At 58.5% G+C, this 56,339-nt stretch carries 57 protein-coding genes and 4 pseudogenes (2 of these 61 running past the window's edge); 37 read left to right on the top strand and 24 right to left on the bottom strand.

Going from position 1 to position 56,339, the window contains the following annotated elements:
- The 3 genes from WGT02_RS28460 to WGT02_RS28450 form a co-directional block, all read left to right on the top strand.
- Window positions 1–689: the 3' portion of an alpha/beta fold hydrolase gene (locus WGT02_RS28460; protein ID WP_225040186.1), read on the top strand. 133 nt of this gene lie to the left of the window's left edge; 689 of the gene's 822 nt are visible here — the last part of the coding sequence; its start codon lies beyond the left edge, outside the window; it ends in the stop codon at window positions 687–689.
- 6 nt (window positions 690–695) lie between these two features.
- Entirely contained in the window at window positions 696–1,340 is a 645-nt protein-coding gene (locus WGT02_RS28455; RefSeq protein ID WP_208247812.1) for an NADPH-dependent F420 reductase, read from the top strand.
- 165 nt (window positions 1,341–1,505) lie between these two features.
- Window positions 1,506–2,411, top strand: coding sequence for a hypothetical protein (locus WGT02_RS28450; protein ID WP_208247811.1), 906 nt, complete (start codon window positions 1,506–1,508; stop codon window positions 2,409–2,411).
- A 5-nt stretch (window positions 2,412–2,416) separates the two neighbouring features.
- Here the strand turns inward: WGT02_RS28450 and WGT02_RS28445 are convergent, their stop codons facing one another.
- Entirely contained in the window at window positions 2,417–2,755 is a 339-nt protein-coding gene (locus WGT02_RS28445; protein ID WP_208247809.1) for a hypothetical protein, read from the bottom strand.
- Between the two features lie 296 nt (window positions 2,756–3,051).
- Here WGT02_RS28445 and WGT02_RS28440 point away from each other — a divergent pair, with 296 nt between their 5' ends.
- The 4 genes from WGT02_RS28440 to WGT02_RS28425 are packed head-to-tail and all read left to right on the top strand — an operon-like array spanning window position 3,052 to window position 6,154.
- On the top strand, window positions 3,052–3,513 hold the full coding sequence (locus tag WGT02_RS28440) for a transposase (protein ID WP_375678551.1): 462 nt from the start codon (window positions 3,052–3,054) through the stop codon (window positions 3,511–3,513).
- Entirely contained in the window at window positions 3,510–3,863 is a 354-nt protein-coding gene (tnpB, locus tag WGT02_RS28435; protein WP_208245196.1) for an IS66 family insertion sequence element accessory protein TnpB, read from the top strand. The genes WGT02_RS28440 and tnpB (WGT02_RS28435) overlap by 4 nt, the downstream gene beginning before the upstream one ends.
- Window positions 3,864–3,908: 45 nt before the next feature.
- Entirely contained in the window at window positions 3,909–5,567 is a 1,659-nt protein-coding gene (locus tag WGT02_RS28430; protein WP_208245348.1) for an IS66 family transposase, read from the top strand.
- Window positions 5,568–5,569: 2 nt separating this feature from the next.
- Entirely contained in the window at window positions 5,570–6,154 is a 585-nt protein-coding gene (locus tag WGT02_RS28425) for a plasmid pRiA4b ORF-3 family protein (RefSeq protein WP_208245634.1), read from the top strand.
- 365 nt (window positions 6,155–6,519) lie between these two features.
- Here the strand turns inward: WGT02_RS28425 and WGT02_RS28420 are convergent, their stop codons facing one another.
- From WGT02_RS28420 to WGT02_RS28410, 3 genes are read right to left on the bottom strand one after another with little or no spacing between them, the layout of a single operon-like run.
- Window positions 6,520–8,091 (bottom strand): IS66 family transposase, encoded by a 1,572-nt coding sequence (locus WGT02_RS28420; protein WP_208247807.1) that lies wholly within the window; start codon window positions 8,089–8,091, stop codon window positions 6,520–6,522.
- A 54-nt stretch (window positions 8,092–8,145) separates the two neighbouring features.
- Entirely contained in the window at window positions 8,146–8,499 is a 354-nt protein-coding gene (tnpB, locus tag WGT02_RS28415) for an IS66 family insertion sequence element accessory protein TnpB (protein WP_208245162.1), read from the bottom strand.
- Window positions 8,480–8,938, bottom strand: a complete 459-nt coding sequence (locus tag WGT02_RS28410; RefSeq protein WP_208245161.1) for a transposase — start codon at window positions 8,936–8,938, stop codon at window positions 8,480–8,482. The genes tnpB (WGT02_RS28415) and WGT02_RS28410 overlap by 20 nt, the downstream gene beginning before the upstream one ends.
- Before the next feature lie 268 nt (window positions 8,939–9,206).
- Between WGT02_RS28410 and WGT02_RS28405 the strand changes: the two genes are divergently transcribed.
- Window positions 9,207–9,449, top strand: coding sequence for a DUF982 domain-containing protein (locus WGT02_RS28405; RefSeq protein ID WP_208247804.1), 243 nt, complete (start codon window positions 9,207–9,209; stop codon window positions 9,447–9,449).
- Between the two features lie 10 nt (window positions 9,450–9,459).
- Here WGT02_RS28405 and ligD read toward each other — a convergent pair whose 3' ends face one another.
- Together ligD and WGT02_RS28395 are read right to left on the bottom strand one after the other, a co-directional pair.
- Complete coding sequence (gene ligD, locus WGT02_RS28400; protein ID WP_208247802.1) at window positions 9,460–10,500, bottom strand: non-homologous end-joining DNA ligase; 1,041 nt, start codon at window positions 10,498–10,500, stop codon at window positions 9,460–9,462.
- Window positions 10,500–10,784, bottom strand: coding sequence for a DUF982 domain-containing protein (locus WGT02_RS28395; protein WP_208247800.1), 285 nt, complete (start codon window positions 10,782–10,784; stop codon window positions 10,500–10,502). Before WGT02_RS28395 ends, ligD begins: the two co-directional genes overlap by 1 nt.
- 298 nt (window positions 10,785–11,082) lie before the next feature.
- Between WGT02_RS28395 and WGT02_RS28390 the strand changes: the two genes are divergently transcribed.
- The gene (locus WGT02_RS28390; RefSeq protein WP_339151224.1) at window positions 11,083–11,448 is read left to right on the top strand and encodes a hypothetical protein; all 366 of its coding nucleotides are present in this window, start codon (window positions 11,083–11,085) and stop codon (window positions 11,446–11,448) included.
- Between the two features lie 1,187 nt (window positions 11,449–12,635).
- Here the strand turns inward: WGT02_RS28390 and WGT02_RS28385 are convergent.
- From WGT02_RS28385 to WGT02_RS28360, 6 genes and pseudogenes are all read right to left on the bottom strand, one after another.
- Window positions 12,636–12,830: pseudogene (locus tag WGT02_RS28385) on the bottom strand (DUF1515 family protein); the annotation flags it as partial.
- 31 nt (window positions 12,831–12,861) lie between these two features.
- Entirely contained in the window at window positions 12,862–13,065 is a 204-nt protein-coding gene (locus WGT02_RS28380) for a hypothetical protein (protein WP_208247794.1), read from the bottom strand.
- Window positions 13,066–13,142: 77 nt separating this feature from the next.
- Window positions 13,143–15,428 carry an FdhF/YdeP family oxidoreductase gene (locus tag WGT02_RS28375; protein ID WP_208247792.1) on the bottom strand — a complete coding sequence of 762 codons (2,286 nt, stop codon included), beginning with the start codon at window positions 15,426–15,428 and terminating at the stop codon, window positions 13,143–13,145.
- Between the two features lie 236 nt (window positions 15,429–15,664).
- Window positions 15,665–16,846 (bottom strand): MFS transporter, encoded by a 1,182-nt coding sequence (locus WGT02_RS28370; protein ID WP_208247790.1) that lies wholly within the window; start codon window positions 16,844–16,846, stop codon window positions 15,665–15,667.
- 8 nt (window positions 16,847–16,854) lie between these two features.
- A complete protein-coding gene (locus WGT02_RS28365) occupies window positions 16,855–17,952 on the bottom strand; it encodes an alkene reductase (protein ID WP_208247789.1) in 1,098 nt (365 codons plus the stop codon).
- 35 nt (window positions 17,953–17,987) lie between these two features.
- Window positions 17,988–18,743, bottom strand: a complete 756-nt coding sequence (locus WGT02_RS28360; RefSeq protein ID WP_208247786.1) for an SDR family oxidoreductase — start codon at window positions 18,741–18,743, stop codon at window positions 17,988–17,990.
- A gap of 104 nt (window positions 18,744–18,847) precedes the next feature.
- Between WGT02_RS28360 and WGT02_RS28355 the strand changes: the two genes are divergently transcribed.
- The 4 genes and pseudogenes from WGT02_RS28355 (at window position 18,848) to WGT02_RS28340 (ending at window position 21,797) form a co-directional block, all read left to right on the top strand.
- Entirely contained in the window at window positions 18,848–19,792 is a 945-nt protein-coding gene (locus WGT02_RS28355) for a LysR family transcriptional regulator (protein ID WP_208247784.1), read from the top strand.
- 285 nt (window positions 19,793–20,077) lie between these two features.
- A pseudogene (locus tag WGT02_RS28350) lies at window positions 20,078–20,302 on the top strand ((2Fe-2S)-binding protein); the annotation flags it as partial.
- 139 nt (window positions 20,303–20,441) lie between these two features.
- Entirely contained in the window at window positions 20,442–21,377 is a 936-nt protein-coding gene (locus WGT02_RS28345; protein WP_208247781.1) for a molybdopterin cofactor-binding domain-containing protein, read from the top strand.
- A gap of 24 nt (window positions 21,378–21,401) precedes the next feature.
- The gene (locus tag WGT02_RS28340) at window positions 21,402–21,797 is read left to right on the top strand and encodes a cytochrome c family protein (RefSeq protein ID WP_208247779.1); all 396 of its coding nucleotides are present in this window, start codon (window positions 21,402–21,404) and stop codon (window positions 21,795–21,797) included.
- Between the two features lie 247 nt (window positions 21,798–22,044).
- On the opposite strand, the gene WGT02_RS28335 is transcribed toward WGT02_RS28340, so the two are convergent.
- From WGT02_RS28335 to WGT02_RS28320, 4 genes are all read right to left on the bottom strand, one after another.
- Window positions 22,045–23,610, bottom strand: coding sequence for a Fic family protein (locus tag WGT02_RS28335; protein ID WP_208247777.1), 1,566 nt, complete (start codon window positions 23,608–23,610; stop codon window positions 22,045–22,047).
- Window positions 23,582–23,854, bottom strand: a complete 273-nt coding sequence (locus WGT02_RS28330) for a hypothetical protein (protein WP_208247775.1) — start codon at window positions 23,852–23,854, stop codon at window positions 23,582–23,584. The genes WGT02_RS28335 and WGT02_RS28330 overlap by 29 nt, the downstream gene beginning before the upstream one ends.
- 412 nt (window positions 23,855–24,266) lie before the next feature.
- Window positions 24,267–25,001, bottom strand: coding sequence for an SDR family oxidoreductase (locus WGT02_RS28325; RefSeq protein ID WP_208247773.1), 735 nt, complete (start codon window positions 24,999–25,001; stop codon window positions 24,267–24,269).
- Between the two features lie 164 nt (window positions 25,002–25,165).
- The gene (locus tag WGT02_RS28320) at window positions 25,166–25,690 is read right to left on the bottom strand and encodes an isoprenylcysteine carboxylmethyltransferase family protein (RefSeq protein WP_208247771.1); all 525 of its coding nucleotides are present in this window, start codon (window positions 25,688–25,690) and stop codon (window positions 25,166–25,168) included.
- 382 nt (window positions 25,691–26,072) lie between these two features.
- Between WGT02_RS28320 and WGT02_RS28315 the strand changes: the two genes are divergently transcribed.
- From WGT02_RS28315 to WGT02_RS28290, 6 genes are all read left to right on the top strand, one after another.
- On the top strand, window positions 26,073–26,342 hold the full coding sequence (locus tag WGT02_RS28315; protein WP_208247769.1) for a copper resistance protein CopC: 270 nt from the start codon (window positions 26,073–26,075) through the stop codon (window positions 26,340–26,342).
- The gene (locus WGT02_RS28310; RefSeq protein ID WP_208247767.1) at window positions 26,339–27,139 is read left to right on the top strand and encodes a CopD family protein; all 801 of its coding nucleotides are present in this window, start codon (window positions 26,339–26,341) and stop codon (window positions 27,137–27,139) included. The genes WGT02_RS28315 and WGT02_RS28310 overlap by 4 nt, the downstream gene beginning before the upstream one ends.
- Before the next feature lie 21 nt (window positions 27,140–27,160).
- Window positions 27,161–27,616, top strand: a complete 456-nt coding sequence (locus WGT02_RS28305; protein WP_208247765.1) for a DUF305 domain-containing protein — start codon at window positions 27,161–27,163, stop codon at window positions 27,614–27,616.
- 11 nt (window positions 27,617–27,627) lie between these two features.
- Window positions 27,628–29,067 carry a YncE family protein gene (locus WGT02_RS28300; protein WP_208247763.1) on the top strand — a complete coding sequence of 480 codons (1,440 nt, stop codon included), beginning with the start codon at window positions 27,628–27,630 and terminating at the stop codon, window positions 29,065–29,067.
- A 49-nt stretch (window positions 29,068–29,116) separates the two neighbouring features.
- On the top strand, window positions 29,117–29,638 hold the full coding sequence (locus tag WGT02_RS28295; RefSeq protein ID WP_208247761.1) for an RNA polymerase sigma factor: 522 nt from the start codon (window positions 29,117–29,119) through the stop codon (window positions 29,636–29,638).
- Window positions 29,639–30,165: 527 nt separating this feature from the next.
- Window positions 30,166–30,414, top strand: coding sequence for a hypothetical protein (locus tag WGT02_RS28290; protein ID WP_375679398.1), 249 nt, complete (start codon window positions 30,166–30,168; stop codon window positions 30,412–30,414).
- A 134-nt stretch (window positions 30,415–30,548) separates the two neighbouring features.
- On the opposite strand, the gene WGT02_RS28285 is transcribed toward WGT02_RS28290, so the two are convergent.
- Window positions 30,549–30,677 (bottom strand): hypothetical protein, encoded by a 129-nt coding sequence (locus WGT02_RS28285; RefSeq protein WP_263623134.1) that lies wholly within the window; start codon window positions 30,675–30,677, stop codon window positions 30,549–30,551.
- Here WGT02_RS28285 and WGT02_RS28280 point away from each other — a divergent pair.
- From WGT02_RS28280 to WGT02_RS28265, 4 genes and pseudogenes are all read left to right on the top strand, one after another.
- Window positions 30,621–32,171, top strand: coding sequence for an ATP-binding protein (locus tag WGT02_RS28280; RefSeq protein WP_225040188.1), 1,551 nt, complete (start codon window positions 30,621–30,623; stop codon window positions 32,169–32,171). The genes WGT02_RS28285 and WGT02_RS28280 overlap by 57 nt on opposite strands.
- Before the next feature lie 171 nt (window positions 32,172–32,342).
- Window positions 32,343–32,615 (top strand): annotated as a pseudogene (locus WGT02_RS28275) (NAD(P)-dependent oxidoreductase); the annotation flags it as partial.
- Window positions 32,616–32,864: 249 nt separating this feature from the next.
- A complete protein-coding gene (locus tag WGT02_RS28270) occupies window positions 32,865–33,128 on the top strand; it encodes an AbrB/MazE/SpoVT family DNA-binding domain-containing protein (RefSeq protein ID WP_208247748.1) in 264 nt (87 codons plus the stop codon).
- The gene (locus WGT02_RS28265) at window positions 33,128–33,487 is read left to right on the top strand and encodes a type II toxin-antitoxin system PemK/MazF family toxin (RefSeq protein WP_208247746.1); all 360 of its coding nucleotides are present in this window, start codon (window positions 33,128–33,130) and stop codon (window positions 33,485–33,487) included. Before WGT02_RS28270 ends, WGT02_RS28265 begins: the two co-directional genes overlap by 1 nt.
- Before the next feature lie 501 nt (window positions 33,488–33,988).
- Here the strand turns inward: WGT02_RS28265 and moaA are convergent.
- Entirely contained in the window at window positions 33,989–35,017 is a 1,029-nt protein-coding gene (gene moaA, locus WGT02_RS28260; protein ID WP_208247745.1) for a GTP 3',8-cyclase MoaA, read from the bottom strand.
- Window positions 35,018–35,704: 687 nt separating this feature from the next.
- Window positions 35,705–36,322, bottom strand: coding sequence for a cupin domain-containing protein (locus WGT02_RS28255; protein WP_208247742.1), 618 nt, complete (start codon window positions 36,320–36,322; stop codon window positions 35,705–35,707).
- 1,659 nt (window positions 36,323–37,981) lie between these two features.
- Here WGT02_RS28255 and WGT02_RS28250 point away from each other — a divergent pair.
- The 5 genes from WGT02_RS28250 (at window position 37,982) to WGT02_RS28230 (ending at window position 42,908) form a co-directional block, all read left to right on the top strand.
- The gene (locus WGT02_RS28250; protein WP_208247740.1) at window positions 37,982–38,245 is read left to right on the top strand and encodes an alpha/beta fold hydrolase; all 264 of its coding nucleotides are present in this window, start codon (window positions 37,982–37,984) and stop codon (window positions 38,243–38,245) included.
- Between the two features lie 183 nt (window positions 38,246–38,428).
- Window positions 38,429–39,901 carry an IS21 family transposase gene (gene istA, locus WGT02_RS28245; protein WP_208245170.1) on the top strand — a complete coding sequence of 491 codons (1,473 nt, stop codon included), beginning with the start codon at window positions 38,429–38,431 and terminating at the stop codon, window positions 39,899–39,901.
- Entirely contained in the window at window positions 39,898–40,794 is an 897-nt protein-coding gene (gene istB / locus WGT02_RS28240; RefSeq protein ID WP_208245168.1) for an IS21-like element helper ATPase IstB, read from the top strand. The genes istA (WGT02_RS28245) and istB (WGT02_RS28240) overlap by 4 nt, the downstream gene beginning before the upstream one ends.
- 75 nt (window positions 40,795–40,869) lie before the next feature.
- The gene (locus WGT02_RS28235; RefSeq protein ID WP_208247739.1) at window positions 40,870–41,490 is read left to right on the top strand and encodes an alpha/beta fold hydrolase; all 621 of its coding nucleotides are present in this window, start codon (window positions 40,870–40,872) and stop codon (window positions 41,488–41,490) included.
- A 524-nt stretch (window positions 41,491–42,014) separates the two neighbouring features.
- Complete coding sequence (locus tag WGT02_RS28230) at window positions 42,015–42,908, top strand: LysR family transcriptional regulator (protein WP_208247737.1); 894 nt, start codon at window positions 42,015–42,017, stop codon at window positions 42,906–42,908.
- Here the strand turns inward: WGT02_RS28230 and WGT02_RS28225 are convergent.
- From WGT02_RS28225 to WGT02_RS28215, 3 genes are all read right to left on the bottom strand, one after another.
- Complete coding sequence (locus WGT02_RS28225; protein WP_225040069.1) at window positions 42,905–43,456, bottom strand: hypothetical protein; 552 nt, start codon at window positions 43,454–43,456, stop codon at window positions 42,905–42,907. The genes WGT02_RS28230 and WGT02_RS28225 overlap by 4 nt on opposite strands.
- 532 nt (window positions 43,457–43,988) lie before the next feature.
- A complete protein-coding gene (locus WGT02_RS28220; protein ID WP_208246032.1) occupies window positions 43,989–45,323 on the bottom strand; it encodes an ISNCY family transposase in 1,335 nt (444 codons plus the stop codon).
- 337 nt (window positions 45,324–45,660) lie between these two features.
- Window positions 45,661–46,995, bottom strand: coding sequence for an ISNCY family transposase (locus WGT02_RS28215; RefSeq protein ID WP_208246032.1), 1,335 nt, complete (start codon window positions 46,993–46,995; stop codon window positions 45,661–45,663).
- Between the two features lie 181 nt (window positions 46,996–47,176).
- Between WGT02_RS28215 and WGT02_RS28210 the strand changes: the two genes are divergently transcribed.
- Window positions 47,177–47,989, top strand: coding sequence for an N-acyl homoserine lactonase family protein (locus WGT02_RS28210; RefSeq protein WP_208247735.1), 813 nt, complete (start codon window positions 47,177–47,179; stop codon window positions 47,987–47,989).
- Between the two features lie 28 nt (window positions 47,990–48,017).
- On the opposite strand, the gene WGT02_RS28205 is transcribed toward WGT02_RS28210, so the two are convergent.
- The gene (locus WGT02_RS28205; protein ID WP_208247733.1) at window positions 48,018–48,527 is read right to left on the bottom strand and encodes a substrate-binding domain-containing protein; all 510 of its coding nucleotides are present in this window, start codon (window positions 48,525–48,527) and stop codon (window positions 48,018–48,020) included.
- Window positions 48,528–48,578: 51 nt separating this feature from the next.
- Between WGT02_RS28205 and istA (WGT02_RS28200) the strand changes: the two genes are divergently transcribed.
- The 8 genes and pseudogenes from istA (WGT02_RS28200) (at window position 48,579) to WGT02_RS28165 (ending at window position 55,927) form a co-directional block, all read left to right on the top strand.
- Window positions 48,579–50,099 carry an IS21 family transposase gene (gene istA, locus WGT02_RS28200; protein WP_208180357.1) on the top strand — a complete coding sequence of 507 codons (1,521 nt, stop codon included), beginning with the start codon at window positions 48,579–48,581 and terminating at the stop codon, window positions 50,097–50,099.
- Entirely contained in the window at window positions 50,089–50,883 is a 795-nt protein-coding gene (gene istB / locus WGT02_RS28195) for an IS21-like element helper ATPase IstB (protein ID WP_208245060.1), read from the top strand. The genes istA (WGT02_RS28200) and istB (WGT02_RS28195) overlap by 11 nt, the downstream gene beginning before the upstream one ends.
- A gap of 73 nt (window positions 50,884–50,956) precedes the next feature.
- Window positions 50,957–51,361: pseudogene (locus WGT02_RS28190) on the top strand (isocitrate/isopropylmalate family dehydrogenase); the annotation flags it as partial.
- Window positions 51,362–51,386: 25 nt separating this feature from the next.
- Window positions 51,387–52,286 (top strand): L-threonate dehydrogenase, encoded by a 900-nt coding sequence (gene ltnD, locus WGT02_RS28185; RefSeq protein ID WP_024318286.1) that lies wholly within the window; start codon window positions 51,387–51,389, stop codon window positions 52,284–52,286.
- A gap of 24 nt (window positions 52,287–52,310) precedes the next feature.
- Window positions 52,311–53,579 carry a 3-oxo-tetronate kinase gene (gene otnK, locus WGT02_RS28180; protein ID WP_208247731.1) on the top strand — a complete coding sequence of 423 codons (1,269 nt, stop codon included), beginning with the start codon at window positions 52,311–52,313 and terminating at the stop codon, window positions 53,577–53,579.
- Entirely contained in the window at window positions 53,576–54,226 is a 651-nt protein-coding gene (locus WGT02_RS28175; RefSeq protein ID WP_208247730.1) for an aldolase, read from the top strand. Before otnK ends, WGT02_RS28175 begins: the two co-directional genes overlap by 4 nt.
- On the top strand, window positions 54,214–54,984 hold the full coding sequence (locus WGT02_RS28170) for a hydroxypyruvate isomerase family protein (RefSeq protein WP_029710429.1): 771 nt from the start codon (window positions 54,214–54,216) through the stop codon (window positions 54,982–54,984). Before WGT02_RS28175 ends, WGT02_RS28170 begins: the two co-directional genes overlap by 13 nt.
- Before the next feature lie 28 nt (window positions 54,985–55,012).
- Window positions 55,013–55,927, top strand: coding sequence for an NAD(P)-dependent oxidoreductase (locus tag WGT02_RS28165; protein WP_024318290.1), 915 nt, complete (start codon window positions 55,013–55,015; stop codon window positions 55,925–55,927).
- 27 nt (window positions 55,928–55,954) lie between these two features.
- Here WGT02_RS28165 and WGT02_RS28160 read toward each other — a convergent pair whose 3' ends face one another.
- Window positions 55,955–56,339, bottom strand: partial view of a hypothetical protein gene (locus WGT02_RS28160; RefSeq protein ID WP_208247728.1) — the 3' portion only. The gene runs 290 nt beyond the window's last position; 385 of the gene's 675 nt are visible here — the last part of the coding sequence; its start codon lies off the right edge, out of view; the stop codon is at window positions 55,955–55,957.

Below are 56,339 nucleotides of genomic sequence, written 5' to 3'. Positions count from 1 at the left end.
TGAACGGCTTCCGCGTCATTGCCCATGACCGCCGCGGCCACGGCGCTTCGGACCAGCCCTGGGACGGCAACAACATGGACCAGTATGCGGATGACCTCGCAGAACTGATCGAGAAGCTCGATCTCAAGGACCTCATCATGATCGGTCACTCGACGGGTGGCGGCGAAGTCGCGCACTACATCGGCCGCCATGGCTCTAAGCGCGTCGCCAAGGTCGTTCTCCTTGCGGCTGTGCCGCCGCTGATGCTCAAGGCCGAGAGCAATCCGGAAGGTACGCCGATCGAAGTCTTCAATGACATTCGCAAGGGCACCGCCAGCAACCGTGCGCAGTTCTTCAAGGACCTGTCGGTTCCCTTCTACGGCTTCAATCGGGAAGGCGCGACCGTGAAGGAAGGCCTGCGCGGGTCCTTCTGGGCAATGGGTATGCAGGGCGGCATCAAGGGTGAATACGACTGCATCCGTGAGTTCTCGGAAGTCGACTACACCGCCGACCTCAAGAAGATCGACAAGCCGACCCTCGTAATCCATGGTGACGACGACCAGATCGTTCCGATCGCCGCCGCCGGCGAGAAGACCGCCAAGATCGTGAAGAACGCCGAGTTCAAGGTTTACAAGGGCGGATCGCACGGTCTCGCTCAGGTGGACCCTGATACGTTCAACGCCGACGTCCTCGCGTTCATCAAGGCCTAAGATCTAATGAAATACTCGATCATCGGTTCAGGTGCGATCGGCTCTGCGATCGCCAAGCATTTCGCGAAGGCGAACATTTCGGTGTCTGTCGCCAACACTCGAGGTGCGGACTCCCTCAAGCCGCTCGCCGACAAGCTGGGACCGGCGATCGTCCCATCCGACCTGACGTCCGCCCTCGAGGCGGATGTCGTTATCCTCGCCGTGCCCTATAGCGCGGCTGCCGAGGTCCTTAACGGTGGCTCTAACTGGAATGGACGCGTCATCGTCGACGCGACCAATGCGATTGACCCCAAGACGTTCGGCCCTGCCGACCTGAGCGGCACCTCTTCTTCCGCGATCGTAGCCCAACACGCTCCCGGCGCTTCGGTCGTTAAGGGCTTCAACCACGTCCTCGCCCGCATCCTCGCGCGGGACGCGGACGACGGGCGTGGCTACGGGCGTCGAACACTCTTCATCTCCGGGGATGTGCAAGCGGCAAAGCCGATCGTCGTCCAACTCATGGAGCGGTTCGGCTTTGCGGTGATCGACCTCGGCAAGTTCTCCGAAGGCGGCTTGCTCCAGCAATACGGCGGCCCGCTTACTGGTCACAGCTTGATAACCCAGGAGACCCACGGGTCCAGCTTCGCCGACATGGATATCGTCGAACACTAATGCGGCAGCGCGGCAATCTTCCAGCGAGAATGCCGCGAGCCCTCCCCGCCTGGAGGTAAGGCAAAATTAGCGTCTGAAGGCGATAGCAGTAGTACTCGGCTGCCGAACTATCTGGGCGGGCCTATTTTGACTGACACCACCAGTCTGTGAGACGGGAAAAACCAATTGGCTAAGATTTTTATTGGCGACCACGGCACAAACCGTACGTTTGATGCTTTTCAACAATGGGCATATTCAGAGATTGGCTCCCCGTTCATTCGAGGCGGCTTAGTCGAGTACATCGTCATCCAGCACATTCGCGACAACGCCGAATACATTTTCGCCCCGCGTCTCGAAATGATGACTAACCAAGTCCCTAAAGCATCGCATTTCGAGACCCTGTTCGAGAAATATTATGCCACTCAGCCGGGAGGCGATGTCTACGATCTCCAGGTCCACTGGGGCACCACGATCGAAATCAAAAGCACTGCAGCCTCTGCTAACTGGAGGCTCCCGGTCAAAAGCCGTTGGAACTTGTGGGACGGCGGATATCGAAACAACGAGAAAATCTTCCCTGCCCAGTACTACATCCTAGGGCAGATGGCCGCACCGCCGAGGCTTTCCGGGGACGATATCATATTCCCAGATATGCAGTTCTACGTGAGGAGCGGCAGAAGCCTCGAAGAGCTGTGCGCGAAAGAGAAGCTGCTCGATAAACGATGGTGGATGACCTTCAAGGAGTTCACCAAAAACGTGAACCCAGTAACGACCGACGGGCTGGCTGACGAACTGCAGGCCGTTCAACGCATCGAAATCAGGTCGGTCATTCAGAAAAACAGTTGGGAATGGCAGGAGACCTTCGTTCCCTCGAATAGTTCGAAACTGAGGGTGCCGTTCAGGCTAGAGTATGGTGGCGAAGAACTGCCCCTCGGCTATTACGAGCAAGACGAGGCTTCGTTGACTTGGTCGCTTGCCAAGGAGATTGATTTCAAATGGACCAGAGATATTTCGATGAGCTGGCGCGACTGGGAGGCAGTTGGGTTCAAGTATGATAACTCACCGAAGCCCCTGAAACATTTCCGAAAGGGCTGAAACCATCATTCAGTCCTCAGTCCCTGCGCCAAAGTCCGCAATTCGGTCCAGCGCCAGTTATCGGTCAATTCATTCCTGTAATCGTTCAGCACGTCCCCGCGAGATGGCTTCAAAACGAATCTTCGGGCAGCTATAATCTGCTCCGATCGACTCATCTCACTAAGACCGGGGAAGAGTTTGCGCGCCTCCTGGGAAAAAAACGTACCACTGTCTTTCGCGTTGGTGGCGGCAAACCACAGGATGAAGGTGCCGAAAATCTCCGGCGTCCGCTTGGCCGCCATCGCGTAGTCGATGCAACCTGTCAGTAGAATGGCGCTGCATTCTTCGAACGTGAGATCTTGCATTTCCTCTAGATGGTCGCGATCGGCATGTTTGCAAAATTGCGAGCGACGTTGAATTGAGCTAAATCAGAGCCTTGCGGGATTGTGAGGCAGACCCACTGCTTGCCCGATCACTATGCTCTTTTCCGGGTATGTCTCACATGGGGTTATTGCTTTCGTACGCTCCGACGGGGGCGTATCGTACAGGGGTCGGCCATCGTTCCCGGCAGGGCCGCTTGAGAGATTTTAAGTGCTCTTGCGTATGCATCCGGGGGAGGCCGCCTTGCTGAGAAGTGAGCGGAATTGGATGATCTGTCTATATGGACGTCAATATAGACGGTGTAATAGCGATGGACGTAACGATAGAGGGCCGGCCGCAAGTCAGCCGGATGGAGATTGTCGACAGTGGGCGGCGTCGCCGTTTCAGTAACGAGGCCAAACTTGCGATCGTTGCGGAGAGTTATTCCGCTCCCCAGCAGGTCACGGCAACGGCACGGCGACATGGCATCACGCGCTTTCAGTTGAACGATTGGCGTAAGGCAGCACGTGAGGGACGGCTTGGCAGTGGCCGTGGCATTGAGGGGTTTATTCCTGCCCTGTTGGTTCCGGAGCCAGGCATCCCGGTCGCTGCGACCAAGCCTTCGATGGCACAAAGTGGCCTTATGGCACAAAGTGGCCTTATGGAGGTGCTGAGCGCGAACGGCCGCCGTGTGATCGTGGACCGCGATGTCGACGTTGAGGCTCTGCTGCGGATTGTCCGAGGACTGGAGACATTGCGATGAACCCGTTTCCGATGGGAACAGGGGTCAAAGTCTGGCTTTCGACGGGGTATACGGACATGCGCTGTGGCTTTCCCTCTCTGGCGCTTCGGGTGCAGGAGGTCTTGAAGCATGACCCGCTCGGCGGTCATTTGTTTTGCTTCAGGGGCCGGCGCGGTGACCTGATAAAATTGGTTTGGCATGACGGCCAGGGCAGTTGCTTGTTCACAAAAAGATTGGAACGCGGGAAGTTCATATGGCCTTCTGCCGAAGGTGGTGCGGTTGCAATATCACCTGCACAGCTCAGCTATCTCCTGTCTGGCATAGACTGGCGCCATCCGCAGGAAACATGGCGTCCAACGAGGGTTGGATAGCATTATTCCATTGAAAATACAGTGAGAATCTGATCGAATGACTTCATGACTGTGAAGCCTGACGATCTTCCTGCGGACCTTGCCGGCGCCTATATGGCGCTGCTGGCCGAGCGCGAGGTATTGCAGGCTGAACGTGATGTGGCGGTTGCCGAAGCTGCTAATGCGCAAGCCCTGCTGTCCGACCGCGACGCCCTGATCGCCAGTCTTGAATTGAGGATCGACAAGCTCAAGCGCGAACTGCGCGGTCAGAGCAGCGAGCGCACGGCGCGCCTGATCGACCAGTTGGAATTGCAGCTTGAGGAACTGGTCACGGCAGCTACGGAAGATGAGATTGCAGCGCAGGCTGCCGCCGCCCGGACCTCGTCCGTGCGTCCGTTTGTGCGCAAACGGCCGGTGCGAAAGCCCTGGCCGGAGGATATCGAGCGCGAGCGCGTGGTGATCGATCCTCCGATCAATTGTGTATGCTGCGGTGGCTCGCGCCTGTCTAAACTGGGTGAGGACGTCACCGAAACGCTGGAAGAGATCCCGCGCCGGTTCAAAGTGATCGAAACAGTGCGGGAAAAGTTCTCTTGCCGTGATTGTGAGGCGATCAGCCAGCCGCCAGCGCCTTTCCATGCCACGCCGCGCGGCTTTATCGGCCCTCATCTCCTGACGACGATCCTGTTTGACAAGTTCGGCATGCACAGCCCGCTCAACCGCCAGAGCACCCGGTTCAAATGCGAAGGGATCGATCTTTCGACTTCGACGCTAGCCGATCAGGTTGGTTTTGGAACATCCGCTCTCATGCCGGTTGTTGATCTGATCGAGAAGCATGTCTTTGCGGCTGAGCGGCTTTTTGGCGACGACACCACCATTCCCATCCGGGCCAAAAGCAAATGCACGACCGGGCGCATATGGACCTACGTGTGTGATGATAGGCCCTATGGCGGCGGGGCCGCGCCGGCGGCGATCTACTATGCTTCAAGCGACCGTCGGGGCGAGCATCCGCAAAAACATCTGGCCGGATATGGCGGCATTCTACAGACGGATTGTTACAACGGGTTCGAACCGATATCGGTTGCCGAAAAGAAAGAAGTGCCGATCACGTTTGCTTTTTGCCATGCCCATGCGCGGCGGAAATTCTTTGAGCTGGCCGATATCGAGAAAAGCGCCCGCGATAGCAAACGCAACGGCAGGCCGATCTCCCCGATCGCGCTGGAGGCGGTCAAACGATTTGACGCCCTGTTTGAAATCGAACGACAGATCAACGGCTTGAGTGCAGCAGAACGACTGGCCGTGCGGCAGGAAAAGAGCAAGCCTCTGTTCGACGACATGCACGAGTGGCTGAAACGCGAACGTGCCGCGCTCAGCAGATCCTCCGACCTCATCAAAGCCATGGACTACATGCTGAAACGTTGGGATGGTTTTGCCCGCTTCCTCGAAGACGGAAGAGTTTGTCTCACGAATAATGCCGCCGAGCGCGCGCTGAGAGGTATTGCATTGGGAAGGCGGAATTGGACCTTCGCCGGTTCCCCGCGCGGGGCCGATCGTGCCGCCGTCATGCTGACGCTCATTACGACCTGCCGCCTCAACGACATCGACCCGAAAGCCTGGCTCGCCGACGTCCTGGCCCGCATCGCTGATCTTCCCGCCTCTCGCCTGCACGAACTGCTTCCATGGAACTGGAAAAGTGCGTCGGCGACAGCTCATATGCTGGCGGCCTGAAGATGGCTGCCTCCGTCGTCCGCCTGAAGGTCACCCTCGATCAAGTCGATCCAATGGTGATGCGGCGTGTTGTCGTGCCATTCCGTATCAGGCTCAGTCGGCTGCACGAGGTGTTGCAGGCGGCGATGGGCTGGACCAACAGCCATCTTTATGAATTCCGCATGCGTGACGTCGGTTTTGGATTGCCTGACGAGGAATGGGGGGATGGTCCCATCGACGCTCGCAAAGTCTCGCTGCTGTCGGCAGTCCAGGACACCGGCGCGAAATCGTTCAAATACCTTTACGACTTTGGCGACGGCTGGACGCACAGCATCAAGATCGAGCGCACCTTCCCGGCAATCGGCACGGAAGGCCCGATGCTCCTCGAAGCGGCAGGACACTGCCCACCCGAGGACGTCGGTGGCCCATGGGGGTATCAGGAGTTCCGCGAGGCGCTTGTCGATCCGGCACACGAGCGACATGCCGAACTCGTCGAATGGTGGGGCGGCAGCGATTACGATCCTGGCAATGCCAACCTCAGCCAACTCAACAAAGCCGTCGACGATCTGGCTGCCAAATGGGCCCGAAGAGCGCGCCGAAAAATCTGAAGGCATGCAAAAGGACCCAACTTGAACCGTATCACTCGATCATAACCCGGCTGAAGTTCACGCGCGAGCCTTCATCCCGCGTGATTGCTCGGATGCATACGCTCTTGCCGTGGGTGGGGGCCGTTCAATGAACTTTCTCACAAACGTGGATCTCAGCGACAACGAACTTGAAACTGTGACCGCCTCCCTCCAGGGGTGGTGCGGAGCGACCCGAACTGACCCCAACAACCTTTCGGTGCAGACGGCCGCAGGTGTTGCCATCGAGCTATTGTCGCAATATCCGACGTTAACAGCGTAAGCGCTCATTTCCATGCGCGTTGACGTGGCCCATTTGACGTGGGTCGCTTTGTGACGGCCCTATCGGATCAGGCAGCGGTAGTTTTGGCGAAGTTGAAGGGCAGCAAATCAGTGATGTCGGAATCTGTTGCGCGCTGCGGCAGTTCGGTAAGCACGTGGCGCAAGTAGGCCAAGGGTTCGATGCCGCAAGCTCGGCAGGTCAGCATTAGGCTGTAGACGACGGCACTGGCCCTCGCTCCGTCCACGGTGTCGCTGAACAGCCAGGATTTTCTGCCAGTGGCAAAAATTCTGATATCGCGCTCGAGTAGGTTGTTGTCGATCGGCATCCTGGCGTCTTCTGTGTAGCGCGTCAGGTAGTCCCACTGATTTAGGGTATAGGACACGGCATCGCCGATCTTGCTGTCGGGCAAGACCTTCGGGGCGATGTCGTTGAGCCATACCTTGAGAGCATTCAGGATGGGGACACTGTGTTGCTGGCGGAAACGGCGAATGCAATCGGCTTGCGTTTCGCCCTTGTCAGGCTTTGCGTTGCGCGCCTGGCTTTCAATCCGGTAGATCTGCTCGAAGAATTTCAGCGCCTGCTCCGGCGGACCGCCGCCTTTCTTTCTTGCCTTGAGGGCATCGACGAAGCGACGCCTGGAATGCGCCATGCATCCCAGATGGGTGGCCCCTGCCAGCGTGCGCCAGGCGGAATAGCCATCGCTCATCAGGATGCCGTGGTAATCGCCGAGGAAGGCCTGCGGATAAATCTGGCCGCGGCCGGGTTGATAATCGAGCAGCACGATCGGCTCGTCGCTGTCCTCTCCACTCCGATACGCCCACATGAATGATGTGCTGGTGGCCTCCCTGTCCTTTTCCTTCAGCACCTGGACCGTCGTCTCGTCGCCATGGATGATGGCTTGAGACCTGAGCCGCGATTTCAGCGCGTCATAGATGCGGGAGAGATGCCTCTCGCTCGAGCCGATCACCCAATGGCCCAGAGCACCGCGGCTGACGGGAACGCCGGCGCGCTCGAAGGCCTGGGCCAGGCGGTAGAGCGGCGTACCATCGACATATTTGTGAACAAGAGCAAATGCCAGCGTCGAGGCCGTGGCGATGCTGCCCGGCAAGGGCTGCGCGGGCATTGGCGCAAGGACAACAGGCGTGTTGATCCCGGTGCGATCGCAATGGCGGCAGGCATACTTGAGCCGCACATTCTGCAGGACCTTGGCCTTCACCTCGATGTGGAGCTGCTCGGTGACGGCCTCGCCCATGCGATGCATCTGGTGACGGCAGCAAGGACAGGCCTTCTGGTCGTCGGCAAGGTCATATTCGACGTGCTCGCGCGGCAGATGTTCCGGCAGGGGCTTGCGGCCACGTTTCTTGCCCTCTGGCTTCTCGATCGCCGCAAAGCCCGTGTCCGGCAGGTCGACGACCTCCCCATTGTCTCCGCCGGCGTCGTCTTCATCGGCAACCTGCTCGGCTTCATCGAAGAGGCGGTCCACGTGCTTTTCGCTTTTCGGCGCAAAACGATGAAGCCGCGCCAACACCAGTTCTTCCTCGAGCTTGACCACGCGTTCCGTGAGCTGACGGTTCTCCGCCTGCAGCGCCGCAATGCGCGCCATCAACTCCTCAACAGTGGGTTCGCCGGGTCGGATCATCAGATTCTTGAATCTGAACCGTTTCGCCCCGTCAACCGCAGACGTCGAGAACTGTCAGCCGGCGATCTGGTATTGCCGAACCGGATGGCGGACCATCGCGTCGATATCAATGCCGTCGAGAATCCAGTGTAATTGCTCGGTCGTCAGCGTTACCACCATCATCTCCCGACGTGGCCATCGGAACCGGTCTTCCGACAATCGCTTCAGCACCATCACAAAACCGGACCGATCGAAGAACAGGAGCTTCATCCGGTCACGGCGGCGATTGCAAAAGGCAAAGACCGCAGGCGCAAACGGATCGAGCTCCATCACCTCCTGCACCAGGACCGCAAGGCTGTTGATACCGGCCCGGAAGTCGATCGGCTCGCGGTGCAGGTAAACCTTGATATCAGCGCCCAGTCTGAACATGACCCAGAGCTCCGATGATCGCCGTCAACGCATCCACATCACCGCATTCCAGCGAAAGCTTCACGCCGTTCGGCAGCAACGCGCTGATTTTGGAAAAACCTGACAGATGGGCCGTCTTCTCCAGTGATGCCGGTTGTTCTTCACCATACGCGACCGGTATATCCAGCGAGCGCATCCCGACAGGCAGGCTGCCGTCTGCTGCGACGACCGGGATAAACGGCGAGCTTGCAGATACCGCCGACAAGCCAGCCTCCCTGGCCTCCTTGACCCACTTGCGTAGAAGGTTGGCATTGACCCCATGGCCAAGCGCAAGGCCTGATATAGAAACACCAGGCTGGAGGCAAGCCGTAACAAGCCGCGCCTTTGATCCTGGATCATAGCGCCGCCGACCATCACGCCCCACCAACCGCACACGCAGCTTCTGCTCTTCGTCATTCATATTTGGTGTCCACCTATTTCAAGTGGACACTTCATGCGGCAGAGAACTCAACGCGAAAAGGCGCATGGAAATGAGCGCTTACTTAACAGCAGCTGAGTTAGTTGAATTACTGCTTCTTCGCCTTCCGGCCGCAGCTGGCAAATAGCGTGGAACAACGCCTCACTGTGGAGGTTCACAGAGTGGATCGCCGGGTGAGGATTTTTCTCCCTCATGTCAAACGCTGGCTAACTGTGCGATCCACCATTTTTGCAGGGGGATTGGAGGACGAGTGTCAGCACCGGGGTGGCTGATCGTAATCGTAGAACGCAACAACTCGTTCTACACTATCGCGTCAGCGGAGGACGCACTGGATCTGCTGTTTTCAGATTGGCCGGTAAACAGCGGCGCAGCGTTCATATCGGCGATGGAAGCCTGCGCTGGCACGGCAGCGGGCTTGGTAACCCAAGAAGAAGCTCAGTGGGCATTTCTTTTGGCCGCGACCGAGGCAAACGTACTTTTTAGGTTTGTTTGACCGACGCAATCTATTCTAGTTCGAATACTGCGGCATTACCTTGCACCTCCCGCAGTCCCTTATAGGACGCGTGGCGGAGCTTGCCGTCATGCGTCCAGGCACGGTACTCGATCTCCGCGATCAGCGTTGGCTGCACCCAAACGAGGTTCGTCCGCCGGCCGTTGTAGTCGACAGAAGGCGTCTTCCGCTTGATCCGATCGAGTGTCTTCCGCAGGTACTCGGCGCTGCGTTCGTCGAAGCCAGTTCCAACCGAACCGACATAGACCCAGTCGCTCCCCTTACGAGCAGCGAGCAGTAAGCTGCCGATGTCCGATCGCGCGACCATGGAATGCTCGAAGCCGACGACGATGAAGCTATCGCTCTGAACACACTTCACCTTCACCCAATCACCTAGGCGGCCGGAACGGTATGTGCTTTCCTTGTTCTTGGCGATGATACCTTCGAGGCCGTGCTCGCAAGCCGCAGCGAGGATCTCTCGGCCGTCGCCCTCGACCTCTTCCGACAACCGAATGGCACCTTTCTCGTTTCGCAACAAAGATTCGAGAAAGTAGCGGCGCGCCGAAAGCTCCATGTTCCTGATGTCATGACCGTCGAAATAGAGAAGATCAAAGGCAAACATGATCGCGTTGCCGGCCGGCAGCTTGCCCCCGCGCCCACCGAGCGAATTCTGCAGCCGACCAAAGTCCGGCCTGCCCTCCTCGTCGAGCACAACGGCCTCGCCATCCAGGATAGCCGTGCCGACTCCAAGCCCTTCGGCCGCCTCCTCGACCCCGGGAAATCGGTGCGTCCAATCATGGCCGCCCCGGGTGAGGATCCGGACGTTTCCATTGTTGAGATGAACGGCGATTCGATAGCCATCCCATTTCACCTCATATGTCCAATCTGGACCGATGGGCGGACGCGGCTTTAGAAGCGCAAGGCAAGGCTCTATGCGAGCCGGCATAGGATCAAGGGGGAGTTTAGGCTGGGAAGGGTCACGGGGCTTTCGTGCGCGCGAACGGAGCGGCTGAGCGTCAGCCTGTAGAGGCTGGGAACGTGGAGCCCTTGCCATTAGCTGGCCTTCTTCATCTCATCTGCATCATCTGGAAGGACGTGCATGCCCGCCTCGTGAGCGGCGTTGACAAAAGCTGAGCGTGCTGTCGCGGCGTCGACATACCACTCCATCGCCTCAATGGATCGCATGAGGGCGCTATGGAATTTTTCCCCTTCGGAGCCTGGCCATTTGCTCAGGAGCATCCGCGCGAGATCCTGAACGGTTTCCGCATGTCGGTATTTCCCGTGGCCGTCGATCTCGACTTCCAGCGGCTTGATGAAAACGGGAACGTCTTGGTCCATTCTCGAAACTCCTTGACAAGGCAGAATCACCAAATGGCGACTGATTCGCTTTCGTCTAGATGAGCCGAAAAAATATATGCCGAACGGAACCCGGAAGACGATTTTAAGTTGAATTATCGCCTTGGGTAGACCCACCCCGAGGCAGCAGCCTGAAACTTTGCCCCGCGCGCTTACGGGGTCTTTTTCGCAACCGTGGAAACAGACGTCCCGAACGCGATGGCTTCCGGCTACAGCTGCGCCTCTACGTACGATCCAAGAAACTCCCAGCGAGTCCGAAGGTCGCGCGGGCAAGGTCATAATGTGCATCGAAGCGCCGGATGATTGCCAATTCCAGTTCGTCATCCCATTCGCGAGCCTCAAAACCAAGGTCGACGCCGACGTGAATGCGAAACTCTTTCAGCCCGAACGAACGCTCGAAGTCTTCCCTCATGAACTCGACGAACGGGCCCGTGTATTCAAGGATTTGGTTATCAAGCGGTCCTGGCATTCCGTCTTTATACCATCGATTCTGCGAAGCGGCACATCCCGTCCCAAACTGGCCTCAGGGGCTTTTTGCGGCGCAGCCCTATACAGGCGGGAGCGCCACGGTATGGCCAAGTATGGAAACTGTGGCCAACAGCACGCACACCAGGCCGATAAAGGCGGTTATGCCAAAAGCTATTGAGGTCTTTGGTTTCATGGACTGAAGATAAGAAACTCGCTGCAGCGATGCCAGTGCGGCGTCTCGTCACGGAAGTCAGCGCAGCCCAACGCAAAGGCCCACATTTATCCGCGGCGCCATCCCCCAGAGCGCCAGTGCTCGTTAGCACTGCGGCCCGTTTGCCCCGGCGGCAGCGGGCCGTTTGCTTGTTGCCCTAATAGCGAAATTCAAATGCCCGAATATCAACCGAAATAGGCGAGAAACGTGGCCAGGTGAAAGTCATCAGGATTTTGCCGCGTGGGACGGCGATTCGCAATTCGGACGGATATTGCTCGATCTCACCAGCCCAAGAAATGGTCAGTGGATTTGGGCAATCAACCACATACCCTGGCAGCGACAGACCGTCTTGCCCCACCACGGATGGGCACCGACGCCACGCGAGGCGTCTCGGCTGGTGGAAGGGACCTACGAGAAGTTAAAACAGTTGCACGGCCGCTAAGGATTTTGACGAGTTGCATGCCTGCTCAATATGGAGCGGGAACGAATCGCAGCGTCGAGCGTTGAGCACTGGCCTTGAGACTTGCAACCCCTCAAGGTCAACTCTCGACTCGGCCCTCGCAACCACGACAGCGGGGGCTCTCTTTTTTGCAGCGGCATGATTGAACGTATCAACCGCTCGAAGAATCGGGGTCGTAATGAAGAGGTATCGGGAAACTCAAACCACCGTGATGCCGCTCCTCCCCAAGGTCAACGCAGTCCTCAATCCGTACGAGATAGGACAGCCAGTGGTCGCGCAGACGTTCACGGAAACCGAGATCCTAGATTTACTCATCGTAGTGCCAATGATCCCCGTCATCGGCACTCTTGGGACGACTTCAGGTTACCCTCCTTAACCGCCTGAGGTCTCCCTGGTGTCCTGTCAAAGCAGGACGGGTTGAGGGGCAAGGTTCATGACAGCGATCCCCTGCGCGTACGCCTAGCTGCTGAACCTCCCCTCGATTTCTTGCTCTTGGGGCTTTGGTCCAACTAGCGATCCCGGCAGATCGGCGTAATCTATGATTGTTCTGAGCCGCTGGGAGCCAGGACAAAAAGGGAAGCTTTAGAGCAGTTGCAGCAGACCTCGCCGAAGGCTTCCCTTCAGTTGACCTAGGCCCAAACGTTACAGGCTCGGTGTAGATCGTAGCCATCCTACCGGGCGAAGACAGCGACCACTATGCGACGTTGACGTCGGCAAATGTGACACCAAGCGCCATGCTTCCGATGCCAATAACGCCGATCGCACCCAGACCCATCAGCTTCCAACGCTTGACGTCATCCGTGACCGGACGCATTTCAGAGATGTCTTCCTGAACGGCAGCTACATTTCCCTCCACCTTTCCGACGCGATCGACGAGTTGATCCATGCGAGCCCGTTGATTTCTTTAACGGGCCAACCATTCAGTTCTGATACGTGCTGTTTAATCCTCGTGCCGCCGGTTTTTTTAGAATGCTGTCGCAAATCTCCGAAGCGTTAGCGGCAAGCTGGTCAACGGCAATCGGTTCAACGAAGAACCAGTGAAGGTGAATCGCCGTTAGAAGCTGCCGGCGAGCAGCATCGATTTTTGTGATCATTCCCATGTCGCCACCTTGCCGATCGGTCACGAAGCACACATTCGTCTGCTTTCGCGCGACTCATACGAGGTAGAACACTGGCTCGAGCGCGAGCGGTCAAGTCGGAACTAGGCCGCTTTCACCTTAACGGGCACGCCTTTGTAGGCAGGGGTTCCGGACAGCTTGTCGTAGTATGACAGCGGAATCACGACATTCAGTTCGGGATAGTAGCCCGCCACCGATCCCCGGGGTATCGGATACTCGATTGCGGTAAAGCCGGACACCTCCCGGGCATCATCGCCACCCAGGCCCGTTTCGATCAAGATTGTATCCCCTTCTGAGAGCCCCCTTGCCGCCAGATCCTCCTTGTTCATGAAAAGTATATCGCGGCGACCGAACACGCCTCTGTAGCGGTCGTCCATGTTGTAAACGGTCGTATTGTACTGCCCGTGGCTCCTGAGCGTGGTTAGTACCAGCATCGAGCTGTCGGCAAGAACGGGGTCTTCATCCACTCCCGGTGCGATCAGAAACTGTGCCTTGCCCCTTGCCGTCGCCCAAACCCGATGCGACGCTGGAACCTCGAGCCTGAAGCCGCCCGGCTGCCGGACCCGGCTATTGAAGTCCTTGAAGATCGGAAAGACGCTTTCGATCTTGTCGCGGATGCGATCGTAGTTTGCGATCATGCCTTTCCAGTCGATACCGTACCGATCGCCAAGAGTAGCCATAGCGATGCCCGCGATGATCGCCGGTTCGGATTTGAGAACCTCGCTGGGCGGCTTGAGAAACCCTCTTGAAGCGTGAACCATGGACATCGAGTCCTCGACAGTCACCGACTGCACCCCGGACTCTTGCATGTCAGCGTCAGTCCTCCCCAAGCAGGGCAATACAAGCGTTGTCTTTGCCGTCAGAAGATGGGATCGGTTTAGTTTCGTTGCGATGTGGACGGCTAGATCCAGCTTTCTCATGGCTGCGAACACGTGCTCAGGGTCGGACATCGCCACCGCGAGGTTTCCTCCCAGGCAGACCAACGCCTTCGAATGGCCGTCAGCTATGGCCTCGATGGTCTCCACCGCATTGTGGCCCTTGTCTTGTTTGGGGCGGAAGCCGAATGCACGCTCAATGCCGTCCACGAGGGCTTTGCTCGGAATCTCCGTAATCCCGACGGTCCGGTCACCTTGCACATTGGAATGGCCCCGCAACGGGCATATCCCTGCTCCCTGGCGACCCATGTTGCCCCTAAGCATCAGGAAATTGGCAAGCTGCTGGACGTTAGCGGTGCCGTTGCTGTGCTGGGTAATGCCCATGCCGTAGCACAGGATGACGTTCTTCGAGTTGATGTAGATATCGGCAGCGCTTTCGATGTCCTCCCGGGTCAGTCCAGATACCTGGACGATATCGCTCCACGATGTGTTCTCGACATCGACACGCAGAGCATCGGAGCCCTCGGTATGTTCGGCGATAAAGGCTCGGTCGAGGACACCCTGCCCGCCGTTCGCGATGTCGGCAGCGTCTTTCTCGAAGACCGACTTCATTAGACCTTTGAGGGCAGCCAGGTCACCGCCGGCGCGAACTTGGTAGTAGGACGACGCGATATCGGTCGAACCGAATGTCGCCATTTCGATCGGGTTCTGTGGAGCCGCGAAACGCTCGAGCGCCCGCTCCTTGAGAGGATTGAAGACAACGATAGGGCATCCTCGCCGCGACGCCTCGTGAAGAGTGGTCATCATTCGCGGGTGATTGGTTCCAGGGTTGTGCCCGAAGCTGAAGATGGCATCCGCGTGGTCGAAGTCTTCAAGGGTGACAGTGCCCTTCCCGACGCCAATCGACGTCGGAAGACCGACCGACGTCGCCTCGTGACACATGTTCGAGCAGTCCGGGAAATTGTTCGTCCCGTAAGCGCGGACAAAAAGCTGGTACAGGAAGGCAGCCTCGTTAGACGCGCGACCGGACGTGTAGAATTCCGCCTGGTCTGGCCGCTCTAGAGAGTTGAGAGCATCACCGATCAGTCTGAAGGCAGTCGACCACTCAATAGTCTCATATTTATCGGTGTTCGCGTTATAGATCATGGGGACCGTCAGCCGACCCGCGTTCTCGAGATCGTGGTCGCTCCAGTGCCAAAGCTCGCTAACAGTACGCTTTTCGAAGAAATCTGGTCCAGCACGCTGGACCGTTGATTCCCAGGTTATCGCCTTCGCTCCGTTCTCGCAGAACTCAAAAGCCGATGTGTGTTTAGGATCGGGCCACGCGCATCCAGGGCAGTCGAAGCCGTCGGGCTGGTTCGCCTTGAGGAGCGTCGCAGTGCCTTGGGCGATGATCTGTTGTTGCTTGAGGGTTTTGGCGACGGCCTCCAATGCGCCCCACCCGCCTGCCGGAGCGTTGTATTCCTTAATCCCGTGAGGACGCTTTTTTGACATGGAGGTTCCCTTTGGCTCGCGATAAAGGCAGTTCGTACTCGTGGCATGGCGCATCTGCGTTGGAAACTATACGCACGTATGAACGCGGACGTCCCCCGCCTTCGGCGGACTGGTGTGTAAGCCCCACAGTCCCGAGTTCATAGGCGAGACGCGATCGCCCGTCCAAAACGATCGCGTCCCACAAGGCATTCTTCCGCCCAGGAGAGATGGACGGCGTCCTGCCCAAGGCTAACTCGTCAGCCCGAACTGCGAGCAGACCGCATCATCATAAGAATGACGGTAGCGAGCGCGGCCAAGCTGCCAAATAACATCGCGCCGCCGAGCCCAGCACCGTCGACAATCGAACCGCCGACAAACGACCCCATACCTATCGCGATCTGGCCGACCGAGACGAACATGGCTTGCATGTCCTCGAGGGCGTCCTTGGCTGCGCTCTGCAGGAACGACTGCATCGCAATCGGCACCATGCCAAATCCGAGGCCCCATATGGTTACGGCAAGGAACGCAACGGAGGGAGCCTCCCCTAGAAGAAGGAGCGCCAGGGCCGAGCCACCGATAAGTGCCGCGGCAACGATTACTGACACGTTGACCTTCTTGCTGGAAACCCAGCCTCCGAAAATGTTTCCAACGAAGCCCGCTACGCCGTTTGCCAAGAGAAGAACGCTCAGCAGCGGGCCGGATATCGCTGACCGTTCGTTGAGAAACGGAGTGACGAAGGTATACGCCGCGAAGTGTCCGACGAAGATCGTCAGTGCGGCCATTAGACCGACGCGTGCTTTTGGACGAAGCAAGAGCGCAGGCATTCCCCGCACTCCTCTTTTGTTCGTTGCGGGCAGCGAGGGAAGAAGCGTCGCGACCGCTAGGAACGAGATAGCGGCAAGCAACGAACCCGCCCAAAAGGACACCCGCCAGTCGAACAGATCACCGATGACAGCACCCGCAGGAACGCCGGCTACGGTACCAAACGAGATACCGGAGAGGATAATCGCGTTGGCTTTGATCCCTTCGCGCCCCGGCCGTAGTCGCGGCCCAAGTGAACCAGCGATTGTCCAAAACGCTCCTACCGACAAACCGAGCAGGACGCGGCCCGCCAATATCATGGTCAGCGATGTAGCGAGTGCCGCCAGCACGTTCGATGTCGCAAGCGCCACGAGGAGGAACAGCAGGACGCGTCGGCGATCGATATGTCCCATGAAGGCGATGCTGAGCGGAGCTGCCGCCGCTGCGACCAGACCCGGGATCGTCATCAGAAGGCCAGCCTGTCCCGTAGTGATATCGAGGCTGTCCGCGATATCAGGGAGCAGCCCGACAGGCAAAAACTCAGAAGTAACGAGAGCGAACGATCCGATCGCAAGTGACGACACCCCTAGCCAGGATGCCGTCGCTTGCAGTGGCGCTCTTTCGGCCACGGTGCTCATGGTGCCACCTATGCCGACTTCGCGACTGCCTTGTCGGCAGCGGGGTAGTCAATGTAGCCCTTGGGTCCCTGAGTAAACCAGGTGTCGCGGTCGTCCTCAGCGAGAGGAATACCTTCCGCGAGGCGGTACGGCAGATCCGGGTTGGCGATGAACGGACGTCCGAAGGCAACCGCGTCACCAATGCCGGCATCGAGATCGGCCTGAGCCCGTGCCATGTCGAAGTCCGAGTTCAGGATCAGTGGGCCTTTGAAGGCACCACGAAGCTCGCGAGCGAGCGGGTCCATGTCGCCAACGCCGAAAGTGCCGTTGATCGGAGGTTCGCGCAATTCCAGGTGCGCGATGCCGATCGAAGACAATGCTTCTGCGGCGGCGGTGAAGACAGGCAACGGATCGGAGTCAGTCACGCCTTGGGTTTCACCATTCGGTGACAAACGTACACCGGTGCGGTCCGCGCCGATCGTGTCCGCGACGGCCTGCGTCGTTTCGACAAGGAAGCGTAGGCGGTTCTCGACCGATCCGCCGTATTTGTCGTCGCGGAGGTTCGAGCTATCTCGCAGGAACTGGTCGATGAGGTAACCGTTCGCCGCATGCAACTGCACGCCGTCAAAGCCGGCTTCCATCGCGTTCTTGGCTCCATCACGAAAATGCTGAACGATCTTCGCGATTTCGTCGATGCTGAGAGCCCTGGCTTCCTCATACGGTTGCTTGCCGTCGTATGTATGAGCCAAACTTGGAGCGGTAGTGGCCGACGCGGATACTGCCTTGTCTCCGTCTAGGAAACTCGGGTGCACAACGCGTCCCATCTGCCAGAGCTGCGCGATGATACGCCCGCCGTTTTCATGAACCGCGTCGGTCACTTTCCGCCAACCAGCGATCTGTTCCGGAAGCCAAAGGCCGGTTGCGAAGGGCCATCCGAGGCCAAGCTGATTGATGCCGATCGCTTCGCTGATGATCAGGCCGGCAGACGCACGCTGGGCGTAATAGTCCACCATGATCGGTGTAGGGATATGACTTCTTGTACCGCGTGCGCGGGTCATCGGAGCCATCAGGATACGGTTTGGAGCCTTGATAGCACCGAGTTCAATGGGATCGAACAAACTGGGCATCTTCATATTCCTTAGATGAGTATTGGATACGCGCCTCAAACGAGGCGCGATCCTCCGTCAATGTTCAGAACGGCACCGTTCATCCATCCGTTTGCCATCAAGAAGACAACGGCAGCGCCGGCCTCTTCGGCAGTACCGAGGCGGTGAAGCGGCAGCGTTTGCTTGAGCGATGCCACGTAGGAGTCGCGACCGTCGCCGAGAGCCTTGGAAAGGATCGGGGTGTCAATCGGCCCAGGCGAGAGAGTATTCACACGGCGCGGTGCCAGTTCGAGTGCAAGTCCACGGCCAAAGGCTTCCATTGCCGCGGAAGCGGAGGCAAGGATTGCAGTACCGTAGGCGTTCGGGCAGTCTGCGAGGGCACCCGAGATCAGTGTGATGGACGCGTCTTCGGCAAGCTTGTCGCCGAGAGCGCGAAGCGTGTGGACGGCCGCCCAGATGCGTTCGTCGAATGCGCGCTTGAGGTAGGAGACGTCAGCTTCCAATACTTTTCCGGCGACGAAAGTGCCTGCCAGAAGTACGAGGTGGTCGACCCGATCGATGGTAGCGACTGCTTCAGCGATGCTTTCAGGCTTGGTCACGTCAGCCGCGCGCCAGTCGTCAAGGCCGTTTTCGGACGCGGCCTGTTGTGCACGTTGGCGATCGTTGCCGATAACCGTGACCTTCGCACCGGCAGCTTTTGCCTGGATAGCGGCAGCGAGGCCGATACCCGAAGTGCCGCCGAAGATCACAACATTCTTGCCTTCAAGCGAGGAAGTCAGGGCTCCCGCAGGGATCGTAACAGTCTGGTTCATTTCTTCTCTCCTTTGTTGTCGGGCTGTCTCTCAGCTCCGATGAGTAAAAACTAATTCCAATCTCTCGGATTGATAATTGGCCCGAAACTCGTTTTAATAGTGCCATGGCGGAACAAATCGGAATTGACAGACTCACTGGCATCATCGCTTTCGCGCGGTCAGCATCGCTCGGCAGCTACACTGCCGCCGCGCGTTCGCTCTCGGTGTCGCCTTCGGCGATAAGCAAGAGTGTCCAGAGGTTGGAAGAGCATCTCGGCATCAGCCTTTTCAGCCGCACGACTCGGTCGTTGACACTGACTCCCGAGGGCCGCGACTTGCACGAGCGCGCCCTTCGTCTCCTGCGAGAGGCCGAAGAGATCGAACAGGCGGCTGTAGCGGCGCGTGCCGAACCGGCCGGCGTGATGAAGGTCACGGCTCCGTTGCCTATAGGAGCGCATCTGATCGCGCCGGCGTTGCCCCGCTTCCGGGAACGCTTCCCCAAGGTCTCCGTTGACCTGAGGCTGGGCGACAGGTTCACCGATCTCATTGAAGAAGGTATCGATGTGGCCATCCGCGTCGGCGAGCCTGCAGACAGTCGATTGATTGCAAGGAAGCTCGCGCCGAACCGGATATGCGCCTTCGCCTCGCCTGATTACATCAGCCGCCACGGCAAACCAGAGCGGCCTGAAGATCTCGACCAACATGAATGCGTGAATTTCAGGTACCAGAGTTCTGGTCAGACTTTGCGCTGGCCGTTCAAAGTCGGTGGCCGTGTCCTCGAGATCGTTCCCAACGCTACGATTGTGGTCGACAACAGCGACGCGGTTGCTGCGATCCTGGTCGCGGGTGGCGGTATCGGAATTTCGCCGACATACATCGCAGCGCCCTATCTGGAGCGCGGTGAACTTGTTCCTGTTCTCAAAGAGTACGCCATAGACCGCTACAACATCACGGCGCTCTGGCCGGAGAGCCGTCGGGGAAATCCCACTGTAAAAGGTTTTGTCGCGTTTCTCGGCGAGGTTTTCCCTCCGCAGACGTCCTGGGACAGGATCTTCGCTGCGGCGACGTGATCGCCGATTGCGGCGCAGAGCGCAGACCGCTGTCGTGGCCTTCAAGGTCATGAGGACTCGAATCCGCTAAAGGTTTTGTGTGATCGGACGATGGGCGCGCAACCGGTGCAGAGCCTTTGCTCTACGCAACATGCTCTCCGGTCAGAGCTTTTCCGACAAACCAACGCATTTTCGATTTCGTGGCAATCATACCCGGGTATGAGCACCCTACCCCCGCGTTCAATTTAAACCGGTCGCTTCATGGGCTACGCAACCTCTCAAGCTGCGAACTTGCGGAGGTCGGAAATGTACCAGCTCAACATAAATGGCCGAGACGTCGAAGTTGACGTTGAAAGCGATACGCCGCTGCTATGGGTCCTTCGAGACGAGCTTGGGCTGACCGGAACCAAGTTCGGTTGCGGGATGGCACAATGCGGCGCATGTACCGTCCATATCGACGGCGCAGCCACAAGATGCTGCGTGCTGCCCGTGGATTCAGTGGTTGGGTCGCAGATCAAAACCATCGAAGGCTACTTCCCTTCTCATTCGCAGATGCCGTGGCGAACGGGAGTCCCTTGAAGATCAACTACCTCACCATTCTCACTGATGGCTCCATTGTGGTGACATCCGCGGTGGCGGAGGTTGGACAAGGAACCTCGACGGCGCTTGCGTGATCCAGGCAGTCACCATCGCCAAAACCGTTCCGGGGAAGCCCGTTAAGCTGGTCTGGTCACGCGAGGAGGATATCCAACACGACGCTTATCGCCCTGCTGGTGTGTCCGAGCTTTCCGCCGGGCTATCCAAAGGAAAGCTCGTGGCCTTCCGCCATCGCCAAGCCAGCCCGTCGGTACTTCCGAGGACCTTCCCAGCGGTTTTCGCGATTCTTCCTTACGACACGTCAGTCGCGGATGCGATTGTCCCTCTCTACGACTTTCCCCACCAAGACGCATGGTGGGTCGACAGCGAGACACACATTCGCACCGGCATGTGGCGGTCAGTTGGGGCCTCCCAAACGATCTTTGCGATCGAAAGCTTTATTGACGAGATTGTTGCCGAACTCGGCGAGGACGCATTCGAATTCCGTCGGAAGCATCTGGCGCACGACAAGCGCGCGATCGCAGCCTGGGATCGGCTCGGAGAGCTTTGTCAATGGAAGACCGCAGCGAAGGCTGGGAGGCACATCGGCGTTGCGATCAGTCACAAGAGCGAGGACTGCCTCGTCGCACAGGCGGCCGAAGTCGTCACAGTGGATGGAGAAATTCGCGTCAGCCATATCTGGACGGTGGCCGATCCCGGGCGCGTCATCGCACCGGACATCGCGAAGGCCCAACTCGAGGGCGCTGCGATCTGGGCCCTCAGCGCTGCTCTCTACGGCAAAATCACCATTGCTGACGGAAAGGTGCAAGAGGGCAACTTCGACACCTACCAGGTAGTGAAGCTCGCCGAGACACCGACATTCACCACCGAAATCATTGAGAGCGGCGCGCCCATCGAAGGCATCGGTGAAGGCGGCGCACCTGGTGTCGCACCGGCAGTTTGCAACGCAATTTTCCGGATGACTGGGAAACGTGTCCGAAGACTGCCGATCAACGCCAACCCAACCTGAAACTCACACCGAAAGGATATTCAAATGACCTTCTATAATCGTCATATTCCGATAGCTGCACTCGTTGTATTAGCTTCCTTCCAGTCCGCAGGCGCGCAAAACGCAGCCGCAGCGGCAGCTGCAGGCGAAACGCTTTTCAAACAGCGCTGCCAGACATGCCACTCCGTTGTTCCGGGAAAGCAATCTCCGACGGGCCCGAACCTACTTGGTGTGGTGGGCAGGACAGCGGGTTCGACCGACTTCAAGTACTCTTCCGCAATGAAGGCCAGCGGGATCGTCTGGAATGCGGCGACACTCGATCAGTTCATCAGCGGCCCTTCGAAAATGGTCAAGGGCACACGGATGGCAGTTAGCGTGCCGAACGCAGATCAACGTGCGAGCATTGTCGGCTATCTGGGCACGTTGACTGAAGCCAAATAGCATTTCCCCGTTCCCCACATTAAGCCGGGTAACCCCTTCTGACGTCTGGGAACGGTCTTGGTGAAGCCGTCGGCTTTAGACGGAGTAGGCAAGGCCGACTAAAAGGTCGTCGAAACTTGCCTGCAAGAATGCAGAATTATGTAAAATGCCACGGGGACAGTTTCTCGGACGAATGAAAGCTAACACTCACGGGGTGCATCCCACTCGCAGCTGGCCGGGAAGGCTCCATTTTTTAGATCAGGCCAAGTCAGAGACCCAAGCCGTTCTTGTTGGCGAGTGCTTGCCAATAGTCGTCGGGCGCATAGACGCCATTTCTGTTGGTGATCTTGAGAGCGGCATTTGGCATCGTCAGCCGGGCTTCACGGGAGTCTTCGCAGAAGGCGTAGGTCTTGGCCCAAAGGTCGATGGCCGCTGCGGCCGTCGACGCTGAGCACGCCGCTGACACGCGCTGGCAGAACTCCAGGTATCGGACGAAGATCGACGGCTCGTCTCGTCGCGAAAGAGCGCGCAGCGAATCCACATAGTCATCTCGGAAAACGGTAGGTACGACGATACGGGACAGGTTGGCCGACAGAAGCTCTCGGGTCATCAATATGCGGCTGATGCGCCCGTTGCCGTCATTGAAGGGATGGACTTCCGCCATCATGTAATGAAGGAAGAGCGATCTATGGAAAGGGTCCTGGATGCTCGCCATCATGGCGTGGCCCTCCCTCAAAGTTCCTTCGAGGAGATCGGGAGTGACGAAGGATGTGTCGCCCCCGCGGTTGGTCTGCGTCTTGAACTGTCCTGGCTTGATGCCAGGACGGCTTTCCATGAGGCGGCCGTGCCGTGTTCTGATCTCGTCCTTGAATTCGTCAAAGCTCGTGCGCGACGGAGGTCGTTCAACGCGCTCGACGAGTTGCAGGTAGGTCCCCAGGACGTCATGGCCATCCTCCGGCCGATCGTCCGGAATCTTCCCCTCGAACACGATTTCCGTAGCTTGGTCGACGGCGAACTCAATTCCCTCGATGTAGTTCGAGAAATAGGCCTCGACAAAGGAACTCGCCATCAGTCGGTCCGGGTTCGTGTCAGCGTTCAGTATGGCCTGTGGCGCACGAGCGGCCATGTAGGTGATGAGCTTCTGGAATCTCTCCACACAAGCGACATCGATTGGTGTCCCGGTCCCGGCGGCCCGAGCGCGGCCTTGAGGGGTCAACATCTTGTCCTTGTGGGTATTGAGCAGGGTGCCGATAATCCCGTTTAAACGTTGAAATTCGGTGTCCCGGTCGAGCAAGGGCGCTAGATGCCGCGCACGATCTCGGATGCCGTTCAGATATTCAGCGCCGTTCGCGCGGCACAATTCGTCAAGCTTCGCTTCCACCGCCGCTTCTCCCAAGGTGCGGCTCCCTTCACCTTTGCGGGCGCGTGAGAATGCCAAGTTGTCGAGCAGTCGCCGTTCTTGTCCGGCAAGGTGCGTCCCTAGGTACGGAATGTCGCCATTTGCGGGGCCGTGGCCTTTCCGGACATGGATGGAGAGGCCAGGCAACTCAAAAGTCCATCGGCTCCGAGGAGCGACGACATATACGTTGTAGGGACCGTCATCGGAATGTCTTACCGGCTTCACTTCTATTCCGGTCCTGTCAGTGATCACTGCATGCGGTACCAGTTTCACCACCAGCCGTTGCCAGTTGCGCCTGATTTCCGCTTCTCTTGTCTCTCCTTCCTGCTGGTAATAAATTCCGTTAGCCAACTTTTCCACGCGGCCTGAGGCATGAAGCCTCCATATGCGCTTGTCTTCTGCTGCATCACCTGTCGGCGTGAAATAAATAGCCATTTTCTTCTCCTAGGGCGATCGCATTAGCCAAAATGTCTCTCAGATTCGCATAAGATCCACTTTTGTCTGTCAGTTTCGCATAATAGAATTCCGCACAACAGCTTGTGTCAACCGAAATGTCTACCATTTTCGCGTAAGAAGCAATTTTGTCTGTCACCTTCGCATACGGTGACGGCAGAGAACCATCTCGTACGGTTTCCAGGATGCCGCGGCGCAGATCGCGTTCCTTCAGACGGTCCGTCACCTGCCTCGCTTGTGTCGAGCGGTCACCTCTCACCGCCCGTTATGCGACCTCTTTGGCACCGTCTGGATCGTACACCCCGATTACCGTGACCACGGCTTTCCCGTTGATCATCAGCGACCGCCAGGTCTGCCCTAAGTTGATCGATCCTGGCGTCCAGCTCCGCCAATTTTCTCTTCAGTTCAGCCACGATCGCAGTCATGTCTCAACCCCTCTAGGTGCAACCTAAAGGTAGTCATTCCAGACAATGGAATCTTGTGGCATTGGCTATATGATTCCGCAAGAATGAAGGGACGGCGGAGCGTCCGCCTCGCCCGCCGTCCCTTAAACGCGCCTCTTTAGAAATGCCTGGCACGCGCACCACCGACCGCGCACCTTTTCCTGGTCGGCACCCAACGAGTCGCGTGTTCGCTAATCAAGCAAGGAAGCCGCCGTCGGCCGTAATAGCAGCGCCCGTGATAAACGACGATTCCGGACCTGCCAAATAGGCGACAAGGGAAGCGATTTCTGATCCGCGGCCAAGTCGCTCGAGCGCGACGTAGGGCTTCACTAAGTCCTCAAGGCCATCTGTCATTGAGCTGACGACCGGGCCAGGTTGTACCGTGTTGACGGTAATCCCGCGTTTCGCTAGGTCGCGTGCCAGCCCCTTCGTCAGGGCTGCCACCGCCGCCTTCGACGCTGCATACACCGCGTATCCCGGGAAGCCAGCGCGCTCCGCAACAACGCTCCCGATGTTGATGATCCGGGAGCCATCGGCCATGGATCGGGAAGCCTCCTGGGATGCCACGAATAGCCCGCGAACGTTGATCGAAAACTGGCGATCAAAGTCCTCCAGCGGAACTTCTCCGACCACGCCGCCAATTGCTACGCCTGCATTGTTGACGAGGATATCGAGCCTTCCGAAGTGAGCCCGGATATGTTCGATTGCCTTAGTGACCTTGTCGGCATCGGAACTGTCGGCTTCGACGGCGAGGACATCAGCTCCCCATACGCGTAGCTCGTTTTCCAGAGCCCGGGCCGTATCCCCGGACTTGGAGTACGTGAACGCAACCTTGGCCCCGTCCTCAACGAGCCGTCGCACGATGGCCGCGCCTATCCCGCGACCACCACCAGTAACTAGAGCAACCTTGCCCTCAAGCGCCTTTGCCATCTCATGACCTCTCTTGTGTACGTCGCTTTAACAAAGCGGATGTCTGCGATGGATGTGCGCCTGCCTCGCGCCTTTCGGTAGTGCGCGAGGCGTCGTTTCAAAAGTGCCACAAAGGAACAAATCGCGCCGACCGCGTGCTTCCATTCGTACGTGGTGGCGGGAGGTCACTTGTATCCGGGGACAGCCTCGACCATGGCCGCCTCTTCGTGCCGGATGCGGATGAACAACGGGACACAGTAAAGCGGAAGACCAATAATCAGGGTCCAGTACGCGTTCAATGCGAGGGCGAATCCCACGAGTTCCGGAATAATGCTGACGAAATAGTTTGGATGCCTCACCCAACGGAACAGACCAGTGCGTACGAAGGGGTGCCTCTGATTAATGATAATCTTTACCGTCCAAAGCGGGCCGAGCGAATACAGTACCGAGATCAGAGCGAGCGCCGAAAATAGGTAGATAGCAACGCCTGCGAGGGAAACTGTCGAATTAAGCTCGGTCGCTCTCGCTCCCTCCACGGTCGCCACCACGTAGAAAATTAGATGCGATACCGCGAGGAAGATGCTGTTGGCAGCGCCTACCTCGCGCGCCCCGGATGCTTTGAGAGCTTTCTCGTTGATGGACGAAATGACGACGGTCGAGATGCGCCAAACAAAGGCAACCACGACGAAGAAGACGAGAGGTGTTGGCATGGTTTATCCAGTCAATGCTTTTTGAGTTTTTCTGAAACTTGGGCGCAGATGACGCGTTATCCCGGCTCGGCAGGTGCGGGGCGCGCCGGCCCGCGCGGCATCCTCAACATTGTCTCGGCGTTGTCTCCTATACCTCCGTATAGTTGCGTCAGAGCGACTGTAGGCCGACTTGGTAGGCACAAGGTCGCGCATCGGCACTCCCCAGAAAAATTGAATTTTGCGCGGAATAATTTCTCGCCGCCGATGTCTACCCATTCAAACCGCATGAGCATCGGACTTGAAAATGAACCACCGTCAACAGAACGTCATCCTCGCAATCTGCTGTATCATTGGCGTTGGCGGACCTGCCTGGGCTCACGCTCATCTCCGTGCGAGCTTGCCAATGGACGGTTCGCAGCTAGCGAAGCCGCCCAAGAATATCAGCGTCCAGTTTTCGGAAGGCGTAGAACCTGCGCTCTCCGAATTGACGCTCCTCGACAACGCGAATTCGATTGTTGCGTTAAACCCAACTACCTTCAGTGACGACAAACATGGCATGACCTTCTCTCCAGTCCTTCCTTTGGCCGCGGGCGTGTACCGGGTGCAGTGGAAAGCGCTGTCTCAAGATGGCCACCCCGTATCGGGCGAGTTTTCCTTCACGGTGTCGCCTTGAGTACGCTCGCCCCGCTAGTACCAAACAGGTTCCTCCACGACAGCGCGAAAGAGTTGTCGGCATCGCTCACCCGCACGATGCGGCCGGCAACGGCCTTCGCCGCAACGGCGGTGGTACTGACGACCGTTGCCGCCATCCTGCTTGAGGCCGCTTCGATTGGCGGAGGACTCTCCGCCGTCGACTTCCCTCTTGGGAAGACACTGCTCATGGAAACGTCGGTTGGCCATGCGATGCTCACGGAACTCATAACATCCGTAGCCTTGGCCACTGCCGTCGTCGCCAAATCTCCCCGCCTCGTTGTCGGTTTGGCGGGCTTGATGCTCTATCAACTGACGAGCGTCGGTCACGGTGCGGGGATCGGCATCGAGTTCGTGGAGGCCGTGCACATCCTTTGCGGCTGCGCATGGTTGGGTGCTCTGGTCCCGTTTGTGCTCGCCCTCAAGACTGCGAATCTGGGAGTTCCCAGATGTGACGTCTCCGCGGCGATGCGACGGTTCTCGCTCGTAGGTCACTCTGCCGTTGCTGGCGCGATTACGGGCGGCCTTGCCACGGCGGGGTCGGTGGCGGGAGGACGGCTTTTCGGACTGAGCTTTCGATACGGCTCGGTACTCGCCATCAAAGTCATCGCCGTCGGCGCAATGGCAGCGTTGGCCGTAGTGAACCGATATGTCCTCGTTCCCCGCATCAGGACCAATGTCCGATCGCCCCTCGCCATCAACGCAGCGACAGAAGTGCCCCTTGGACTGATCGCGATCGCGTCTGTCGCGCTCCTGGGTATCGCGGATGACCCACACTGATCCACTCAATGGAGATACCTCATGAAACGAACGACTAGAATACGAGCGGTGTCAGTCGCCTTTCTCCTGGCCACGGTCGCCCCAGCCTCAGCACATGACCCTTCTGAGCATTTCCACGCTGCGGAGGGGCCATCTGGCGAAAGTGCCTACCTCGCGGAAAACGACGCCGCGATGGACAAGATGATGCGCGACATGGAAGTCCAGCCAACCGGCGACGTCGATAGGGACTTCGTCGCGATGATGACGCCTCACCATCAAGGAGCAATCGAGATGGCGATGGCGGTTCTCAAATACGGAAAAAACGAGCAACTCAAGCGGATCGCGCAGGAAATCATCGTCGATCAACAGCAGGAAATTGCTGCGATGAAGCTCGCGCTTGGCGACCCGCTCCCTCCTTCGGCCCCTGCCCCAACTCAAGCTCCGGCTGAAACACCCGCCGCGTCCATGCAGGGCATGGACCCGGACATGAAGATGTAGAGGACGTTCCTATGAAAATGCGTATTTCAATCGCTGCATTTCTGTTGGCCGGAAGCGCGCTAAGCGCATTCGCCGGCCAAGCTCCCGCCGGCATCGCGGACCCTGATCTTCCGATCAGCCATAGCGACCGCGTGTATGCTGCCGAGCAGTTCTCCAACACCGTTTCCGTTTCCGACCCGGTGGACAACAAACTGCTTGCCGTCATCAAGCTCGGTGACCCGCAGCCGGGAAATCTCAGTCCGCTCTACAAGGGGCAAGTCTTGGTGCATGGCATGGGTTTCTCGCCGGATCACAAGACGCTTGCCGTCGTGTCGATCGGCTCGAATTCCGTCACGTTCATCGATACGGAAACGAATGCAGTCAAGCACACGACCTACGTCGGCCGCTCCCCACATGAAGCGTTCTTCACACCCGACGGCCAAGAGGTTTGGGTGACGGTGCGCGGCGAAGACTACATCTCAGTCATCGATGCCCACTCTTTCGAAGAGAAGACGCGGATCAAGGTTCCGGCGGGGCCGGGAATGCAGATTTTCTCGCCGGACGGCAAGCTTGGCTACATCTGCTCTTCGTTCAATCCCGAGACTGTCGTTGTCTCAGTTGCAGACCACCAGATTGTGGGACACGTAAAGCAAGCCAGCCCCTTCTGCCCGAACATCGCCGCCTCGCCGGACGGCAAGCAAGTTTGGTTCACGCTCAAGGATGTCGGCAAAACGCAAGTATTTAACGCTCAGGCCCCATTTGATCTGATCAAGACCATCGACACCGGCCCGATCACCAACCACGTCAATCTGGTGAATAACAAGAACGGCTCTTTTGCCTACGTCACTGTAGGCGGCTTAAACCAGGTCAAGGTCTTCAATACCGAGACGTTCGATCAAGTGGCAACTATCCCAGTCGGAAACCTCCCCCATGGTGTCTGGCCGTCTGGTGACGGTACCCGTGTCTACGTCGGTCTCGAGAATGCGGACGCTTTTGCCGCTATCGACACTTTGACGAACAAGGTCATCGCAACGATCCCGATCGGACAAGCTCCGCAGGCTGTTGCCTACGTTCCCAACGCGGTGACCAAGGGCAACGGAAAAGACAATCTCGTTCCTCTCGGCACCGCTGGCCAAGCTACGCATCTCAATCTTGGAAGCAAAAAGGAGTCTTCGGAGACAAGCGTAACGCTGTTCGACCAGGGCCTGACACAGGTGCTGCAGGCATCCGTAACCGGTCTTGATCCCAAGAAGCCCTATGTACTCGCACTTTCCGACAAGCCGGACGGCAGCGGAACGTTGGAGGGCCTTTCCAACTTCATGACCAACCCCGCGGGCTCCGCGATTGTGAATGCTGTTGGCCCGATCCGTCAGATTGTTGATGCGGACCGCAAGGGCGACCGCCGCTACCTGGTTGTCGCCGCGTCCATGGACGGCAAGCCGGGTGAAGTGATCCAGGTTCAACACGACTGAGCGTTCGGACCGCCCAATTTGTGGGGCGGTCCGCGCCGCGGGTGCTTCGATGGATGACATGATCTCACAGGTGGAGCCGATGATCCCGGCTCTAAGGCGGTATGCGCGCAGCCTATGCGGCGACGTTGAGACCGCAGACGACGTGGTGCAGGATTGCCTCGAAAAGGTTGTCGCCAACTGGAACCTCCGACGCGCGGACAATGCCCGTAGCTGGGTGTTTTCAATCCTGCACAATCTCGCTGTAAACAAGCTACGGAGGCGGAGCCGCTGGGGCAGATCAGTACAACTGACCGAGCTGCCCGAATCCGAACAATCCCAGGAAGCGAGCCAAGATGAAACGCTTTTCAGCAAGGAAGTCCTCGCCGCTTTGGAGGTCCTTCCCGAAGATCACCGCAGCATCCTGCTGTTGATATCCGTCGAGGGCCTGACGTATTCGGAGGCTGCCGAGGTCTTGTCCGTTCCTATCGGCACGGTGATGTCGCGGCTTTCACGAGCCCGCGAGAAATTGAGAGCCCAACTTGAAAAGCCCCGCGTTGCCCGGGGGCGTCCAAACCTGATCAGGGTGAAATGATGTCGAAACCGATCACCGAAGACGACCTTCATGCTTACGTGGACAACGCGCTTGAGGAAGGGCGGCGTGAAGAGGTCGAGAAATACCTCGCCTCCAATCGAGAGGCCAAGGCGCGAGTCTCCGCCTACAGAAACCATGGGGCGGCTCTGCGATCCGCACTCGACCCCACCGCAAACGAGCCTATCCCGGTTCGCCTCAATCTGAGGCACATGGTCCCATCGAGTGTTTCGACACCGAAGCCTTCGCCATGGCGATACGCCGCAGCCGCTGCCCTCTTTCTTGCCGTCGGTGCGACTGGAGGCTGGGTTTCGAGAGGGATTTTTCTCGCTCCTCCGGAGGGCGTTGTTGCTCTCGCTCAGGAAGGATCGGCATCGTACCGAACATACGTTCCCGACCACCTTAGACCAGTAGAGGTGAGAGCATCTGAAATGGATAGCCTTCGCGAAATGTCTGAAAGTGCTCTAGGTAGCGCCAGAGCCATACCCGACCTGTCGACCGCAGGTTATCGACTAATGGGAGGCAGGACGGTGCCCACCACCCACGGACCTGCGATGATGCTCATGTACGACGACGATAAGGGAAGCCGCTTGGTCCTCCTTGGCCGCCGCATGATTACCGACAAGGAGGCCAAGATGAGCGACACGATAGACGGCGAGGTCGGAAGCTGGACGTGGGCGAAGTCCGGCGTTGGCTATAGCTTGGTTGGAGAAAGACCGCTCGCCGAATTGCGAACGCTGGCGGATCGAGCAAAAGAAGACATCAAGCCTGAGATTTGAGGGCACAAGTCCCGTGCTGCAGAGGCTTCGCTGGTTGTTGGATGAAATAGATCGGGGCCTACTCGAAGAATGGCACACCAAACTTGAGTTGTGCTAAGAGCGTAGACAAAAACCGCAAACCGAAAGCTCAGATGTCAGTCGACGAGAAGCCAGAGCGTATCCCCCTCACGATCGATCTTCGCGACATGGTGGATGCCGTCCCCGGCATCCTTGCCTTCTTTGACGGCGACCTGATCTGCCGTTTCGCAAATCAGTATCACCATAGTTGGTATCGCAGCTCGCCCCATGAGATGATCGGGAGGCACCTGCAGGACATCATCGGAGAAAAGGACTTCTCCGCGAGGGCACCGCACCTCGCCCGGGCGCGGCGCGGCGAAACCTCATACTTCGAGATTCCGGTGCCGATGCGGAATGGCTCGTTCAGAGACGCAGCGGTAACCTACACTCCCAAAATGGGGCCATCCGGGTTCGACGGCCTCTACATCCTTACCTTCGACGTCGCAGTGCTTCATCAACGATATCACAGTGTGTTTGACAGCACCGCTGCTGGCTTCTGGGTTGTAGACTACGCGAAGCTGCCCGGCCTTCTGACCCAACTCAGTATCACGGATGCCGAAGCACTTGGCCAAGCAGCCCGGACCGATCCTCGGCGAGTTCGGCAGTTGCTCGACGCGCTGCCTGTCGTTCACCTTAATCAGAAGGCCTGCCAGCTTTTCGATGTCGACGTAAAAAGCGCGATGGACCAGCCATTTGGGCAATGGTGGCCGGACGAAAGCCTCCAATCATTTGCCCAGCAGCTATGCGCGTTCCTCGCCGGCGAGCCATTCTTCGAAATCGAGACCGTGATGCGGACCGAGGCTGGCGACAAGCTCGACGTCCTGTTGACGTGTACGTTCGTGAAGAAGGATCCGGATGCCACCACCGTGACAATCGGCACGACCGACATCCGTGCTCGCGTGACAAAGGAACAAGAGCTAGCAAAAGCGCAAACCGAGCTAGCTCACGCCGCGCGCGTAGCGTTGTTGGGCGAACTGATGGCTTCGATAGCGCATGAGGTCAACCAGCCTCTGGCAGCCATCGCCGCCGACGGCAACGGCGCTTTGCGCTGGCTCGCGAAGGACGAACCGAACCTCAACGAAGCAAGAGCCGCCATCAACCGAATGGTTTCAGAAAGCAGGCGCGCGTCCGATGTGATCGCCAAGACTAAGAGCTTGGCTGTGAAGGCCACGCCAGCGACCACCTCCTTCGATATCAATCGGATGATCGAAGACACCTTGCTCATCGTCCGGCGGCAAGTCGTGAACTTTGGGGCGGAAATCGAAACTCGACTAGACGACACGGCTCCATCCGTCATTGGCGATCGTGTGCAACTCCAGCAAGTTCTCATCAATCTTGTTGTCAACGCTGCCCAAGCGGTGAGTTCATGCCCAGGACCGAGGTACATTCGCCTCACATCTACGCACGACGATGATCGCGTCACCGTGGCGGTCGAAGACAACGGGCCAGGCGTCGGCAACCACGCCGACAGGCTTTTCGATGTTTTCTTCACCACAAAGCAAAGTGGGATGGGGATGGGATTGGCAATCTCCCGCACGATTCTGGAAGCACACGGTGGAGCGATCCACTTGGTGGAAAGCTCCGACAGGGGAGCGACCTTCACATTTAGTGTTCCGCATTCAACACGACAGGGAACATCATCCGATCGTCGAGGCGGACCATACCCAGGTATGATTCCGCCAATCTCCAAAGATCGATAGAAATTCCCTTGCCTTGCTTCCCAAGACCGAGGCCCGCGGCGGTCATCTGACGGCCCGCGGCAGATCGTGGGTGCTTCCCCCTCCCCACGAATGCGGAGCGATCCGCGAAAACCGTCTCCTCCTACGGAGACGGTTTTTTTCGCCAACGCGATGGAGTTCGAATACATGGGTGGGCTCTTAGTGAACGTCGCACGGGGGAGCTTGGTCGATGAAGACGCGTTGATTGCACGACTACGATCCGGGAAGATTGCAGGAGCTGCGCTGGACGTTTTCGAGCAAGAACCAACTGACCCAGTGAAGTGGCGCGATGTTCCGAACGTCGTCCTGACACCGCATTCTGCTGGGGCGACAACGACGGTATTGCCGAAACTGCTGGATCAACTGGTTTCGAATCTCGAGGCCTTCTTCAAAGGCAGAAGGTTGATCACCCCCATCGCTGCTTGATAGCGCGCGGCTTCAGGAAGTTTAGAAGGCTTATCCCGTTCTCACGGGTGAACACCATATCTAGGCCGCCCAAAGTGGGTCTCCGGGGGATCGGGCACACTGGCCCCGGGTACGGCGTGGAAACCAGGGTAGTTCGGATATCTTTGTCGATTAGAAATCGTTACAGGACGGCACTCTGGAAAGCTCAACCCGAGACCTTGCGAGCTTATAGAAAGTGCTATATATGTAGCACAATAAAGAGGTGATCATATGTCCAATACAGCCAAGATTCGCCGCCAGGGCGGTGCTGCGGTATTTAGCATTCCCCCTGCGCTTTTAAAGATGCTCGGCGTGGACGTTGGGGCCGAACTCACATTAGTCGTGGACAAGGGTTCCCTGGTCGCGACGCCGCTGAAGCCAAAGAAGAGATACACCCTTGCTGAGCTACTTGAAGGGTCCGACGAGATGATCGCGCTGAGCAAGCATGCTGCCGGATGGGACTCTGGCGCTCCTGTAGCGAATGAAATTCTTTAATGGTGCGGAGTAATATTCCTAAGCGCGGTGACGTCTTTCTCATTGACCTCAATCCAGTTGTTGGGAATGAGACGCGAGACACACGTCGTTGCGTGGTAATTTCACCTCGTCAGGTCAACGTTCTTGGCATGTGCTTGACCGTCGTCATCACGACAGGCGGTCAATTTGCTCGGAAAGCTGGGATGGCCGTGAATATCACGGGGCATGAAACCAACGGAGTTGCGCTCTGCAACCACGTCAGGAGCTTCGACATCGTGTCCCTTGTTCAGCAAAAAACGGCACGTCACGTTGACACGCTTGATGCAGATACGGTCGATGAAATCGTCGGCAGAGTGGTTGGCATAGTCGACCCGTCTTGAGGCTTGCCAGGTTCTCAGTTCGGGCGGGATATGACAGGGATAACCAGCCCGTTTTTTGATGAAAGCTGTTGCGGATGAATATACCGCCGTGGCGGCAATGCTGGCCGCTCTTTCCCGATTGGTCCAGCGATCAGCGAGTTTTGGTGACCGCAACCTGTCCTCATTCGTTTCGCATCGCCGTCCACCCCAACGTCTTGGCACTCCCCACCCACCGAGCGCCTCCAGCCGCTAGGCGCGGTCCCCGCCGCACCTCGGGCATCTGAATCCGTTCCGCCACCGCTTCTTTCGCTGGGTACACGGCACACGCGTCGTCATCGGCAAAATCCGAGGTTAACGTCTTCAGCGACGGCGGACGCGTTGGAAACAGTCTTTCGCTCGTGCTGCCTGTATAGCCGAGCAGGAGAGACACGTTGTGCATGAACGCTAGATGTAGTTGACACCTGTACGAACGGGATAAGCCCTAAGTTTAGTCTGAAGCCGCTTCAATCCCACCTGCGGACGTCACCCGCCGGTGACGCTCATGTGGCGGGCGACGGCGGGCCGATTGTGGGTGCGGTCGATGATGAAGTCGTGGCCCTTGGGCTTGCGTGAGATTGCCTCGTCGATCGCCGCATAGAGCGGCCCATCGTCAGCGGTGACGCGCACGGCGGCGCGCAGGTCGGCGGCGTCGTTCTGGCCAAGACACATGTAGAGCGTCCCGGTGCAGGTCAGCCGCACGCGATTGCAGCTTTCGCAGAAATTATGCGTCATCGGGGTGATGAAGCCGAGCCGGCCACCGGTCTCCTTGACCGCGACGTAGCGGGCCGGACCTCCGGTGCGGTAGCCGATGTCGGAGAAGGTGAACTGTTCTTCGAGATCGGCCCTGAGCTTCGACAGCGGCAGGTAGCGATCGGTCCGGTCTTCCTCGATCTCGCCCATGGGCATGGTCTCGATGACGGTCAGATCCATGCCGCGGCTATGCGCGAAGCGGATCATCTCGGGCATTTCGCTATCGTTGAAATCCTTCAGCGCCACCGCGTTGAGCTTGATCTTGAGGCCAGCCTGCTGCGCTGCCTCGATACCGTCCATCACTTTCTGGACATCACCCCAGCGGGTGATCTGACGAAACTTGTTGGGATCGAGCGTGTCGAGCGAGACGTTGATGCGCCGCACGCCACTATCGTAGAGTTCGTTGGCAAAGCGGGCGAGCTGCGAGCCGTTGGTGGTCAGAGTTAGTTCGTCGAGGCCGGAGCCGATCTGCTTGCCGAGTTCGCGCACCAGATACATGATGTTCTTACGCACAAGCGGCTCGCCGCCGGTCAGCCGGAGCTTGCGCACGCCCTTGGCGATGAAGGCGGAACACACTCGGTGAAGCTCATCGAGCGTAAGCAATTCCTGTTTAGGCAGGAAAGTCATGTGCTCGGCCATGCAGTAGGTGCAACGCAAATCGCAGCGATCGGTGACGGAGACACGCAGGTACGTCACAGGCCGGTGAAACGGGTCAACCAGCGCGGCGCGATGAGACGACTTTAGAGGAAACGATTGCAGCATCGGTAAACAGCACGGCCTTAAATTCGAATCCCAAGAGCATAGGCTGCATCCGACGCGCCGCAATCATCCAGAGGTATAGTTGTGCCACGCGCATGGAGAGGCAACAAAGGGTACAGCAAGTGCACTTGGCTCTCCTTCCAATAGCCACGCGTTTGCTGCTCCCTCTGGAGGTTGAACCTCACGACTAGGGCCCCGGTATCCGGCCCAGCCACTAACTTAAATGTGGAATTGCAGGGTCACCTGTAGCGATAAACGTTTCAACGCCGCATGACGGGCCTTTTCCTGCGCAGGAGATTTTTCCTGAATCCCGATGGCAACTGTGCGCCAAAAAGCAAAAGCTATCCCGGAAACGCTCTCGGACTCGTATAGGACATTGGCTTGCAAGTCCGCCTTGGTATGTCCTTAATCTGCTGCCTTGGTCGGCTTCAAGCAATCCCGCCACCCGCATACCCCGGCGGTCTGATCTGCCAGCGCCGCATGGCCAGCGACCGATGCTGCTTGATCGGCCGCCATAGCTTTGTGAGCTTGCGGATGGCCCGACTGGGGTCCCTGAATGTCGCCGCTCGACGGTGACAAGACAGCCTACATGCGATGCGAGATGCAACGTCAGGATGGCTATTCAATGAGCCTCACGGGCGATTGCTACAGCCTGGGGAAAACTACCTCCCTTGGCCATCGTCACGTCGCTCAGTCGAGGGTGGCCGGCGAGGAAAACGGCCGATTGGCGTCCACCACGAAGATGGCCAGCTCATCGAGATCGGTTGTGCCGGCGTTGAACACCTCCATCGGCGTGCCGGCCCCGTGTCCGGTCATGGTCATGCCGGCTTCAGTATAGGTCACGCCGTGGGTGGTTTTCTGACCGAGCTTGCCGGCCAGCACATAGAATGCCTCGGATCCCGGATGCGTATGGATTGGCGTCTTGGTGCCGGGGGCTCCACCTGCGTGATTGACGCGCAGCAAATACTCGCTCGCGCTGACCGGCGGAAGGGGGCCGATCTCGATGACCTTGGTTCCGCCTGTTGTCGATCCACCCTTCGGGCCGAGCGTGAACAGCCAGGTCTTGTCCGCAACTTCCGCTGCAAGCGAGGTCGGACCCGCCGCGTCCTGAGCCTGCTTCAGCGTCGGGAAATTCTCCAGCCCCCAGTACAACGGCCCCGACGGCAGCTCTGTGACCTTCTTCTCAACCACCGGCTTGATGAAGAACTTGTTTTCTTCGGACAATGTGGCTGAAGTCATCAGCACGAAAGCAGATAGGGAAATCATAAGCGCGCCGATATGGCGTACGCTGAGGGATCGCAGCTTCATGGTTGGTCCTCCTACTGATGCTTCGTTGGCGGGCCGCTCGACGGTGAGTGCGATGTCTACAATCAGGCGACCGTAGGCGATGCGCCGCCCTCCAATCTCGCACTGTCAAGGCATGGCGATGGCCGCAAGAAGCGCAAGTATCGTTGCTCGAATGTCGCGGAGAAGTGACGAGCGGCAATAGCGCCGTTGATGGCAAACACCTGACCCGCCCGCATATCCATGCGGTTTCCCCCTTCGATTGCATTTCCGATCGGTCATTCTACCACAGTTTGGAGGCTGAGGGCATGTCCAGAACGGCTCAGGTCGCAAAATTTCGGCAGATTTGAGAAATGATCGGATGGTGGGAGCGTGTGATCGAAACCTATGCGCATGGCCGGTTCTCCGCTCTGCGCCGGAAGCTATGAAATGGATCGCGACGCCGCTCCGCCTGTCCGAATGCGTAGCATTGGAGCCGAGTGGGCGGCCCGCGCATATAATCCCGACGTTACGAGGTGCTTGGTTGGATGGCATGGTTCCACCCATTGCGGTCCTTCCGGATGTGGGATGTGGGGCGGCTTCGGGGCCAAAAGAGGTGAGATCTGTAAAGTTTGAGCGATTCCACATTTAGGTTAGGGGCTGGGGTATCCGGCTCAGCCACTAACCTAAATGTGGAATATCAAACTTTGCTTCAACGCTTCGCTTTGCAAAGAGGCACTCGGAGACTTTTCGGAGTTTCGACGCCTACTCACCCCGATGGGTTGCTTCTCGATGGAGCACAGCAGGATGGTTTTGCCACCTGGCGGAGCACGGAGGTCCCATCCGTGCGGTCGGCGCAGCAGAAGTTTAATTTCACTTCCACGCAGCCGAGGAGTACCGTGATAGCGCCGATGTTCGACCCGCCTCCCATGTGCCTCCACGCATCACGGCGATAGCCCTTCAGGCCGGTAGCAAAAACAAATAATCGAGGTATCGGAAAAGATCGCGCGTTTTGGTAATCAGTGCGCAACCTCCCGGCGTTTTTCGAGGGGCTGCCTCTAAGGAGGTATGCTATGACACTCGCCACATCAACAGTATCCCTGATCACACTCGGGGCGATCTCGGTCTGTACTATCGTTCGAACCGACGCCCATCAAGCGAAGAGCGGCTGGACCTATCCTCCGGCGTGCTGCAACGCTCACGGTTTGGTTGGAGATTGTGAGGCCATTCCCACTCAGGACATCAGCCGAGGGCCTCGCGGCTTTTCCGTCTTCCTGCATGCGGGCACCACCTCGCGACAATACCACACCTGTTCTTCATTCCGTATGGGGACGAAATCCCCTCCGGAGATGGCCAGTATCATATCTGCCTTCATCCGACGGAAAACGACGTGAACTGTTTCTTCTCGCCGCCTGACAGTACCTAACCACCTTTGCAATCGGGGCCGCCGCGAGCTTCCCTTCAAGGACAACTGCGTAGTTTGTCTTCCTGTATCGCTGGCGCTGATGGCAATCGGAGTCGCGCACTCATACGCGGGTATGATGGACCAATACCAGCGTTCAATTTCAACGCCCGTGCCCGAAGGTTACCAAAGGTGCGCGAGCAAGAACCACAGACCTCCGTTTGTAGCAACGCAGACCCCAATGCTGGTGCTCTGTCGGCGTCGCGGAACGCCGCTCGCGAAAGCAATCAACGGAGAGAACCATGACTACCTTCCCATTTCCCATTGAGCACAAGCGCGCGCTCTGCAACGGCGTGAACATTCATTACATCAAGTCGGGCTCGGGTCCCGTTGTCCTCAGCATGCACGGCTGGCCGGAAAACAGCCGCGAATACCTTTCGATCATCGAGCGTCTTGGCGACCGCTATACCTTCATCTCGCCCGACCTCCGCGGCTTTGCGGACAGTGACAAACCGTTCGGCGTGCGCGGCGACAAACAAGGTGAGACTCAGCGTCAATCAGGATGAGACTCGGCGGCGGGGGTGTGACGAAGGGAGGGCGTAGCCCGACTGGAGTTACACCCCCGCCGCGGCGCAATTTTTCGGCGTCTCATGATCGCGGTTGGCCCGGTAGCGTCGGTGATTTTCTGAGAATGGAGAATCACCTTTGTGCCGGGTCGCCATGTAACCGATCATCAGACGAGGCTTTTTATGAAGTACCGACAAAACAACCCCATTGAGGTCGCTGCCGCCAAGGCGTCGATCAGCCGGGCGACGGCTTACCGCATCGAGAAGGATGCGCGTCTTCCATCGCAGACCAAGCCGCCGCGCGACCGGCGTCGCCCCGATCCCCTTGAGCACATCTTCGACGCCGAGGTTGTTCCGCTCCTCAAGGCCGCGCCCGGCATCCGAGCGGTCGCCGTTTACAACGAGATGCTGCGGCGTCATCCAGAGCTGTCAGAAGGTGTTCGCCGTACGATTGAGCGTCGTATCCGATCATGGCGGGCTGTTCACGGTCAGGAGCAGGAAGTGATCTTCCGTCAGATGCACGAACCCGGTCGGTTAGGACTGTCGGATTTTACCGACATGGGCAGCCTCGGCGTGACGATCGCCGGCCAATCGCTCGATCATCTGCTTTATCACTTCCGGCTGGTCTGGTCGGGCTTCGAGCATGCCCATGTCATCCTGGGTGGAGAGAGCTTCGTCGCTCTGGCCGAGGGGCTGCAGAACGCCCTGTGGTCGGTTGGCGGTTCGCCGCTCTATCATCGCAGCGACAGCTTATCGGCCGCCTTCCGCAACCTCGATGCCGACGCCAAGGTCGATCTGACGCATCGCTACGACGAACTGTGCGCCCATTATCGCATGACGCCGACGCGCAACAACAAGGGCGTCGCGCACGAGAACGGCTCGATCGAAAGTTCCCACGGCCATCTCAAGAATGCGATCCGCGATGCTCTGCTGATGCGCGGAACCAGGGACTTTGGCGACCTCGGATCCTATCGCGCCTTCATCGATGAGATCGTCAGCCGCCGCAATGCCGCACATGGCAAGCGCATCGATGCCGAGCGCACGCATCTGCAAGCTCTTCCCGATCGTCGCACCACCGACTTCGAAGAGGTCATCGTCACCGTATCGAGCACCGGCGGCTTCGCCTTGCGCAAGGTCTTCTACACCGTGCCTTCCCGTCTGATTGGCCACCGGCTGCGGGTGCGTCTGTTCGACGATCGCCTCGACGTCTTCATCGGCGGCACGCATCTGCTGACATTACCCCGAGGCCGCGCCCATGCGAGTGGCAAGCACGATCAAGTCGTCAACTATCATCACGTCATTCATTCCCTGCGCAAAAAGCCGATGGCGCTTTTGGGGCTCGTCTATCGCGACAAGCTCTTCCCCAGGCCGGAATATCGCAGGACTTTCGACGCGCTCATCGAGCAACTGCCCGAGCGGCAGGCTTGCAAGATCACCGTGGAACTGCTTGCCTTGGCTCACGATCGCAGTTGCGAGCGTGAACTGGCCGAGGAGCTTGCCAAAACGCTCGACGCCCACAAACTGCCTGATCTGGCGGCTTTGAGAGCGGTCTTCAGCCCGGACCCGGATCAGTTGCCGATCGTTCATGTGCAACTCGCGTCGCTCAATGGTTATGAAGCCCTGATCGGCACGGCCTATGCGGGAGAGGTCGCATGAAGAGCAACATCCACACAGTCGATGAAGCCCGCCTCGGCATCATGCTCAACGAACTGAGGCTGCCGACGATCAAGACGTTCTGGCACCAATTTGCCGAGCAGGCCGATCGGGAAGGATGGCCTGCTGCCCGTTTCCTCTCGGCCATCGCCGAGCATGAATTGGCCGAACGCGCCCATCGCAGGATCGAAAGACACCTCGCCGAGGCCCACCTGCCACCCGGAAAGACGCTCGACAGCTTCGCCTTCGACGCTGTTCCCATGGTCTCCAAGGCCCAGGTCATGGCGATTGCAGCCGGCGATAGCTGGCTCGCCAAAGGCGCCAATATCCTGATGTTCGGTCCGCCCGGCGGCGGAAAGAGCCATCTCGCCGCAGCCGTCGGCCTCGCGCTAATCGAGAACGGCTGGCGCGTGCTCTTCACCCGCACGACCGATCTCGTCCAGAAGCTTCAGGTCGCGCGGAGGGAGCTTCAGCTCGAAGCCGCCATCGCAAAGCTCGACAAGTTCGATCTTCTCATCCTCGACGACCTGGCCTACGTCACCAAGGACCAGGCCGAAACGAGCGTGCTCTTCGAACTCATCTCCGCAAGATATGAGCGGCGTTCCATCATGATCACCGCCAATCAGCCCTTCGGAGAATGGAACCGCGTCTTTCCAGACCCGGCCATGACGCTTGCCGCGGTGGACCGACTTGTCCATCACGCAACAATCTTCGAGATGAATGTCGAAAGCTACCGGCGGCGTTCGGCCATGGAAGCCAAACGCCAGCGCGGCAGACCCGCCTCATTCGCGACAATCAAAAGCTCTTCCCAGCTTGTCGCGGAGCGGCAATCAGAACACGATGAAACTCTTGCCAGCGACAATCAACATGATAACTTCGCTCCAACCGCGACATAAGAATCTCATCCAGATTGTCGCTCGCGTCTCATCCTGATCGTCGCGCTATAGTTCGGCGGGTATGAGCCCAACACGATGGCTCAGGACATGATCGAACTAATGGATGCGGAAGGTGTTGAGCGCTTTCACATCCTGAGCCATGACCTCGGCGGCCCTGCGTCTGTTTCGCTGGCGTATCTGGCGGGCGACCGAGCGATTTCGCTCTCTACGATCGAGACGCCATTCTTCGGACTGGATTACCCCGGCTACGTCGACCCGCGTGTGACGTACTGGCACCTCACATTCCACATGAACATGGACGTGGCTCGGTTCCTGATCGAGGGCCGTGAGGAGCGCTATCTCAAGCATTTCTTCCGCGACTTCGCATACAACCCGACGGCCATGCCCGAAGAAGAGGTGAAGGCCTACGCCGCCCAAATGATGCAGCCGGGCAACCTGCGCTCGAGCCTCAATCTGTATGGCTATATTCCGCAGATGGCCGAACAGACGGCCGAACTCGCGAAGAAGAAGCTCAAGGTCCCGATGCTTGCTTGGGCCGGTCGGTCGTCGTTCGCCGAGCATTGCATCGAAAGCGCCAAGGCAATCGCGGAGTCCGCCAGAGGTGGCGTCATCGAGGAATGCGGACACTGGGTATTCCAGGAGAAGCCCGATTTCATCTCCGCTGAATTGGCCAAGTTCTGGGCCGAGCACCGCTGATACCAGTGCCGTGCTCGCTACTCTGCGGGCACGGCTCCGAACGAAGTGCGGACCGCCCTGCATGCGCGATAAGGAGCGCGTTATTCCCAGCCTGCTGCGGGCGGTGGCGGGTTACGGTCGATGGGGATGGGAACTGCCGAAGATTCCGCTCATAAGTCCGGCGATGGAATAATCGACATCAAGCCGATCCCAATGAGGGTCAGTGGCACGGAATTCCAGCAATAACCGCAGGTTATATCCGACCTTTCGACGGTATGTCTGGCTGGCTGGCAATCGACTATCTGAACAGATGCCGAGCGGTCAGCGGAGATTATCAATCGGAATCGCCTGTGGTTTGGCCGGAGATTTAGCTCGCCTAGAAATTCGTGCTGGCAAAGCGAAGACAACTGTCCCCGTGGCATTTGTACAAGAGTGTATGGACCGAACGTCCAATCGGCTATCACATAGGCGTGAGATCATTTGAATAGTCCTATTAAACGAAGATCACTAATAATCTTATTCCTCGACATGAGAAGGATTCATTAGTGGCCCGCGAGTCTATCAACGATCTGACTGCCTTCACCGAGGTCGCGCGCGAATGCAGCTTCACGCGCGCCGCCGCCAAGATGGGCGTTTCGCAGTCCGCACTGAGTCACACCATTCGACAATTGGAAGCTAGACTCGGTGTCCGCCTCCTGACACGAACCACTCGTGCGGTTTCCTTGACTGCGGCTGGGGAGCGGTTGCTCGACGGGATCGGACCCCATATCGACGAGATAAGCGCTCATATCGAAGCCTTGAGTGCACTCAAGGATAAGCCTGCGGGAACAATCCGCATATCTGCCGCAGACTACGCGATCAGCCATGTCCTCTGGCCGAAGCTCCGAAAATTTCTCCCACAATACCCCGACATCACAGTCGAACTCATCCTCGACAACGGCCTGACGGATATCGTTACCGAGCGTTACGACGCCGGCGTGCGTATGGGCGAGCACCTTGCCAAGGACATGATTTCAGCCCGGATCGGGCCGGACTTCAGCTTGGCCGTTGTCGGGTGCCCCTCGTACTTTGCCGAGCACGGCGTGCCCGCTCACCCTAAGGATCTCGTCGCTCATACCTGTATTAACTTCAGGCTTCCGAGTTCGGGAGGACTTTACGTTTGGGAATTCGAGGAGAAGGGACAGGAAATCAGGATACGAGTTGACGGACAACTTGTGTTCAACAATACGTTCAACGCGCTCGAGGCCACGCTCGACGGGTTCGGACTGTCCTACATCCCGCTCGAGATCGCCAAGCCGTATGTCGAGGACGGGCGATTGCAGCACGTACTCCAAGAATTCTCCCCGCCATGGGACGGCTACTATCTTTATTATCCAAGCCGACGTCAGTCTTCGCCCGCATTCGCGGCCCTGCTCGAAGCTCTAAGACATCGAAGCTAGCCTTTCCTCACTTCGCCCCCGCGGATTGCCCGGTCGAGCCTACTGCGCCGGGCCTTTCGCCGCCACATCACCAGGAACACGTGGGTCAGTATCGCTGGCATTAGGAACACCGAAAGCCAATGCCCAAAAAACGGCGCGACCGACGCGGTGAAATCCCAGAATTCGAAGCTGTAGTTGAATGTCAGCTTTGTCCAAACGCCAAGCGTCTGGTCCGAGGAGCCCTCGCCTACTTTCTGGGCGACGAGATAGCGATGCAGAACGTCGCTTTGGTAGTCCACCAAGACGACGTGTGTTCCGACCGCGACGGGCTCTCCCGCCTTGATCGCTCTAAGGGCTTGAGGTGTGGTGAGCATATGTTCTCGGGTCACACCTCGACGAACCGTTGTATAGTGAACGAGCTGATCCAAGGGCGGGAAGGTAACCGTATTTGCAGCGGCTAAAGCTGTTTTCGACTGACCGAGCCCTTGGCTGTAAAAATACCCACCGCTGAGGACGGCGAAACCAGCGGTTAGCACGAAACCAAAACTACCGTAGTATTTGCGAAACATAGCACAATCCTATTCGCCTATGCCGGTCCTCCCGTCGGCTAAGCTGTGTTTAATGCGGCCTTCTCCGAAGTATCCGGGCCAAGACGCTGCAACGGTAACAGCGCCAATGCGACCCGATTAGTGGCGGGTCACCGTTTGACGTTATGAGAAATTCTCATAAATGGACGTTGGGACGTGCGATGCCACACGGGAGGAAGTCGTGCCCACATCTCGCGATTCAACCAGCGGGGAAGGCGACTGTGGCTCTCGTAAAAGCACTTTTCATTCGATGGTATAACTTGTTGCTATAGGGGACAGCAGCCGCACGCCAATCCTCCGCTCCACGATCTCTATCTAGTCTAGTGCCCGTCCATAAACGGCTGTTTTTCTGCGGTTTTGAAAGGTTGTTTGCCGGCTGACATCGTTTCTTGGGACGCGTGATGGCACAAGACCGCGCAGGTTATGGCCCGAAGAGCGATCTGGCGGCAATGGGGTCATGGGGTATCGGCCGACGCTCGCCGGGCTTGCTCTGAACGCTACCGGATCAGGAGCGTCAGGTCGGCCTGAGGCGGGCGAAGAGGGCGAGATTGTAAGCGACCACCGAGGACCAGACATAAGCCTTAAAGTGGTCGAGGCCGCGCCAGGTGCAGCGCCCCAAGCCATAAGCGCGTTTCAGACAAGAGATGCCGGCCTCGATGCCGGCGCGGAAGTTGCGCAGCCTGCGATAGACCCAGCGGCTTGTGACCATGTCTTCGATGCGGAGGCCGGACTTCTTGTGGAAGGCCATGTCGCGGACGCCGCAGGCTTTGGCTCCGCGCAGATTGGCGCGGCTGGCATAGCCGCCGTCGGCTGCCGACTGACGCGGCGCCTGGCCATAAAAGGCGATGTGGCGTTCCAGCATCGGCAGCAAGCGCTCGCTGTCGGCCGGGTTGCCGGTTTCGACGACGAGGTCGAGGACCAGTCCGCTTCTGCCGGTCGTCAGATTGAGTTTGTGGCCGTAGTCGACGTCGCGGCTGCCCTTGACGATGATGTCGGCATGCGGCTCGAACAGGCTCACCAGCTTCTCGCCGGCCGGGACCGGCTGCCCGGCCAGGACCCGCCGTTCGGTCTGGGCGAGGATCCGTGCGATCAGTGGCCGGTAGTGGCGGAGCTGGGCCTGCCACAGTTCGCCGGCCGGGCCCGCCGTCTGGGGCAACTGTTCGCTCGCCTGCTGCAGATAACTCAAGGTCGTGCGCGTGATCTTGAGCAGTGCGCGGTAGTGCTTCACCCGTTTGGGACGGCCGCGGGTATATTCGATCGCCCGAGCCCGCTTCTTTGCCGCGCGGCGATGGTCGTGCCATGGAATGGCGCTACCCAGTGCCTCGGCCTGCTGCAACAGTCGCACCATCACCCGCACGGCGTCCCATAACAGGCTGCTGTCGCTCGGCTCATGGATCAGTGCCGCGGTGACGGTGCTGTCCACACGCACGACCTTGCCATTTTCCAGCTTCTCCCGCTTGGCGCTCGCCAGCAGCACCCGGTTGATCTCTTCAAAGGTTTGCGCCCGGATCGCGCTGATCGTCTTGTGCAAGACCGACTTCTTCGGGTTCCATCCCCACGGCAGCCGGGCAAAGGCCCGGAACGAGGCGGAGTCTTCGAGATGGAAGGCCAGTTCCTGATAACTCAGCTGGCGATGCTGCTTGAGCAGCGCGCAGCGCAGCACAGCCTCGGCCGGCAGCCCCTCGCGACCGGTCTCCTTGAGACCATGCCGGCGCAGGTCCCGCGTCACCAGCCCGAGCAGATCGCGATGCTCATCCAGCCATTGCGACATCGCCTTCAATTCACGGCCGATCTCGTGCCCGGCAAAAAGATCGAATATACTGGATTGGACGGTGCGTTCTTGGCGCATTGTCGGCTCCGGCGGTTACGGGTTTGTCTTTAGAATCAGTCGCTTGATCTAAAGTATACCTGAAACCGCCGGGCTTTGCCCGCGGCAATATCGCGATTCATACAATAATTTCAGCGGTTTACCGTTTGTGGATGGGCACTAGTCTAGTGCCCGTCCATAAACGCCTGTTTTTCTGGGGTTTTCAAGGTTGCTTGTCCACTGAAGGATGTTTGTTGGGACGGGTGATGGCACAGAACCCTGCAGGTTATGGCGCGAAGCGCGATCTGGTGGCAATGGGGTCATGAGGTATCGGCCACCGCTCGCCGGGTGTGCTCTGAACGCTGCCGGATGAGGGGTGTCAGGTCGGCCTGAGGCGGGCGAAGAGGGCGAGATTGTAAGCGACCACCGAGGACCAGACATAAGCCTTAAAGTGGTCGAGGCCGCGCCAGGTGCAGCGCCCCAAGCCATAAGCGCGTTTCAGACAAGAGATGCCGGCCTCGATGCCGGCGCGGAAGTTGCGCAGCCTGCGATAGACCCAGCGGCTTGTGACCATGTCTTCGATGCGGAGGCCGGACTTCTTGTGGAAGGCCATGTCGCGGACGCCGCAGGCTTTGGCTCCGCGCAGATTGGCGCGGCTGGCATAGCCGCCGTCGGCTGCCGACTGACGCGGCGCCTGGCCATAAAAGGCGATGTGGCGTTCCAGCATCGGCAGCAAGCGCTCGCTGTCGGCCGGGTTGCCGGTTTCGACGACGAGGTCGAGGACCAGTCCGCTTCTGCCGGTCGTCAGATTGAGTTTGTGGCCGTAGTCGACGTCGCGGCTGCCCTTGACGATGATGTCGGCATGCGGCTCGAACAGGCTCACCAGCTTCTCGCCGGCCGGGACCGGCTGCCCGGCCAGGACCCGCCGTTCGGTCTGGGCGAGGATCCGTGCGATCAGTGGCCGGTAGTGGCGGAGCTGGGCCTGCCACAGTTCGCCGGCCGGGCCCGCCGTCTGGGGCAACTGTTCGCTCGCCTGCTGCAGATAACTCAAGGTCGTGCGCGTGATCTTGAGCAGTGCGCGGTAGTGCTTCACCCGTTTGGGACGGCCGCGGGTATATTCGATCGCCCGAGCCCGCTTCTTTGCCGCGCGGCGATGGTCGTGCCATGGAATGGCGCTACCCAGTGCCTCGGCCTGCTGCAACAGTCGCACCATCACCCGCACGGCGTCCCATAACAGGCTGCTGTCGCTCGGCTCATGGATCAGTGCCGCGGTGACGGTGCTGTCCACACGCACGACCTTGCCATTTTCCAGCTTCTCCCGCTTGGCGCTCGCCAGCAGCACCCGGTTGATCTCTTCAAAGGTTTGCGCCCGGATCGCGCTGATCGTCTTGTGCAAGACCGACTTCTTCGGGTTCCATCCCCACGGCAGCCGGGCAAAGGCCCGGAACGAGGCGGAGTCTTCGAGATGGAAGGCCAGTTCCTGATAACTCAGCTGGCGATGCTGCTTGAGCAGCGCGCAGCGCAGCACAGCCTCGGCCGGCAGCCCCTCGCGACCGGTCTCCTTGAGACCATGCCGGCGCAGGTCCCGCGTCACCAGCCCGAGCAGATCGCGATGCTCATCCAGCCATTGCGACATCGCCTTCAATTCACGGCCGATCTCGTGCCCGGCAAAAAGATCGAATATACTGGATTGGACGGTGCGTTCTTGGCGCATTGTCGGCTCCGGCGGTTACGGGTTTGTCTTTAGAATCAGTCGCTTGATCTAAAGTATACCTGAAACCGCCGGGCTTTGCCCGCGGAGATATCGCGATTCCTACAATAATTTCAGCAGTTTACCGTTTATGGACGGGCACTAGTCTAGACTGCGGCGACGGTCTGACTCTGGGAGGATACTGATGATTCCGTTCGAACTATTCGCTGTCCGCTATGCTTACAACGGCCCCAGGTCGCGGAACCAAAACGAACTCGGCGGCAAGGTGAACGAGCCCCACTCCGCACTTGATTACTATTTCTGGATAGCGAGGCGTTCCGATCGAGTGTTCATGATTGACACCGGCATGTCAGAGGAGACGGCACTCCGTCGCGGCGAAACATACTACCGCGTACCAGCCGACACGTTGGAGTTGCTGGGTCTCGACGCGTCAAAGGTCGAGGACATCATTCTTACCCACGTCCATTACGACCATGCGGGTATGCTGGATCGATATCCGCGTGCACAGTTCCATGTCCAGGACACTGAAATGTCCTACGCAACGGGGCGCTGTATGTGTTCGAACCTACTCCGCAGAGGATATGAAGTCGATGACGTGACCCATCTTATTCGGTGCGTTTACGGCAACAAAGTCACGTTTCACAACGAAACCGTCGAGATAGCGGACGGCCTCTCGGTGCACAAAGTGGGAGGGCATACAGGCGGCCTTCAAGTTGTTCGGGTTTGGACCCAGCGTGGATGGGTCGTATTAGCGTCCGATGCTTCGCACCTTTACTGCAATATGGTGAAGGGCACCGTCTTCCCGTCCATCTATCGAGTCGACGAAATGATGGAAGCCTATCGCATCTTAAACCGGTTGTCGGGAGGTTCTTGGGATCGCGTTATACCCGGGCATGACCCTCTGGTGATGGAGCTATATCCCGCGCCAAGCACCGAACTAAAGGGCATTGTCGCCCGCCTGGATACAGAACCCCTCGCCCCGCTTCCATCCTTTTAACTTGCGTCGGATTGCGTCCCACTCTGGTCTAGCCCTTGTATCGAGATGTTGATCGACGTGGAATAAGTGTCGGTGTGGCAATTCGCACCTCAAAATCGCCATCGCTCCCAGGGGAATTCAGAAGTTCGATTGCGGCCATGGCGATCTGGTCAAAGGGCACCCTCACCGTCGTTAGTGGTGTCGGAAGATGCCGCACAACTGGAATGTCGTTGTACCCTACAACGGAAATATCATCTGGTGCATTGATACCGAGGGACGATAGCTTTGAAATCGCACCAATGGCGATATTGTCGTTAACCGCGAATATCGCCGTTGGCCGTTGCTTGAGCCCCGCGAGCAGCGAAGCGGCCCGAGCGCCCGCCTCCAGATCAAAATCCGTTTCTATGACCCAGTCCTCGTTAACAGGTACGAGAGCTTCGTTCAGTGCTCGCCGAAAGCCGACCTGACGTGCGACTGCGCTGGAGGCAAAAGGCCGCTGTTGGTTTCCACGCAGAACTGAGCCGGTTAGGCGCATAATTTCCATTGAGAATTGAGCCATGTGAACCTTCCCCCCAACGCGGTGAGCGACGGGGGCCACGGAGTGATCCACATGGGACTTTTAAACATCATCCGTCGGATGGCGCTGCGCGAGAAGCAGTCGATCCGCGAGATCAGCCGGCGCACTGGGCTGTCACGCAACACGATCGCGAAGTATTTGAGCGCTGGTACGATCGAGCCGACGTTCACGGTACCGGAACGTCCGAGCAAGCTCGATCCTTTTGCCGACAAACTTGCTGGCTGGCTGAAGACCGAGGCCGGGAGGTCGCGCAAGCAGCGCCGAACGCTGAAGCAGCTTCATGCGGATCTGGTGGTTCTCGGCTTTACCGGCTCCTATGGTCGGGTCGCCGCGTTCGCCCGCGACTGGCGGGCTGAGCAGCTGACAGCGGGCCGCGGCATATTCGTTCCGCTGTCTTTCCGCCCAGGCGAGGCATTCCAGTTCGATTGGAGTGAGGACTATGCCGTGATCGGCGGCGAGCGCACGAAGCTTCAGGTCGCACATATCAAGTTGTCGCACAGTCGGGCCTTTCTGGTCAGGGCCTACCTGCTGCAAACGCACGAGATGCTCTTCGACGCCCACTGGCACGGCTTCCGTGTGTTCGGCGGCGTACCTGGTCGCGGCATCTACGATAACATGAAGACGGCGGTCGATCGTGTCGGTCGCGGCAAAGAGCGGCAGGTCAACATCCGTTTCCTCGCGATGACGAACCACTACGTCTTTGCGCCAGAGTTCTGCAATCCCTCTGCCGGCTGGGAGAAGGGGCAGGTCGAGAAGAACGTCCAGGATGCTCGCCCACGACTGTGGCAACAGATGCCTGACTTCCCGGATTTGGCGGTATTGAATGCTTGGCTGGAACAGCATTGCCAGGACCTGTGGCGGGAGACGGCGCATGGCACCTTGCCCGGCACAATCGCAGATGTTTGGGCTGATGAGCGGGCAGCATTAATGGCACTGCCACCCGCATTTGACGGCTTCGTTGAGCAGAGCAAGCGCGTCTCACCGACATGCCTGATCACCTTCGAGCGCAATCGTTACAGTGTGCCAGCATCGTTTGCGAACCGGCCTGTCAGCCTGCGCATTTATCCCGAGAGACTGGTCGTTGCGGCCGAGGGCAATATCCTATGCGAGCATGAGCGGGTCATTGAGCGGAGCCACGATAAGCCGCCACGAACGATTTACGACTGGCGACATTACCTTGCCGTCATCCAGCGCAAACCCGGTGCCTTGCGCAATGGTGCGCCCTTCCTGGAATTGCCGCTGGCCTTCAGACAGTTGCAAGATCAGATGCTTCGCCGCCCCGGCGGTGATCGTGAGATGGCCGACATCCTCGCTCTGGTGCTTCATCACGACGAACAGGTCGTCGTCAGGGCCGTGGAACTGGCTCTGGATCAAGGCGTGGCGACCAAAACGCATGTGTTGAACCTGCTGCATCGGCTGATTGATGGCAAGACGACCGACGGTCCCGACATCGATACGCCACAGGCACTGACCCTGCTGCGCGAACCCAAGGCCAATGTAGAACGCTACGATGGCTTGCGGGTCCGGATCGTAGGAGGTCGTCATGCGTCATGACCCCGCAAGTGCTGCCGTCGTCATCATGCTGCGTAGCCTGAAGATGTATGGCATGGCCCAGGCCGTCACGGACCTGATCGAGCAAGGTGCTCCCGCCTTCGATGCGGCCGTGCCAATCTTGTCCCAGTTGCTGAAAGCCGAGATGGCCGAGCGTGAGGTCCGCTCGATTGCCTATCACATGAAGGCTGCTCGCTTCCCAGCCTACAAAGACATCTCCGGATACGACTTCGCCGCCAGCGAGATCAACGAGGCCACCGTGCGCCAACTGCACCGATGCGAGTTCATGGATGGGGCGCAGAACGTTGTCCTTATCGGTGGCCCTGGCACTGGAAAAACGCATGTCGCGACCGCTCTTGGAATCCAAGCCATCGAGCATCATCGCCGAAAGGTCCGCTTCTTCTCGACCATCGAACTGGTCAATGCTCTCGAGCAGGAGAAGGCTAAAGGCAAGGCGGGCCAGATCGCGGAGACCTTGGTCCGCCTCGATCTGCTCATCCTGGACGAGTTGGGATACCTGCCGTTCAGCGCCTCAGGCGGAGCACTACTCTTCCACCTGTTAAGCAAGCTCTACGAGCGGACCAGCGTCGTGATTACCACCAACCTCAGCTTCAGCGAGTGGGCAACCGTCTTCGGCGACGCCAAGATGACGACCGCTCTGCTCGATCGTTTGACCCACCGTTGCCATATCCTGGAAACCGGTAACGACAGCTTCCGCTTCAAAGCCAGCTCGGCTGCCGCAGCACAGAAGAAAGGAGAAAAAGCCAATCCCTTGACCAAATCCTGATCAGAAAACCATACTTAGAGGTGGCTCACTTCTTGGTGGAAAAACCGGCTCAGTTCCGCGTGGAAACCAACACATGACTGTCCGGATGACGCTTCACCCGGAAACCCTGGATACCGTCGTAGCAACCAACCTGCACGCAGACATTCTGTCAGATCTGGCGGGCGCGCTCGCCGGAAGCCTTGGCGTAGCCCCGACGGCGAATATCGACCCCGAACGACGCTTTCCTTCGATGTTCGAACCCATCCACGGATCGGCATTCGACATTACGGGCAAAGGCATCGCCAATCCCGTCGCGGCCTTTTGGACAGCATGTCAAATGCTCGACCACCTCGGTGAAACGGATGCCTCAATCCGCTTGATGAAGGCGATCGAAACCGTGTGTTCGGCAGGAATTTCCACGCCCGACGTCGGCGGTACCGCGACAACGCGGGAAGTTACCGACGCGGTGATCAACGCAATCTTTGGATCCAACACCTGATCGTTGGAACGTATGGAGCAGTAAAATGAAAGTTGGCGTTTTTGGACTGGGATCGATGGGGTACGGAATGGCTTCCTCCCTCGTTCGCGCTGGTCATGAGGTCTTCGGCGCGGACGTGAACCATGAGGCGGTGAAGCGACTTCACGCCAATGGCGGCTCGACGACCGAGCTTGGGGCTGCAGCTCGCGAACTCGATGCTGTCGTGGTCGTGGTCCTGAACTCCGCGCAAACCGAGGAAGTGCTCTTCGGTAAGGACGGGATCGTTTCGAAGCTATCCCCAGGTGCAGTGGTCACCATGTGCGTAACGGTCGCTCCCGAGTATGCGCGCAAGGCCGCAGAACGCTGTTCTGCCTTGGGCATCCATTTCCTGGACGCTCCGATCTCCGGTGGATCGGTAAAGGCCGCCAACGGCAAGCTTTCAATAATGGCTTCCGGCACACCCGAGGCGTTCTCTCGCGCCCGGCCGGCCCTGGACGCCATGGCTGAGAAGGTTTTTGAACTTGGCGACGCCGCCGGCGCTGGCTCGGCAATCAAGGCCGTTAACCAGATGCTTGCCGGGACACATATCGCGGCAATGGCTGAGGCCATTACCTTCGGCATTACCCAGGGCATCGATCCCGAGACCTTCCTCAAGGTTATCCCTCAGTGCGCCGGGACGAGCTGGATGCTCGAAAATCGCGCACCGCACGTGGCTGCAGGTGACTACACGCCTCATTCAGCCATCGACATCTGGCCCAAGGACCTCGGAATTGTGCTCGACGTGGCTCGCGCCTCGAAATTCTCCGCACCTCTTACGGCAGCAGCCCTACAGCAGTTCGTCGCGGCCTCCGGAATGGGCCTCGGCCGCGAAGACGACGCTGCGGTAGCAAAGATTTACGCACGAAACGCAGGGATCGAACTGCCTGGCGTTAAGTCCGGATCGTGATCCAAATCCGGTAGGAATAGACAAATGGCAACGTTCTTTGGCGCAATCGCCGACGACTTCACCGGTGCAACTGATTTGGCTGGGCTGCTCGCTAGATCGGGCGTCCCCGTCTCCCTGCGTATGGGAGTTCCGACGGAGCCGCCGCAGAATACAGCACCGTTGGAAATTATCGCTCTAAAGTGCCGAACAAGCCCGGTGCAAGAAGCCGTTCAGGAAACCCAAGCGGCTCTCGAATGGCTGAAAGCCGCGGGTGCTCAGCGGTTCTTCTGGAAGTATTGCTCCACCTTCGATTCCACGGCCAAGGGCAATATCGGTCCTGTAGCAGAGAACCTGATGGCGACACTCGGCGTCAATCAGACCATCTATTGCCCGGCCTTCCCAGAGAACGGCCGCGCGATCTTCATGGGCAATCTCTTTGTCGGTGAACAACCGCTGTCAGAGAGCCCGATGAAGGATCATCCGCTCACGCCGATGCGAGACTCCAATCTCACGCGTCTGCTCGCTCCCCAGGTCACAAAGCCGGTCGGACTTGCCAACCGGCTGACTGTTGCAAAAGGCGCTGCAGCGCTTGGAGAACGGTTGGCCGAGCTAGCCGCGAACGGCGTCGCCCATGTCGTGGTCGATGCTGTCGCCAACGACGACCTCGACGTCATTGCGGAAGCCTGCCAGGACATGACACTCCTGACTGGCGGCAGCGCCGTGGCGATGCCCCTACCCGAGCTATGGGCAAACCAAGGACTTCTCGAGAAATCGACGCCTTCAGATGTCCCCTCGTACGATCCCGGCCCAGCCATCGTTCTGTCCGGCAGTTGCTCGTCGATGACGAATAAACAGGTAGCCGATTTTCTGGAAAAGGGCGGACCAAGCTTCAGACTTGATCCCTTGGAGATCGCCGAGACAGGAAACGATAAGGTACTCAACTGGCTGGCTTCACAAGACTCATCGGCCACTCCCCTAATCTACGCAACGGCCGCGCCCGACGCCGTGCGCGCGGCGCAGGATCGTCTCGGCGTTGAGCGGGCCGGGTCCCTGATTGAAGACACGTTGGCTGCCTGTGCGCAGGAAGCCCGAGACAGCGGTTACCGCCGCTTTGTCGTCGCGGGCGGGGAAACTTCGGGAGCTGTGACGAAGGCACTGGGCGTCACCCGCCTCAACATCGGAGCCGAGATCGCCCCGGGCGTCCCATGGTGTTTTGCGTCCTCGCACAACGCAAGGATCGCAATCACGCTCAAGTCGGGCAATTTTGGCAACGAGCAATTCTTCTCGAAGGCCTTTGAGGTTCTCGAGCCATGAGCGATGAAGCACGCTTGCGTGAACAGATCTGCGACCTCGCGAAGTCCCTGTTCGACCGCGGCCTGACGCACGGGTCGACAGGCAACGTTTCCGCCCGGACCTCCGACGGCGGCCTGCTGGTGTCCCCGACAGGGACGAGCTTCGGCCGCCTTGACCCTTCGCGGTTGAGCCGGTTCGACAGCGAGGGCCGGCATGTCAGCGGTGACAAGCCGACCAAAGAGATGCCTCTCCATAGCGCGTTCTATGACACCAGGAGTCAGGCCGGTGCTGTCGTTCACCTGCACTCGTGCCACGCGGTTGCCTGGTCAATGATGCCGGATGTCAACGAGGACGACTTTCTTCCTCCGTTAACTCCGTACGCAATCATGCAGCTCGGCCGCGTGAAGCTCCTGCCCTTCTTCCGGCCAGGCGATCCGGCGATGGGTGAAGCAGTCCGCGGGCTGGCCGGCAAGCGAACTGCGGTGATGCTGGCTAACCATGGGCCCGTAGTGGCGGGAAAAGACGTGGAGGCCGCGTGTAACGCCATCGAAGAGCTGGAGGCAACAGCCCGCCTCGCCATGCTGACATGCGGATGCCGTCCGCGCCAACTCAAGGCGGAAGAGATTCTAGACGTCGTAACGACCTTCAACGTGGAGTGGGAAGCGTGAAATTCTCAGCTAACTTAGGCTTCCTTTGGAACGACCGTCCCCTGCCCGCAGCCATCAAGGCTGCGAAGGAGGCAGGCTTCGATGCAGTAGAGTGCCACTGGCCTTACGCCGTCCCCGCTTCGGAAACAAAAGCGGCGTTGGACGAAACGGGCCTCAAGATGCTCGGTTTGAATACCGTCCGTGGTAACGTCACGATTGGCGAGAACGGTTTGTCCGCGCTTCCCGGAAGAGAAGAGGAAGCGCGCGCGGCGATCGACCAAGCTATTCAGTACGCGACCGAGATTTCGGCTGGAGCAATCCACGTAATGGCAGGCAACTCGAGCGGCCCGCGAGCACGCAAGGCCTTCATCGAGAACCTTGTGAATGCATGCGACAATGCCGGATCGGACATTACGATCTTGATCGAGCCCCTCAATCACTACAACGCGCCAGGGTATTTCCTAAGCACCGTGGAACAGGCCGCTGATATCATCCGCGAGGTGGCAAAACCGAACCTCAAACTGATGTTCGACTTCTACCACGTCCAGATCATGGGTGGCGACGTCACGCGTCGCTTCGAAGCTGCATTGCCTCATATCGGCCACGTACAGATCGCCTCGGTTCCGGACCGCGGGAGCCCTGACCACGGTGAGCTGGACTACTCGTTCACGCTTCGACGCGTGCGCGAACTCGGCTGGGCACAGCCGATCGGTGCCGAGTATTTGCCCGCGAACGGTGCGGTTCCCGACCTGGCCTGGCTTGCATCATTCAAAGACTGAAAACGGAATTCCAGGAGAGGAGAAATCCATGAGTAACAAACCGGTCATCGGCTTCATCGGCGTCGGCATGATGGGCCACGGGATGGCGAAGAACATTCGGAGCAAGGGCTACGAGCTTTGGTTCCTGGACCAGCGCCCGATGCCCACCCTCCTTGAGATCGGTGCGAAAAGCGCTGCGAGCCCCAAGGACATGGCAGAGAAGTGCGACATTATTCACATCTGCCTCCAGAATTCGGGACAGGTCGAGAAGGTCGTCAAAGGCAGCGACGGCATCATTGCGGGCGCGCGTCCCGGTCTGATCGTGATCGACACTTCTACGTCGGACCCCTCGTCCACCCTCCTGCTTGCACAGGAAATGGAAGTAGCGGGGGCGACGCTGATCGACGCCTCACTAGGGCGAACGCCTAAGGAGGCCGAGGAAGGCACTCTTGATGCCATGGTCGCTGGCGACGACGAGGTCTTCGAGCGTGTGAAGCCTGTGATCGAATGCTGGGCCGGCCGCGTCATCCGGGTGGGTGCTGTTGGAAACGGACACAAAATGAAATTGCTGATGAACTTCATCGGCATGAGCTACGGCGCACTGTACGCCGAAGCCGTTGTACTTGGTGCAAAGATCGGCATTACGCCCCAGGCAATACGCGACGTCATTACAGGAAGCAGAATGGACAGTGGGTTCTTCGGCACGTTCATGAAGTACGTGGTGGAGCGCGACCGTGACGCCCACAAGTTCATGATCTCCTACGCAGCCAAGGACCTGCGCTACGTCAACAACATGGCGGCCGATTCCAAGGTGACAAGCATTATGGCTTCGGCAGCGGTCCAGTACTACACACACGCCGAGGCGATCGGGCACGGTAATGACTTCGTGCCGATGCTGAGCGATCTGGTCGGCAAGCTCAATGGTGTCGATATGGAAGACGAGGTTCGCAAGGGAACCCGCTGAGGCGGGTTCGGTGCGAGAACGACCGGCTCAAATCTCAATTCTAGGGTACGCCTCAAGGCTCGGCCCTGTCTTAATCTGTAGTTTTGCGAGTGGAAAGCGCTCAGCTATGGCTTCCTGCAATTGGAGAAAAAGCTCGATTGATGCGTCATAGACCCGCACTGAACTCTTGAGCAGGCCAGGGCGCTCAGCAACCTTTGCATCTCGTTCAACTTTACAGCCGAGTTTCTCATCTTCGTAGATCTCTGAAATACGGCTATTTATCGCGTAAACGTGGCTTCGGAGCCTAATGAAATACGGTAGAATCTCGCTGGGTATCCGAACTGTATCCGACATCGCCCTTACCATTTCGGTAGTTCGGTCGCCTTGAAGAGCATAGGCCTTTTTATCGTGCCTAGGCGTCGACGCGGTGTCC

Source organism: Rhizobium sp. T1470, from assembly GCF_042140505.1.
GTDB classification, from domain to species: Bacteria; Pseudomonadota; Alphaproteobacteria; order Rhizobiales; family Rhizobiaceae; genus Rhizobium; species Rhizobium favelukesii.
The sequence above is the reverse complement of the archived record's forward strand: the minus strand, read 5'-3'. Positions and strand labels throughout refer to the sequence as shown.

Coding starts and splice junctions, on each gene's coding strand:
- ltnD (WP_024318286.1), top strand. CDS start 51,387: ATGAAAGTTGGCGTTTTTGGACTGGGATCGATGGGGTACGGAATGGCT.
- WGT02_RS28225 (WP_225040069.1), bottom strand. CDS start 43,456: ATGTTTCGCAAATACTACGGTAGTTTTGGTTTCGTGCTAACCGCTGGT.
- ligD (WP_208247802.1), bottom strand. CDS start 10,500: ATGGCAAGGGCTCCACGTTCCCAGCCTCTACAGGCTGACGCTCAGCCG.
- WGT02_RS28430 (WP_208245348.1), top strand. CDS start 3,909: ATGACTGTGAAGCCTGACGATCTTCCTGCGGACCTTGCCGGCGCCTAT.
- WGT02_RS28445 (WP_208247809.1), bottom strand. CDS start 2,755: ATGCAAGATCTCACGTTCGAAGAATGCAGCGCCATTCTACTGACAGGT.
- WGT02_RS28340 (WP_208247779.1), top strand. CDS start 21,402: ATGACCTTCTATAATCGTCATATTCCGATAGCTGCACTCGTTGTATTA.
- WGT02_RS28295 (WP_208247761.1), top strand. CDS start 29,117: ATGGATGACATGATCTCACAGGTGGAGCCGATGATCCCGGCTCTAAGG.
- WGT02_RS28175 (WP_208247730.1), top strand. CDS start 53,576: ATGAGCGATGAAGCACGCTTGCGTGAACAGATCTGCGACCTCGCGAAG.
- tnpB (WP_208245162.1), bottom strand. CDS start 8,499: ATGTTCAGACTGGGCGCTGATATCAAGGTTTACCTGCACCGCGAGCCG.
- WGT02_RS28210 (WP_208247735.1), top strand. CDS start 47,177: ATGATTCCGTTCGAACTATTCGCTGTCCGCTATGCTTACAACGGCCCC.
- WGT02_RS28420 (WP_208247807.1), bottom strand. CDS start 8,091: ATGATCCGACCCGGCGAACCCACTGTTGAGGAGTTGATGGCGCGCATT.
- WGT02_RS28395 (WP_208247800.1), bottom strand. CDS start 10,784: ATGGACCAAGACGTTCCCGTTTTCATCAAGCCGCTGGAAGTCGAGATC.
- moaA (WP_208247745.1), bottom strand. CDS start 35,017: ATGCTGCAATCGTTTCCTCTAAAGTCGTCTCATCGCGCCGCGCTGGTT.
- WGT02_RS28320 (WP_208247771.1), bottom strand. CDS start 25,690: ATGCCAACACCTCTCGTCTTCTTCGTCGTGGTTGCCTTTGTTTGGCGC.
- WGT02_RS28235 (WP_208247739.1), top strand. CDS start 40,870: ATGGCTCAGGACATGATCGAACTAATGGATGCGGAAGGTGTTGAGCGC.
- WGT02_RS28265 (WP_208247746.1), top strand. CDS start 33,128: ATGGTGCGGAGTAATATTCCTAAGCGCGGTGACGTCTTTCTCATTGAC.
- WGT02_RS28440 (WP_375678551.1), top strand. CDS start 3,052: ATGGACGTCAATATAGACGGTGTAATAGCGATGGACGTAACGATAGAG.
- WGT02_RS28335 (WP_208247777.1), bottom strand. CDS start 23,610: ATGGCTATTTATTTCACGCCGACAGGTGATGCAGCAGAAGACAAGCGC.
- WGT02_RS28410 (WP_208245161.1), bottom strand. CDS start 8,938: ATGAATGACGAAGAGCAGAAGCTGCGTGTGCGGTTGGTGGGGCGTGAT.
- WGT02_RS28365 (WP_208247789.1), bottom strand. CDS start 17,952: ATGCCCAGTTTGTTCGATCCCATTGAACTCGGTGCTATCAAGGCTCCA.
- WGT02_RS28325 (WP_208247773.1), bottom strand. CDS start 25,001: ATGGCAAAGGCGCTTGAGGGCAAGGTTGCTCTAGTTACTGGTGGTGGT.
- istA (WP_208180357.1), top strand. CDS start 48,579: ATGGGACTTTTAAACATCATCCGTCGGATGGCGCTGCGCGAGAAGCAG.
- WGT02_RS28355 (WP_208247784.1), top strand. CDS start 18,848: ATGGCGGAACAAATCGGAATTGACAGACTCACTGGCATCATCGCTTTC.
- WGT02_RS28315 (WP_208247769.1), top strand. CDS start 26,073: ATGGACGGTTCGCAGCTAGCGAAGCCGCCCAAGAATATCAGCGTCCAG.
- WGT02_RS28360 (WP_208247786.1), bottom strand. CDS start 18,743: ATGAACCAGACTGTTACGATCCCTGCGGGAGCCCTGACTTCCTCGCTT.
- WGT02_RS28370 (WP_208247790.1), bottom strand. CDS start 16,846: ATGAGCACCGTGGCCGAAAGAGCGCCACTGCAAGCGACGGCATCCTGG.
- istB (WP_208245168.1), top strand. CDS start 39,898: ATGAAGAGCAACATCCACACAGTCGATGAAGCCCGCCTCGGCATCATG.
- otnK (WP_208247731.1), top strand. CDS start 52,311: ATGGCAACGTTCTTTGGCGCAATCGCCGACGACTTCACCGGTGCAACT.
- WGT02_RS28220 (WP_208246032.1), bottom strand. CDS start 45,323: ATGCGCCAAGAACGCACCGTCCAATCCAGTATATTCGATCTTTTTGCC.
- WGT02_RS28215 (WP_208246032.1), bottom strand. CDS start 46,995: ATGCGCCAAGAACGCACCGTCCAATCCAGTATATTCGATCTTTTTGCC.
- WGT02_RS28205 (WP_208247733.1), bottom strand. CDS start 48,527: ATGGCTCAATTCTCAATGGAAATTATGCGCCTAACCGGCTCAGTTCTG.
- WGT02_RS28390 (WP_339151224.1), top strand. CDS start 11,083: ATGTGCATCGAAGCGCCGGATGATTGCCAATTCCAGTTCGTCATCCCA.
- WGT02_RS28255 (WP_208247742.1), bottom strand. CDS start 36,322: ATGAAGCTGCGATCCCTCAGCGTACGCCATATCGGCGCGCTTATGATT.
- istA (WP_208245170.1), top strand. CDS start 38,429: ATGAAGTACCGACAAAACAACCCCATTGAGGTCGCTGCCGCCAAGGCG.
- WGT02_RS28425 (WP_208245634.1), top strand. CDS start 5,570: ATGGCTGCCTCCGTCGTCCGCCTGAAGGTCACCCTCGATCAAGTCGAT.
- tnpB (WP_208245196.1), top strand. CDS start 3,510: ATGAACCCGTTTCCGATGGGAACAGGGGTCAAAGTCTGGCTTTCGACG.
- WGT02_RS28250 (WP_208247740.1), top strand. CDS start 37,982: ATGACTACCTTCCCATTTCCCATTGAGCACAAGCGCGCGCTCTGCAAC.
- WGT02_RS28305 (WP_208247765.1), top strand. CDS start 27,161: ATGAAACGAACGACTAGAATACGAGCGGTGTCAGTCGCCTTTCTCCTG.
- WGT02_RS28285 (WP_263623134.1), bottom strand. CDS start 30,677: ATGGTGATACTGATTTGCGAAACGGCAGATCAGGTCGCCGTCAAAGAA.
- WGT02_RS28375 (WP_208247792.1), bottom strand. CDS start 15,428: ATGTCAAAAAAGCGTCCTCACGGGATTAAGGAATACAACGCTCCGGCA.
- WGT02_RS28165 (WP_024318290.1), top strand. CDS start 55,013: ATGAGTAACAAACCGGTCATCGGCTTCATCGGCGTCGGCATGATGGGC.
- WGT02_RS28300 (WP_208247763.1), top strand. CDS start 27,628: ATGAAAATGCGTATTTCAATCGCTGCATTTCTGTTGGCCGGAAGCGCG.
- WGT02_RS28455 (WP_208247812.1), top strand. CDS start 696: ATGAAATACTCGATCATCGGTTCAGGTGCGATCGGCTCTGCGATCGCC.
- WGT02_RS28270 (WP_208247748.1), top strand. CDS start 32,865: ATGTCCAATACAGCCAAGATTCGCCGCCAGGGCGGTGCTGCGGTATTT.
- istB (WP_208245060.1), top strand. CDS start 50,089: ATGCGTCATGACCCCGCAAGTGCTGCCGTCGTCATCATGCTGCGTAGC.